The 43165-nt window shown below is 67.9% G+C and carries 38 protein-coding genes (1 of these 38 only partly in view); 20 read left to right on the top strand and 18 right to left on the bottom strand.

From position 1 onward, the window contains the following. From AAY78_RS04950 to AAY78_RS04940, 3 genes are all read right to left on the bottom strand, one after another. Window positions 1-558: biotin/lipoyl-containing protein (locus AAY78_RS04950; protein WP_046747226.1), on the bottom strand; the 558-nt coding region annotated here is incomplete at its 3' end. Window positions 559-625: 67 nt separating this feature from the next. After that, a complete protein-coding gene (gene lpdA, locus AAY78_RS04945) occupies window positions 626-1999 on the bottom strand; it encodes a dihydrolipoyl dehydrogenase (protein ID WP_046747225.1) in 1374 nt (457 codons plus the stop codon). 3 nt (window positions 2000-2002) lie between these two features. Beyond that, window positions 2003-3475: a leucyl aminopeptidase gene (locus AAY78_RS04940; protein ID WP_046747224.1), complete on the bottom strand. Its 1473-nt coding sequence runs from the start codon at window positions 3473-3475 to the stop codon at window positions 2003-2005. Window positions 3476-3588: 113 nt separating this feature from the next. Here AAY78_RS04940 and AAY78_RS04935 point away from each other — a divergent pair, with 113 nt between their 5' ends. From AAY78_RS04935 to AAY78_RS04925, 3 genes are all read left to right on the top strand, one after another. Then, entirely contained in the window at window positions 3589-4530 is a 942-nt protein-coding gene (locus AAY78_RS04935; RefSeq protein WP_046747223.1) for a proteasome assembly chaperone family protein, read from the top strand. Window positions 4531-4709: 179 nt separating this feature from the next. Beyond that, window positions 4710-5948: an RNA polymerase sigma factor gene (locus AAY78_RS04930; protein ID WP_046747222.1), complete on the top strand. Its 1239-nt coding sequence runs from the start codon at window positions 4710-4712 to the stop codon at window positions 5946-5948. Further along, window positions 5945-6640, top strand: coding sequence for a coenzyme F420-0:L-glutamate ligase (locus tag AAY78_RS04925; protein WP_046747221.1), 696 nt, complete (start codon window positions 5945-5947; stop codon window positions 6638-6640). Before AAY78_RS04930 ends, AAY78_RS04925 begins: the two co-directional genes overlap by 4 nt. 57 nt (window positions 6641-6697) lie before the next feature. Here the strand turns inward: AAY78_RS04925 and AAY78_RS04920 are convergent, their stop codons facing one another. Further along, window positions 6698-7714, bottom strand: coding sequence for a sugar-transfer associated ATP-grasp domain-containing protein (locus AAY78_RS04920; RefSeq protein WP_046747220.1), 1017 nt, complete (start codon window positions 7712-7714; stop codon window positions 6698-6700). A gap of 80 nt (window positions 7715-7794) precedes the next feature. Between AAY78_RS04920 and AAY78_RS04915 the strand changes: the two genes are divergently transcribed. After that, window positions 7795-8499, top strand: coding sequence for an alanine racemase (locus tag AAY78_RS04915; protein WP_231589655.1), 705 nt, complete (start codon window positions 7795-7797; stop codon window positions 8497-8499). Beyond that, window positions 8496-9536, top strand: coding sequence for an alanine racemase (locus tag AAY78_RS04910; RefSeq protein ID WP_046747218.1), 1041 nt, complete (start codon window positions 8496-8498; stop codon window positions 9534-9536). The genes AAY78_RS04915 and AAY78_RS04910 overlap by 4 nt, the downstream gene beginning before the upstream one ends. Window positions 9537-9610: 74 nt before the next feature. Here AAY78_RS04910 and AAY78_RS04905 read toward each other — a convergent pair whose 3' ends face one another. Continuing rightward, on the bottom strand, window positions 9611-9829 hold the full coding sequence (locus AAY78_RS04905; protein WP_045264803.1) for a DUF7455 domain-containing protein: 219 nt from the start codon (window positions 9827-9829) through the stop codon (window positions 9611-9613). A 181-nt stretch (window positions 9830-10010) separates the two neighbouring features. Here AAY78_RS04905 and AAY78_RS04900 point away from each other — a divergent pair, with 181 nt between their 5' ends. Further along, window positions 10011-12137 (top strand): DNA topoisomerase IV subunit B, encoded by a 2127-nt coding sequence (locus AAY78_RS04900; protein WP_082108575.1) that lies wholly within the window; start codon window positions 10011-10013, stop codon window positions 12135-12137. An 83-nt stretch (window positions 12138-12220) separates the two neighbouring features. Here AAY78_RS04900 and AAY78_RS04895 read toward each other — a convergent pair whose 3' ends face one another. Then, a complete protein-coding gene (locus AAY78_RS04895; RefSeq protein WP_046747216.1) occupies window positions 12221-14662 on the bottom strand; it encodes a DNA gyrase/topoisomerase IV subunit A in 2442 nt (813 codons plus the stop codon). 44 nt (window positions 14663-14706) lie between these two features. On the opposite strand from AAY78_RS04895, the gene AAY78_RS04890 reads away from it, so the two are divergent. Continuing rightward, window positions 14707-15828 (top strand): alkaline phosphatase family protein, encoded by a 1122-nt coding sequence (locus AAY78_RS04890; RefSeq protein ID WP_046747215.1) that lies wholly within the window; start codon window positions 14707-14709, stop codon window positions 15826-15828. A gap of 47 nt (window positions 15829-15875) precedes the next feature. On the opposite strand, the gene sepH is transcribed toward AAY78_RS04890, so the two are convergent. Then, on the bottom strand, window positions 15876-16922 hold the full coding sequence (sepH, locus tag AAY78_RS04885) for a septation protein SepH (RefSeq protein WP_046747214.1): 1047 nt from the start codon (window positions 16920-16922) through the stop codon (window positions 15876-15878). Between the two features lie 198 nt (window positions 16923-17120). Here sepH and AAY78_RS04880 point away from each other — a divergent pair, with 198 nt between their 5' ends. Beyond that, on the top strand, window positions 17121-17414 hold the full coding sequence (locus AAY78_RS04880; RefSeq protein ID WP_046747247.1) for a DUF4193 domain-containing protein: 294 nt from the start codon (window positions 17121-17123) through the stop codon (window positions 17412-17414). A 73-nt stretch (window positions 17415-17487) separates the two neighbouring features. Here the strand turns inward: AAY78_RS04880 and AAY78_RS04875 are convergent, their stop codons facing one another. Then, window positions 17488-17952 (bottom strand): DUF3093 domain-containing protein, encoded by a 465-nt coding sequence (locus AAY78_RS04875; protein WP_046747213.1) that lies wholly within the window; start codon window positions 17950-17952, stop codon window positions 17488-17490. 12 nt (window positions 17953-17964) lie between these two features. Between AAY78_RS04875 and dut the strand changes: the two genes are divergently transcribed. From dut to dxs, 5 genes are all read left to right on the top strand, one after another. Then, window positions 17965-18438: a dUTP diphosphatase gene (dut, locus tag AAY78_RS04870; RefSeq protein ID WP_046747212.1), complete on the top strand. Its 474-nt coding sequence runs from the start codon at window positions 17965-17967 to the stop codon at window positions 18436-18438. Beyond that, window positions 18431-19018 (top strand): DUF3710 domain-containing protein, encoded by a 588-nt coding sequence (locus AAY78_RS04865; RefSeq protein ID WP_045264797.1) that lies wholly within the window; start codon window positions 18431-18433, stop codon window positions 19016-19018. Before dut ends, AAY78_RS04865 begins: the two co-directional genes overlap by 8 nt. Then, a complete protein-coding gene (locus AAY78_RS04860; protein ID WP_046747211.1) occupies window positions 19015-19749 on the top strand; it encodes a DUF3159 domain-containing protein in 735 nt (244 codons plus the stop codon). The genes AAY78_RS04865 and AAY78_RS04860 overlap by 4 nt, the downstream gene beginning before the upstream one ends. A 153-nt stretch (window positions 19750-19902) precedes the next feature. Next, entirely contained in the window at window positions 19903-22740 is a 2838-nt protein-coding gene (locus tag AAY78_RS04855; protein WP_046747210.1) for an aconitate hydratase, read from the top strand. A gap of 171 nt (window positions 22741-22911) precedes the next feature. Further along, window positions 22912-24852, top strand: coding sequence for a 1-deoxy-D-xylulose-5-phosphate synthase (gene dxs / locus AAY78_RS04850; RefSeq protein WP_046747209.1), 1941 nt, complete (start codon window positions 22912-22914; stop codon window positions 24850-24852). 64 nt (window positions 24853-24916) lie between these two features. Here dxs and AAY78_RS04845 read toward each other — a convergent pair whose 3' ends face one another. From AAY78_RS04845 to AAY78_RS04835, 3 genes are all read right to left on the bottom strand, one after another. After that, window positions 24917-25612: an SPFH domain-containing protein gene (locus tag AAY78_RS04845; protein ID WP_046747208.1), complete on the bottom strand. Its 696-nt coding sequence runs from the start codon at window positions 25610-25612 to the stop codon at window positions 24917-24919. Between the two features lie 141 nt (window positions 25613-25753). After that, window positions 25754-27208: a glycerol-3-phosphate dehydrogenase/oxidase gene (locus AAY78_RS04840; protein ID WP_046747207.1), complete on the bottom strand. Its 1455-nt coding sequence runs from the start codon at window positions 27206-27208 to the stop codon at window positions 25754-25756. Beyond that, window positions 27205-27783: a TetR/AcrR family transcriptional regulator gene (locus tag AAY78_RS04835; RefSeq protein ID WP_052748652.1), complete on the bottom strand. Its 579-nt coding sequence runs from the start codon at window positions 27781-27783 to the stop codon at window positions 27205-27207. Before AAY78_RS04835 ends, AAY78_RS04840 begins: the two co-directional genes overlap by 4 nt. 20 nt (window positions 27784-27803) lie before the next feature. On the opposite strand from AAY78_RS04835, the gene AAY78_RS04830 reads away from it, so the two are divergent. Genes AAY78_RS04830 through AAY78_RS04820 form a run of 3 tightly spaced genes read left to right on the top strand, consistent with a single transcriptional unit; the run spans window position 27804 to window position 31957 of the window. Next, window positions 27804-29426 (top strand): FAD-binding oxidoreductase, encoded by a 1623-nt coding sequence (locus AAY78_RS04830; RefSeq protein ID WP_231589654.1) that lies wholly within the window; start codon window positions 27804-27806, stop codon window positions 29424-29426. 1 nt (window position 29427) lies between these two features. Further along, window positions 29428-30333, top strand: coding sequence for a YegS/Rv2252/BmrU family lipid kinase (locus AAY78_RS04825; RefSeq protein ID WP_046747205.1), 906 nt, complete (start codon window positions 29428-29430; stop codon window positions 30331-30333). Further along, window positions 30326-31957 (top strand): GMC family oxidoreductase, encoded by a 1632-nt coding sequence (locus tag AAY78_RS04820; protein ID WP_046747204.1) that lies wholly within the window; start codon window positions 30326-30328, stop codon window positions 31955-31957. Before AAY78_RS04825 ends, AAY78_RS04820 begins: the two co-directional genes overlap by 8 nt. Here AAY78_RS04820 and AAY78_RS04815 read toward each other — a convergent pair. From AAY78_RS04815 to AAY78_RS04795, 5 genes are all read right to left on the bottom strand, one after another. Beyond that, window positions 31942-32493, bottom strand: a complete 552-nt coding sequence (locus AAY78_RS04815) for a hypothetical protein (RefSeq protein WP_046747203.1) — start codon at window positions 32491-32493, stop codon at window positions 31942-31944. The genes AAY78_RS04820 and AAY78_RS04815 overlap by 16 nt on opposite strands. A gap of 96 nt (window positions 32494-32589) precedes the next feature. Next, window positions 32590-34734, bottom strand: coding sequence for a 3-hydroxyacyl-CoA dehydrogenase NAD-binding domain-containing protein (locus AAY78_RS04810; RefSeq protein WP_046747245.1), 2145 nt, complete (start codon window positions 34732-34734; stop codon window positions 32590-32592). A gap of 8 nt (window positions 34735-34742) precedes the next feature. Continuing rightward, window positions 34743-35948, bottom strand: coding sequence for a thiolase family protein (locus AAY78_RS04805; RefSeq protein ID WP_046747202.1), 1206 nt, complete (start codon window positions 35946-35948; stop codon window positions 34743-34745). Window positions 35949-36020: 72 nt separating this feature from the next. Next, window positions 36021-37214: a ribonuclease D gene (locus AAY78_RS04800; RefSeq protein WP_046747201.1), complete on the bottom strand. Its 1194-nt coding sequence runs from the start codon at window positions 37212-37214 to the stop codon at window positions 36021-36023. Continuing rightward, a complete protein-coding gene (locus AAY78_RS04795; RefSeq protein ID WP_046747200.1) occupies window positions 37207-37788 on the bottom strand; it encodes a DUF3000 domain-containing protein in 582 nt (193 codons plus the stop codon). Before AAY78_RS04795 ends, AAY78_RS04800 begins: the two co-directional genes overlap by 8 nt. A gap of 25 nt (window positions 37789-37813) precedes the next feature. Between AAY78_RS04795 and AAY78_RS04790 the strand changes: the two genes are divergently transcribed. Then, window positions 37814-38968, top strand: a complete 1155-nt coding sequence (locus AAY78_RS04790; RefSeq protein WP_046747199.1) for an alpha/beta hydrolase family protein — start codon at window positions 37814-37816, stop codon at window positions 38966-38968. On the opposite strand, the gene AAY78_RS04785 is transcribed toward AAY78_RS04790, so the two are convergent. Together AAY78_RS04785 and AAY78_RS04780 are read right to left on the bottom strand one after the other, a co-directional pair. Next, on the bottom strand, window positions 38952-39383 hold the full coding sequence (locus tag AAY78_RS04785; RefSeq protein WP_046747198.1) for a SufE family protein: 432 nt from the start codon (window positions 39381-39383) through the stop codon (window positions 38952-38954). The two genes, AAY78_RS04790 and AAY78_RS04785, sit on opposite strands and share 17 nt — an antisense overlap. Before the next feature lie 19 nt (window positions 39384-39402). Continuing rightward, a complete protein-coding gene (locus AAY78_RS04780) occupies window positions 39403-40296 on the bottom strand; it encodes a sulfurtransferase (RefSeq protein WP_046747197.1) in 894 nt (297 codons plus the stop codon). 145 nt (window positions 40297-40441) lie between these two features. Between AAY78_RS04780 and zapE the strand changes: the two genes are divergently transcribed. From zapE to AAY78_RS04765, 3 genes are all read left to right on the top strand, one after another. Then, window positions 40442-41479, top strand: a complete 1038-nt coding sequence (gene zapE, locus AAY78_RS04775; RefSeq protein ID WP_046747196.1) for a cell division protein ZapE — start codon at window positions 40442-40444, stop codon at window positions 41477-41479. Between the two features lie 134 nt (window positions 41480-41613). After that, window positions 41614-42852, top strand: coding sequence for an ammonium transporter (locus AAY78_RS04770; RefSeq protein WP_046747195.1), 1239 nt, complete (start codon window positions 41614-41616; stop codon window positions 42850-42852). A gap of 20 nt (window positions 42853-42872) precedes the next feature. Further along, window positions 42873-43165, top strand: partial view of a type II toxin-antitoxin system PemK/MazF family toxin gene (locus AAY78_RS04765; protein ID WP_046747194.1) — the 5' portion only. The gene runs 292 nt beyond the window's last position; only the first 293 of its 585 coding nucleotides appear in the window; the start codon lies at window positions 42873-42875; the stop codon falls past the right edge of the window.

Below are 43165 nucleotides of genomic sequence, written 5' to 3'. Positions count from 1 at the left end.
CTCGGTGTCGACCTTGTCGGTGGAGATCTCCAGAAGAGCCTCGTCTACGGCGACGCTGTCGCCGACCTGCTTGAGCCACCGGGTGACGGTGCCCTCGGTGACGCTCTCGCCCAGCTCGGGGAGCACGATGTCGGTGGCGTCGCCAGCGGGTGCGGCAGGAGCGGCCTCTGCGGCGGGCGCCGGTGCTTCTGCCGACGGTGCGGGAGCAGCCGGAGCGGTGTTCTCCGCAGGTGCGGCCTGCGCGGGGGCAGCCTCCGCGGGTGCGGTCTCGGCTTCAGGTGCCGCGGCTGCGGGCGCGTCCGCGGCGGGAGCCGCTCCGCTGCCGTCGCCGATGCGCGCGAGGAGCGCGCCGACCTCGACGGTCTCGTCTTCGGCCACGAGGATCTCCTCGATCACACCGCTGACGGGGGAGGGGATCTCGGTGTCGACCTTGTCGGTCGAGATCTCGAGCAGGCCCTCGTCCGCCTGCACGGTGTCTCCCACCTGCTTGAGCCAGCGGGTGACCGTACCCTCTGTGACGCTCTCGCCGAGAGCGGGGAGGACGACGGATGTGCTCATGACTGAGTCTCCTTCAAGAAGTTGTATGACGCTTGTCTAGCTTAGTGACTCGGGCACCGGTTGGTGCTCAGAGGGCGTGCAGGGGCTTGCCGGCCAGGGCGAGGAAGGCTTCCCCGAGGGCCTCGCTCTGGGTCGGGTGGGCGTGGATCAGGGGCGCGATGTCCTCCGGGTGCGCCTCCCAGGCGACGGCGAGCTGTCCTTCCGTGATGAGCTCGCCGACGCGGTCGCCGAGCAGGTGGACGCCGACGACGGGGCCGTCCTTGAGGCGGACGACCTTCACGAGCCCGCCCGTCCCGATGATCTCGCTCTTGCCGTTGCCGGCGAGGTTGTACTCGTAGGCGATGACCGCGTCGGCACCGTGTGCGGCGACCGCTGCCTCTTCGGTCACCCCGACCGAAGCGACCTCCGGGCTCGAGTACGTGACCTTGGGGATCTGTGAGTCGGGGATGTTCACGGGGGACAGCCCCGCGATGCGCTCGGCGACGGCGATGCCCTGTTGGAATCCGCGATGTGCGAGCTGCAGACCGGGCACGATGTCTCCGACCGCCCACACGCCAGGGACTCCGGTGCGCAGGTTGTCATCGACGGTCACGAAACCGCGGTCGAGCGTCACGCCAGCCTCCTCGAATCCGAGGTCGGAGGTGACCGGACCGCGCCCGACGGCCACGAGGAGGTAGTCGGCCGTGAACTCCTTGCCGTCTTCGAGGGTCACGGTGACGGATGTCTCATCCTGGACCGCACCCTGGAATCGGGTTCCGAGGGAGTACTGGATGCCGCGGCGCCGGAACGCACGCTCCAGACCCTTGCTGAGAGCGATGTCCTCATTCGGGACGAGGTGCGGCAGAGCCTCGATGATCGTGACCTCGGACCCGAACGACCGCCACACGCTCGCGAACTCGACCCCGATCACGCCGCCGCCGAGGATCAGTACGCGCTCGGGGATCACGTCGAGGGCGAGTGCCTGCTCGCTCGTGAGGATCCGCCCGCCGATCTCCAGGCCGGGAAGCGAGCGGCTGTACGAGCCGGTCGCGAGCACGACGTCCGTGCCCACGTACACGTCGTCTCCGACGCTGACGCTGTGGTCGGGGTTCAGGCGGCCGAGTCCGCTGACGGTGGTGATCCCACGCGCCTTGACCAGCCCCTCCAGTCCCTTGAACTTCTTGGCGACGATGCCTTCGCGGTACGTGCGCACCCCCGCCGGATCGATGCCCTCCAGGCTCGCGGTGACGCCGACGGACGCGGCATCGCGCACGTGCTCGGCCACCTCTGCGGCATGCAGCAGCGCTTTGGTCGGTATGCATCCCCGGTGCAGGCAGGTTCCGCCGACCTTGTCCTTCTCGATCAGCGCCACGGACTTGCCGAGCTCGCTCGCGCGCAACGCCGCGGCATAACCGCCGCTGCCGCCGCCCAGGACGACGATGTCGAAGGTGTGGGTTGTCATAGGTCATGCCTCCGTGTGGGATGCTGCGGCGAAGGCGACGATCGATCGGACCATCGCCCCCGTTGGGCCCTTCTCGGTGAAGCCGTACGGGTCGCCGGCGTGTTCGCCGGATCCCGCGATGTCGAGGTGCACCCACGGGATGCGCGGGGCGTCCTCGGCGTCAGAGGTGCGACCGACGAAGCGGCGCAGGAACAGGCCTGCGTAGGACGCACCGCCCATCCTGTCGCCCATGTTCGCGTTCTGCAGGTCGGCGATGGGGGACTCGAGCGATTCCTCCATGTAGTCCGGCAGCGGCATGTGCCACGCCGGCTCGTCGACCCGAGCGGTCGCCGACATGAACGAGGACACAGTGTCGACGTCGCCGAAGACGCCGGTGTGCCGGTGGCCCAGCGCGGCGACGATGGCGCCGGTGAGAGTCGCCACGTCGATGATGACGTCCGGGTTCTCACGGCTCGCGGCGACGAGACCGTCGGCGAGCACGAGTCGCCCCTCGGCGTCGGTGTTCTGGACCTCGACGGTGCTCCCGTCGAGGATGCGGATGACATCGCCAGGGCGCAGCGCGCGCCCCGACGGCATGTTGTCGGTGATGCACAGCCACGCGGTCACGCGGACCGGGAGGCCCAGTGTGGCGATGGCGCGGATCGCGGCGAGAGAGGTCGCCGCGCCGGCCATGTCGAACTTCATGCCGACCATCGAGGCAGCCGGCTTCAGGGAAAGGCCACCGGTGTCGAACGTGATCCCCTTGCCGACCAGGGCGATGTGCCGTGAGGCGTCGGCGGGGGAGTAGTCGAGACGGACGAGACGCGGAGGGCGATCCGACCCCTGACCGACGCCGAGGATGCCGCCGAAGCCCTGCTCGGCAAGAGCCTTCTCGTCGAGGATCTCGACCGTGACGTCGAGGTCGGCCACGCTGTCGGCGGCGCTCTGCGCGAGCTGTGCCGGACTCTGCCACTCTGCGGGCACGTTCACGAGATCCTTGATGAGCGCTACCGCGTCTCCCAGGACCTGTGCGTATTCGACGTCGTCGTCGTCGACCGCGGCATGGAGCGTGATCGACGTGGCGCGCCCCTTGCCCTTCTCCGTGCGGTAGCCGTCGAACTTGTGCCCGCCGAGCACCGCACCCTCGGCCGCCGCAGCGGCGAACGACTCGAGGCCGTCGGCGAGAGCCACCGCGACGTGCTCGAAGCCGGTGAGCGTACGCAGCGCCGTACCTGCCGCGTTGCGCACGGCAGCAGCGTCCGGCGAGCTGCCGACGCCGACCACCGCGAACGGCGAAGACGTCACCTCGGGGACGAACACGCGGGTGAACGATCCGACTGAACCGGTGAATCCGACGCCGGCCAGCGCATCGGCGAGTCCGGGGTAGCCGGCCAGTGACTCCGCCGAATCGGGGAGAGCGGCGACGATGAGCACTGCGGCATCTGCAGCGCTTCCGGGGAACTGATCGGTGGTGTGCGAGAGCACGGGAAGCGTCATGCCTCCATCCTAGGATCTCCGCCACACCATGGTCGTCCGCCCACTCTGCGCGTGTTCGCTCTCAGCATGATGCGCCGCGCCCCGGGGTAGGCGGCTGCTCGTAGCATGGACACATGCCCTTCTCCGGTGAGATCCATGAACGCGTCGCGAATGCGCCGACAGTGCCGCACGGCCTGCCGTTGGTGCTGCTTCTGACCGGTTTCACGGACGCGGGAAGCGCCGTCTCCGGCTTGATCGATCACCTTCGGGAGACCGCATCCCCTGAGCCCGTCGTCGTGTTCGACAACGACGCACTGCTCGACTATCGGGCGCGCCGCCCTGTGATCTCCTTCGACCAGGACCACCTGACCGAGTTCAAGCCGCCGAGGCTCGAACTGTCGCTCGCGACGGACGCACTCGGTCGTCCGTTCCTGCTGCTCGCCGGATACGAGCCGGATTTCGCATGGAATCGTTTCGCGAGCACGGTGCTCGCCCTCGCGGCGGAGTTCGAGGTCTCGGGACTGCACTGGGTGCACTCGATCGCGATGCCCGTTCCGCACACGCGTCCGATCGGCACGACGGTCAGCGGGAATCGGCGTGACCTGACCGTGGCGCACTCCGTATGGCGTCCGCGCACGCAGGTGCCTGCGACCGCCGGTCACCTCCTCGAGTTCCGATTCGTCGAGCGTGGGGATGCCTCGGTGGGCTTCGTCCTGCTCGTGCCGCATTACCTCGCGGAGACGGAGAACCCCGATGCCGTCATCGCGGCAGCGGAGCGTCTGATGGCGTCGACGGGACTCGTCCTCATCCTGGATTCCGTCCTGGAGCGCCGCGAGGACTATCTGGCACGCGTCGATGAGCAGGTCTCCGGGAACGACGAGCTGCAGCAGATGGTCCACAACCTCGAGCGCCGGTACGACGCCTACATGGCGGGGCGCAACCCCGACGACGACTCCTACGACGAGGGAGGTTTCAGCGAAAGGGACCTCCCGAGCGCCGATGAGCTCGCGGCCGAGTTGGAGCGTTACCTGGCCTCTCGGCCGTCCGGCGACGAAGACAAGCCGGGCCGCGGCTGAGGTGGCGCGCAGCGGGATTCGCGCGAAGTTCGCCGGAATGCGTCCGCATCGCCACACGTGTGCGATACTAGGACTCTGACCCGTTGTCAATCAGTGTTTTCGAGCACTGGACTTGACAAGGGTCTTACTAGTGTCCGAAATGTCCCGGGGCTACACAGCAGCTCCGTGAAAGGCGAAACGTGACTCCTGCCACGACGAAGAACACCCGGACGAAGAAGGCTGCCGAAGAGACGACCGCCGACGCTCCGGTCGAGACCGATGCGCCCGAGAAGCCCGCGCCCCTGAGCGCGGCGAAGCGTGCTGCCGCGAAGCGCGCCCCCGTCAAGAAGAAGAAGTCCGAGGACGTCGTCGAAGAAGACGAGTCTCCCGCAGCTGCTGCTGTCGAGGAGGACGAAGACGAGGATGCGAAGCCGGCCTTCACCGAGCCGCTGCCGACCGGCGCGATCGTCATCTCGTCCAAGGACGACGAAGAGGTCCCGGTCTACTCGACGCAGATCACGGGAGCGACGGCCGACCCGGTCAAGGACTACCTGAAGCAGATCGGAAAGGTCGCACTGCTGAACGCGGCCGAAGAGGTCGAGCTCGCGATGCGCATCGAGGCAGGTCTCTTCGCCGAGGAGAAGCTGTCGGCGATGACCCCGGCCGAGAAGACGAGCCAGCTCGGTCTTGACCTGCAGTGGGTCGCCCGTGACGGCCAGCGCGCGAAGAGCCACCTGCTCGGCGCGAACCTCCGTCTCGTCGTCTCCCTCGCCAAGCGCTACACCGGTCGCGGTATGCAGTTCCTGGATCTGATCCAGGAGGGCAACCTCGGTCTCATCCGCGCCGTCGAGAAGTTCGACTACACGAAGGGCTTCAAGTTCTCGACCTACGCCACCTGGTGGATCCGGCAGGCGATCACCCGTGCCATGGCCGACCAGGCCCGCACGATCCGCATCCCGGTGCACATGGTCGAGGTCATCAACAAGCTCGCCCGCGTGCAGCGGCAGATGCTGCAGGATCTCGGTCGCGAGCCCACTCCGGAAGAGCTGAGCCGCGAGCTCGACATGACCCCGGAGAAGGTCGTGGAGGTGCAGAAGTACGGCCGCGAGCCGATCTCACTGCACACCCCGCTCGGCGAAGACGGCGACAGCGAGTTCGGTGACCTCATCGAGGACACCGAGGCCGTGGTCCCCGCCGACGCCGTGGGCTTCACGATGCTGCAGCGTCAGCTCGAGCAGCTCCTCGACTCGCTCTCCGAGCGCGAAGCCGGAGTGATCCGGATGCGCTTCGGACTGGGCGACGGTCAGCCGAAGACGCTCGACCAGATCGGTGACACGTTCGGCGTGACGCGTGAGCGCATCCGCCAGATCGAGTCGAAGACGATGGCCAAGCTGCGTCACCCGAGCCGCTCGCAGTCCCTGCGGGACTACCTCGAATGAGCCAGGCGAACGACGGCAAGGCCCTCGAGGCGAGTGTCGACGGCAAGAGCTATGCGCGCATCCCGCTGCGCACCCGCGTGGTCATGCCGCAGGACGACCTGAACGCGATCATCAGCGAGTACGCGAAGGATGCCGTCCAGCCGGGCGACCTCCTCTTCGTGACCGAGAAGATCGTGGCCATCACGCAGGGGCGGTCCTACCGCCTCGACGAGATCAAGCCCCGGAAGCTCGCGCTCTTCCTCTCGAAGTACGTCACTCGCACGCCCTACGGCATCGGTCTCGGCATGCCGGAGACGATGGAGATGGCCTTGCGGGAGTGCGGTACTCCGCGCATCCTGTTCGCCTCCGCAGTCGCAGCCGTGACCAAGGCTTTCGGCCGTCGCGGCGACTTCTACCGCATCGCCGGCGACAAGGCACGGGCGATCGACGGTCCGACCAAGCACACCATTCCTCCGTACAACGAGGCCGTGGTGCTCGGCCCCAAGGATCCCGATGGCGTGGCGGCTCGTCTGAAGGCGCTCATAGGAGGCCAGGCAGAGGTCGCCGTCGTGGACATCAACGACCTCGGCGGGAACATCCTCGGCTCGACTCTCGACAAGGCGGGCGAGCAGCGTCTCGTCAGGATCCTCGGCGACAACCCGCTCGGTCAGGGGCTGGAGTCGACGCCGCTCGGCATCGTTCGCGAAGTCTGAGCCCTCCACGAAGAATGCCCCCGGATCTCTCCGGGGGCATTCTCGTCTCTGCGCTTCTCAGAAGCCGATGACCTCGCGGTAGCGGGGCTTGTGGCCGGTGCGGATACCGGTCACGCTGGGCTTGTTCTCGTAGACTCCCGCGCCCCAGTTGCCCTCGACGAGGACCGGCCCGTCGGGGGAGACGACGATGTCCCAGCCGACGTACTGCACCTGAGGCACGACCCGGGCGACCTGATCGATGAAGGCGCGTACCTCGTCCATGTAGGGCAGCTGGAAGTCGGCGATGCGGAAGCCCGAGTCCGGGTGCGTCTCATGGACGTGGCCGTGGGAGTCGTAACCGGCGCCGACCGCGTGGCCGTTCTCGTCGAGCATGGTGTAGAACCCGCCGAACGTCATCTGGTCGCTCACGGCGCCGCGGCCGAACTTCTGAGCCATGGCGAGGATGTGAGCCTTCTCGCCGTCGAAGAACGCGGTGATGCGGGTGGTGTTCACCGTGCCGGGGCAGACGGCCGCCAGTGCATCGTGCTGACGGATGACCTCCTCGATGAGGAGCTCGCCTCGAGCCAGCAACCCGCGGTGGAACTCGTCCCAGTCCTCGATCTCGGCGGCGTGATAGCGATGCACTCCGGTGCCGGCCTGTCCCACCGGCTCCTTCGTGACGATCGTGCCGAGACGCTGGGTGAGTTCGCGCACGGCCTCGGCGTTCCCCTCCTCGACCACCATCCACTCGCGCTTCAGGAACGGAGAGAACTGCTTGTCGAACTCGACCTTGTCCTGGAAGATCCAGCGGTAGTCGGGGTGATCGTAGCGCTGCGAGAGCTGGTTCGAGACCGGATGGGTCATGTACGTGTCGCGCTCGGCCCTCGTGAGCATGGCGAAGTCGTAGTCGATGTAGTCCTGGAAACCGACGTTGTGACGGGCAGCCGACCAGAGCATGTCGACGACGATCGCCGGCACGGCTCTGTGGTGCTGAGCGGAGGCCTCCTTGGCGCGTTCCACCACCGATCCGACGTCGATGCGGCGGGCACGTCCCATCAGATAGCGGATGCGGGGCGCGAGGGAAAGTCGAGACATGAGGCTCCAGGGTCGGGGTCCCCTCCAGTCTACGGGGGCGGGCGAGGTCGACCTGGGAGCCGGAAGCTAGGCTGGAGGGCGTGTGTGAGACGACTTCCAGCTCCCTGCCACGAGCCATGATCTCCCGCGCGGCACTGGCCGCGGGAGCCTCGGCAGCGGTGTCTGCCGGTGGAACGGTCGCCGACCTCAGGCGCGATGCCTGGGGACACGGCGTCCTCGCCGTCGCCCAGGTCGTGACCGCCGCCGGTGCGGAACGCGTCATCGTCGACGCGCAGGGCGAGGTCGAGGCACTGCAGCTCGAGGGCATCCGTGGCGTCACCACCGGTGACCCCGACATCGACCCCAACCTCCTCTACGGTCTCCCCGACGAGAAGGGTCAGCTCGCGGCTCGGCCGGTTATGCGGCTGGCAGGGCGGGTGCTGTCCACCAAGCGGCTCCGGCCAGGGGATGCCGTCTCTTACGGCTACACGTATCGAGCGGAGAAGGAGACCACTGTCGCACTCGTGACGGGCGGCTACGCTCAGGGCATCGTGCGCGCACTCGGCAATCACGCGACCGTGGAGATCCGGGAGACGTCGATGCCCATCGTGGGGCGCGTCGCCATGGACGTGTGCGTCGTAGACCTCCAGGGCGCAGACATCGATGTCGACAGCGAGGTCACCTACTTCGGAGGCACCGGTCCGGCAGCATCCGGAGTCACACGTTGGGCGGACATCACCGGGATGACTGCAGCTGAGCTGGTCGCCGTCGCCGGCGCCCACGCCGTGAGGGGGTGGGAAGCGTGAGCCGCCCCGAGGTGCGCCTGAGCAGCAGTATCTTTCGCGCGAACATCGAGGCAGTGCGTGACCGTGTGGCCCCGTCCGCGCTGATGCTCGTGGTCAAGGACGACGCGTACGCGCACGGCCTCTCCTGGGCGGTGAGGGCTGCGGTGGAGGCCGGGATCGACTGGTTCGGCAGCTATGACATCCGCACCGGACTCTCCGTCCGCAGACTCGCAGGCGGCGACGCCAGGATCTTCGCCTGGGCGACGTCGACGGACTCGGAGATAGACGATGCGCTGATGCAGCGCCTCGATCTCGGTGTCGGGACCACCGACTACCTCAGACGGATCATCGCGCGGGCCGAGGCGCTCGGAACGACGGCGCGCGTGCACCTGAAGATCGACACGGGTCTGCACCGCAACGGCATCCTGCCGGAGGACTGGGCATCGGCCGTCGACGAAGCGAGACGGGCCGAGCGGGCCGGTGCGCTCGAACTCGAAGGCGTGTGGAGCCACATCGCGGAAGCGAGCGACGAGGATGATGACATCGCGCAAGCCGCTTTCCTCGATGCGGTGCGTATCGTTGGCGAGACCGGATCGGTCCCCGCGGCACTGCACCTGACCGCATCCGCGGCATCGTGGTGGCGTCCCGAACTGCGCGGAACGGTCTCGCGCATCGGGGCGTTCTGCTACGGCATCCGGTCGGCAGAGGGGCCGGAGCTCGAGGGAGTCCGCCCAGCGGCGAGCCTCGTCGCAAAGGTGTCCGCGGTCGACGGGGATCGTGTGACGATCAGCCTCGGCAGCTTCGACGGGCTTCCCTCCACGCTCTCGGGGAGCCTGGTCGGGACACCGGAAGGAGCCAGGACTCTCGTCTCCATCGGCCACACCTCATCGACAGTCGACGGATGGCGCGGCGCTGAGGTGGGTGCGGAGGTCGTCGTCTTCGGCGCAGGCGTGCAGGGAGAAGCGTCGGCGACGACCCTCGCCGAGCGGATAGACACCGTGGGAGAAGAGATCCTCACCCGGCTCACACCGCGTGTGCGAAGAGTCGTCGCCGACTGACCGTCATCGGCTGATCTCGTGCCCGCCGACCGGTTCAGCGGACCGCGGTCGACAGACCGGGATCAGCGGAGCCCTCAGACCGTCTCGATGAGACGCGCGGTCTCGTCATGCCAGCTGGTGGCGATGCTGCGGAGCTTCTCTTCGTACTTGCGGCCGTGGTGGGCGCAGAACAGGAGCTCGGATCCGTTGACCTCAGCGGCGATGTACGCCTGAGCGCCGCACGAATCACAGCGATCCATGGCGGTCAGACGGAACTCGACAATGGAGGTGTCACGTTCGGTCGTTGCATTCATCTCGGTGCCTCCTCGGGTGTCGGCTTCGCTGAGCGATGTGGTCAATACAACCACGCGCCACCTGTACGCATGCCCGGTTTGCGGCGTGTTTCGCTCAGCGCGTACGCGTCGTTTCCCGACTGGCTTCGCGCGGGGAGTGTCTGCGGAGTAGAGGCAGCTCGCGAGATTAGACTCGGAGATTGTGAATGCCGAGTACTCCGCCCATCATCTCCAGGTGCTTGAAGGCCTCGAAGCCGTCCGCAAGCGGCCCGGGATGTACATCGGGTCGAACGGGTCGCCCGGCCTCATGCACTGCATGTGGGAGATCATCGACAACTCGGTAGACGAGGCGGTCGCGGGCAACGGGACCAAGATCGATATCATCCTGCACGCCGATGGCAGCGTCGAGGTCCACGACCGCGGACGTGGTATCCCGGTCGACGTGGAACCGCGCACCGGCCTGACCGGCGTCGAGGTCGTTTATACCAAGCTGCACGCAGGCGGGAAGTTCGGAGGTGGGTCGTACGCCGCCTCCGGCGGCCTGCACGGCGTCGGCGCCTCCGTGGTGAATGCTCTCTCCGAGCGCCTCGACGTCGAGGTCGACCGTAGCGGCAAGACTTACGCGATGTCCTTCCACCGCGGGGAGCCCGGCATCTTCGCCGATTCCGGTGAGAAGCGGCCGGATGCGCCGTTCACTCCTTTCCAGGAGAACAGCGAGTTGCGCGTGATCGGCAAAGCTCCCCGGGGCGTGACCGGTACCCGTGTCCGCTACTGGGCCGACCGTCAGATCTTCACCAAGGACGCGGCGTTCCAGCTCTCCGAGCTCGAGACCCGGGCCCGACAGACAGCCTTCCTGGTGCCTGGCCTGGAGATCCTCGTCAAGGACGAGCGTGCGGCGGGTCAGGTCGTCCCCGTGCCCGACTCCGATGGCGAGACGACCACTCTCGGACCCACCGAGACCTCCTACCTGTACGAGGGCGGAATCTCCGAATTCGTCGACTACCTCGCGATCGACCCGCCGATCACGGACAACTGGCGCATTCAGGGAGAGGGCACGTTCAAGGAGACCGTGCCCGTCCTGCAGCCGGACGGGCACATGGTCGCGACCGAGGTGGAGCGGGTGTGCGCCGTCGACATCGCGCTGCGGTGGGGGACCGGTTACGACACCAAGATCCGCTCGTTCGTCAACATCATCTCCACGCCGAAGGGCGGCACGCACCAGCAGGGCTTCGAGCAGGAGCTGCTCAAGGTGCTCCGCGCGCAGGTGGAGCAGAACGCCCGACGTCTGAAGGTCGGCAACGACAAGCTCGAGAAGGACGATGTGCTCGCCGGGCTGACGGCCGTCCTCACGGTGAACGTGCCCGAACCGCAGTTCGAGGGTCAGACGAAGGAGATCCTCGGAACCCCCGCCGTGCGGCAGATCGTGGCTCAGGTGCTCCGCAAGGACCTGGCTGAGCGCTTCGGCTCGACCAAGCGCGACGACAAGATCCAGGCGTCGCAGCTGCTCGACAAGGTCGTCTCGGAGATGAAGGCCCGCGTCTCGGCGCGCGCACACAAGGAGACCCAGCGCCGTAAGAACGCGCTCGAGTCCTCGACTCTTCCGACGAAGCTCGTCGACTGCCGCACGAACGACGTCGAACGCAGCGAGCTCTTCATCGTGGAGGGCGACTCGGCCCTCGGCACCGCGAAGAACGCGCGCAACAGCGAGTTCCAGGCGCTGCTGCCCATCCGGGGCAAGATCCTCAACGTGCAGAAGGCATCCGTGGGCGACATGCTCTCGAACACCGAGTGCGCGTCGATCATCCAGGTGATCGGTGCAGGCTCCGGTCGGACGTTCGACATCGACGCAGCCCGCTACGGCAAGATCATCCTCATGAGCGACGCCGATGTCGACGGCGCGCACATCCGCACCCTGCTGCTGACCCTGTTCTTCCGCTACATGCGGCCGTTGATCGAGCATGGTCGCGTGTTCGCCGCCGTGCCGCCTCTGCACCGGATCATCGTGATCAATCCGGGGTCGAAACCCAACGAGACGATCTACACGTACAGCGAGCAGGAGATGCACGCGTTGTTGGCGAAGCTCCGCAAGGCGGGCAAGCGCTGGCACGAGCCGATCCAGCGCTACAAGGGCCTCGGAGAGATGGACGCCGAGCAGCTGGCGAACACCACCATGGACAGGTCGGGTCGTCTGCTGCGTCGCGTGCGGATGGAGGACGCGGAAGCCGCCGGGCGCGTGTTCGAGCTCCTCATGGGGAACGAGGTGGCTCCGCGCCGCGAGTTCATCATCGACTCCTCCGACCGATTGTCGCGCGAGTCGATCGACGCCTGAGACGTCAGAAGAGAGAAAGCCGGCCCGGTGCAGACCGGGCCGGCTTCCTTTCGCTCTCACGCGGTCGGACCGCTCGCCTGTGCTCAGACCAGTGTGCGGCCGATACTGCCGATGACACCTTCGACGGGCTGGCCGGACGCGTCGCGGCGTGCTCCGTTCTCCGGAAGCTTGCGGACCGCGCCTGTCGGATCGACGGCGAGCGGCGGGTTGGGTCCGACCCATGCGACCGTCAGTCGGTCCTCACCCTTCAAGAACGCATGGGCGCGGACGCCTCCGGTGGCACGCCCCTTGGCTGGATACTCCGCGAAGGACGACACCTTGGCGCGCCCGGGCTCTGTGCCGGGAAGAGCGCTGTCGCCTCCGGATACCGTGGCGACGACGGATTCCGCGGCCGGATCGACGACGCCGAAGAAGAGCACTGATGCGCCGGAGCCGAGCTTGACCCCGGCCATTCCGCCCGCCGGGGCGCCTTGCGGGCGCACAGCGGAAGCCGGGAAGTGCAGCAGCTGCGCGTCGGTCGTGACGAACACCAGCTCCGCGTCGTCCGGTGCCTCTGCCGCCCCGACCACCGAATCGCCCTGTTTCAGGCCGATGACCTCGAGGTCAGGACGCACGGGGAGGCTGGAAGGGACGATGCGCTTGACCGTGCCCTGAGCGGTGCCGAGCGCGATCGGAGTCTCGCTGTCGAAACGCACGAAACCCAGAACGCGCTCGCCCTTGGTCGTGATGCCGAGGTAGTCGCGCAGGGGAGTACCGGCGGCGAGCTGCACCGACGTCGCCGGCACGGACGGGAGGTCGACGGGGGAGAAGCGGACGACGCGACCGAGGTTGGTCAGAGCCCCGATCTCGGCGCGGACGGTGGTCTCGACGGTGGTCAGGATCGCATCGTGCTTGCTGCGACGTGCAGGGACGGTGAGTTCCTGGCCCTCGCCGAGGTCGACGCGGACGGTACGTCCCGTGGTCGAGAGCACGAGCACGGTGGGCGCATCGGCGATCTGCAGATCGACCGCACCCTTGGTCGCTCGGGGCTTGGGCGGAGCCGCGTTCATCAGGAGTGTGCGCCGCGGTGTTCCGTATGCATCGGCTGCGGCGTCGAGCTCCTTGGCGACCGCGGCGCGGAGCAGAGTCGGGCTGTCGAGCAGTTCCCGCAGTGCGGCGATCTCCGCCAGCAACGCATCGCGTTCGGACTCCAGCTCGATACGCGAGAACTTGGTCAGACGGCGCAGGCGCAACTCGAGGATGTACTCCGCCTGGAGCTCGCTCAGATCGAAGACGGAGCGCAGTCGCGTGCGGGCCTGCTCCGAGTCATCGGAGGAGCGGATGACCTGGATGACCTCGTCGATGTCGAGGATCGCGATGAGCAGACCCTCCACCAGGTGCAGACGCTCCTCGCGCCGCTTCAGACGGTATCGGCTGCGGCGGGTGATGACCTCGAGACGGTGACCGACGTAGACGCTCAGCATCTCCTTGAGGCCCAGCGTGCGCGGCTGGCCATCGACCAGGGCGACGTTGTTGATGCTGAACGAGTCCTCCAGCGGAGTCAACCGGTAGAGCTGCTCGAGCACGGCGTTCGGGTCGAAGCCGGTCTTGATGCCGATCGCGACGCGCAGTCCGTGGTTGCGGTCGGTGAGGTCGGTGACGTCGCTGATGCCCTGCAGCTTCTTCGACTGCACCGCATCCCGGATCTTCTCCAGCAGGCGCTCGGGTCCCACCATGTACGGCAGCTCGGACACGATGATGCCGGTACGCCGCGGGCCGAGCGGCTCGATGGAGGTCTTGCCCCGCACCTTGAGGGCGCCGCGTCCGTTCGTGTACGCGTCCTTGACACCGTCGAGTCCCATCAGGATCCCGCCGGAGGGGAAGTCAGGTCCGGGGACGAACTCCATCAGCTCCTCGGTGGTCGCATCCGGATTCTCGAGGAGATGAGTGGCCGCCGCGACAACTTCGATGAGGTTGTGCGGCGCCATGTTGGTCGCCATGCCGACGGCGATCCCACTCGCGCCGTTGACCAGCAGGTTGGGGAAGGCGGCCGGCAGCACGGCAGGCTGCTGGAACTGACCGTCGTAGTTCGGGATGAAGTCGACGACGTCCTCGTCGAGGTTCTCGGTGAGGGCCAGCGCGGCGGCGGCGAGTCGTGCCTCGGTGTATCGGGCTGCAGCGGGCCCATCGTCGAGGGAGCCGAAGTTGCCGTGCCCGTCGACCAGGGGCACACGCAGCGCCCACTCCTGCGCGAGCCGCACGAGCGCGTCATAGATCGCCGAGTCGCCGTGGGGGTGCAGCTTTCCCATGACCTCGCCGACGACGCGCGCACTCTTGACGTGGCCGCGGTCCGGACGCAGGCCCATCTCGGCCATCTGATACAGGATGCGGCGCTGCACGGGCTTCAGCCCGTCGCGCGCATCGGGCAGGGCACGCGAGTAGATCACCGAGTACGCGTATTCGAGGAACGAACCCTGCATCTCGCTGGAGAGGTCGATGTCCTGGATGCGCTCCTCGACGGGCTCGGGCGGCGGAGTTTTCGGCATGGACTTCCTGGGGGCATACGGGAGCCTGTGTCAGACTGGCTCGGATGTCCTTCATGCTACCGTCCGCGGCGCCCAGCGCCCGGAGTGTCGTCGGGGTGGCGGGCGACCTGTTCGCCGCCCTCCGAGGCGAATCCGAGGTTCTGCCGCGCGCGGACTCGGTCGTGCTCGTGGTGATCGATGGGCTCGGGGCGATCAGCCTGCGTGGCCATGCCGGACACGCGCGCTCCCTGACCGCGGGGATGGCGAAGAAGGACGTCGCCCACTCGGTGTTCCCCTCCACCACGGCGGCGGCGCTCACGAGCATCGTCACGGGTGTATGGCCGGGGGAGCACGGGCTCGTCGGTTACCGCGTGCTCGATCCCGACCGCGATGTGCTCGTCAACCAGCTCAGCGGCTGGGAGACCGACGGGATCGATCCGCTCACCTGGCAGTCGGCCCCGACGATCTTCGAGCGAGCGGCCCGCGACGGACACGAGAGTTTCGCCGTCGGGTTCGCCGGGTACGCGCACAGCGGCTTCACCAGAGCCACTCTGCGCGGTGCCGAGTTCGTTCCCGCGACGACCGCGGCCTCGCGGGTCGAAGCCGCATATGAGCTCGCTCGCGAGCACCCGGGGTCGCTCGTCTACTGTTACCTGCCGGAGGTCGACAAGGCAGGTCACAAGCACGGCATCGCCTCCCCGGAGTGGGTCGCCGCGCTGGAGGATGTCGACGCGGCGCTGTCTGCACGTGTCCCGGCGGGCGTGGGCGTCGTGGTCACCTCGGATCACGGGATGGTCGATGTGGCGCCGAACCGTCAGGTCGTCCTGGCCGAGGAGCACGTCGCGGGGATTCGCCACATCGGCGGCGAACCGCGCATGCTGCACGCGTACCTGGAGCCCGACGCGGACCGCGCGGCGGTGACGTCGAGATGGCGCGCCGACCTGGAGGGGGTGGCCGACGTGCTCACCCGCGAGGAGGCGATACGTCACGGCCTCTTCGGACCGAAGGTCACAGATGCCGCCGCATCGCGCGTCGGCGACCTGCTCGCGATCGCTCGCGGTGCCTGGGCTCTCTACGACGGTACGGCGGCCGACCAGCGCAGTCGCGGGATGGTGGGCCAGCACGGTGCGCTCACACCGGAGGAGAGACAGGTGCCGGTGATCCGGCTCGGCGCGTTCGAACGCTGACGCAGCCCCTCATCCCCGCCGCGGGTGGGGCTCAGACGAGTCGCGTCTCACTCATCGGTGCGTGCGCCGAAGACGATCTCGTCCCACGACGGCATCGCGTTCCGGCGACGGCGGCGTCCCGTGGAGTCGCCGGTGTCCGAGTTGCTGTTCTGCGGCGCGGGCTGCGGGGGCTCCGGTTCTTCATCCGGCTGCTCCAGGGCCTCGAACAGTGCGATCGGACTCTGGTCCGATCGATCCGTGTCCTCCACGTCGTCGAGCAGCGGCGCGGTCTCCCGCTGTCCGCGGCGTCGGCGTAGAGCCTCGAGGAGGTCCGCTGTCTCCGGACTCGTGGTCTGCGCGGCGGGAGCGCGCTTGATCGCCGCGTCCTGCGCTGCCGCGTCGGAGCGGGCCGGGAGCGAGGGGTCTTCCACGTCCGCTTCGGGTGCGGGTACCAGCCGCGGTCCGAACGCGCCGGAGTCGAAGCGACTCTCGTCCTTGTACGGCGAGGTCCGCTCGGCATCGACCGCTCGGAGGCGGGGGATGAGACCCTCGGGGAGCGAGCCCTGCCGAGAGAGCTGTGTCGCGTCGGCGTTCAGCGGTGAGAGCGCGCTGCGGCGAGGATCGAAGCTCCAGCGGGCGTCGTGATCGACGTCGTTGGCGGTGAACTCGAGCTTGATGGTCCAACCGGAGTCCTCCTTCCAGCTCGCCCAGCGCTCGGAGGTGGCTTCGATCTCGGCGAGCTTGGCGCGGACGGCCACACCGAACGTCGGCTGCGCGTCGGGCTCGACCTCGCTGCCGATCAGGACGGGCACGGCGAGGGCCTGTCCGATCACGTGCTCGCGCTCGGCGAGGACGGGTCCTTCGAATCGGGCCACGTCGTCGACGCTGATGCCGAGCAGCTCCGCGACCTCGGGTGCGGTGAGCCCGGCGCGGATCTGGGCCTGGATGTCGCGCGGGCTCGCAGCGAGCTTCTGGGCCGTCGGCTCGCTCTGACGGGTGGCGCGGCGGATCTCGCGCTGCAGCATGTCGTCGATGGGCAGCGCGAACCGCTCGCCCGACTCGGTCGCGAGTACGAGGACTCCTGCTTCTGTGCCGACGATGGTGACGTTTTCCATGCGAATGCCCCTCTGATGGGTGTCCGTTCATGGTGTCACGCGTGAGGGGTCGCGGACGGGAATAGCGTGGGCGTGCCGTGAGTTTCCTCTGTCGCGCGGACGAGCATTTGCGTTATGTCGTCCGGTCGTGCAAACTATGGCCGCCGAATACCCGACGGCGCACCACCCACTCGCACCATGAAAGTGGAGATCTACCGCATGGCAACCGATTACGACGCCCCCCGAAAGAGCGAAGACGACTCCGAGTCGATCGAAGCCCTCAAGGAGCGTGTGCCGGACAAGAACTCCGGCTCAAGCGGGGACGAAGACTCCGACAACCCGTCGAGCTTCGACCTCCCGGGTGCCGACCTCTCCGATCTCGAGCTCGATGTCGTCGTGCTGCCCGCGCAGCAGGACGAGTTCACATGCATGAGCTGCTTCCTCGTGAAGCACCGCTCGCAGCTCGACCACGAGGGCGCATCCGGGCCCATCTGCAAGGAGTGCGCTGCGTAAGCAGTCCTTCGAGCGACGTATCACGCGCCCCCGACCGTCTCGGTCAGGGGCGCGCTGTCGTTGGGTGAGCGCGTCAGGTCTGGGAAGCGCGGATCGCGGCGACGAGCCGGTCGGGCGTCCGCGTCGAGATCGTCCATGCGTCCACGGGGTCGTCCTGGTCGAGGTTCGGCACGACGACGATGCCGTCGATGCCGCCGCGGATCAGGTGCCACCCGCGCGCCGGGAGACCGGGGCCGCGGGCATGACGGGCTTCCTCGCCCGTCAGTGCAGTGGGTGCTCCGAGGTGCTTCGTGTCGATGTGCGCGCGACCTGCATGCAGGGTGGAGCCGACGACCGAGACGACCGGTGTGGCGGCGATGACACCGAACACGAGCAGGGCCGATACTGCCGCACCGACGACGAGCGCGACGGTCGAGCCGATCGGCACGAAGACGAGCGAGACCATGGGGCCGGCGACCGCGACGGTCACGAGCAGCCAGAGGCTCGGCGAGAGCCTCTCGCGGTAGCGGGGACGTGAGTCTGTGACGGGGTTCTGCATTAGCCTCATGGGGTGACCGATTCCGTTGATGTCCCCATTATCGCTGCAGTGCTGCCCGGGTATGCGCATCCGGGAGACGCCGGAGCCGATCTCGTCGCCGCCGAGGCGGTGCACCTGGAGCCGGGGGAGCGCGCTCTCGTGCCGACGGGGGTGAGCATCGCCCTACCCGACGGGTATGCGGCATTCGTCGTACCGCGCAGCGGCCTGGCGGCGAAGCACGGCATCTCGATCGTGAACTCTCCCGGAACGGTGGACGCCGGCTATCGCGGCGAGATCAAGGTGAGTCTGATCAACACGGATACCAAGAGCGCGTACGATGTGGCGGTCGGCGATCGTATCGCGCAGCTGATCATCATGCCGGTCACGCGCGCCACGTTCATCCCGGTCGACGTGCTGCCGGACAGCGTCCGTGGTGCCGGTGGATTCGGCTCCACCGGATACCAGGCAGCGACCCACCAGAGCGAAGCAGGACGAGCCAATGACTGACAACAACGAGACCCCTTCGAAGTCGGCACCGTTGAACCGTGCCACCGACGGGCCCTTCGATGACTCCGAGGCGAACCCGGTCCGTCCGTACATCGATCTCGGCGGCATCAAGATCCTGCCGCGCGAAGGTCTGAATCTGCGCCTCGAAGTCGAGGAGCAGTCGAAGCGGATCGTCGCGGTCGGCCTGGACTACGCCGACTCCTCGCTGCAGGTGCAGCCGTTCGCGGCGCCGCGCTCCGGCGGACTGTGGGACGAGACCCGAGTGCAGCTCCGCGACCAGGTCAAAGCTCAGGGCGGTCGCGTCGAGGAGCGCGAAGGCCCACTGGGCAAGGAGCTCCTCGCCGAGGTTCCTGCCACGGCGGCGGAGGGATCAGGGCTGCGTCTCGCGCGCTTCATCGGCATCGACGGCCCGCGCTGGTTCCTGCGCGGTGTGATCGGTGGCGCAGGAGCGTCTGACCCCGAAGCCGCCGAGAAGGTCGAGGACCTCTTCCGCTCGATCGTCGTCGTCCGCGGTGGTTCGCCGATGCCCCCGCGCGACCTGATCCCGCTCAAGATGCCGGCGACTCCGGGTTCCGCGTGAGCGCTCCCGAGCCCGACGCCGAACGCGAGAAGAGCACCTCCGAGATCCTCGGGGCGGCGCTCGGCGGTGCCGCGCGTCGTGCCGGTCTCGATCCCGCTGAGGGCTCCAGCACCCACAAGGTGGTCTGGACGGCGATGGGGGGATGGCGCGGCATCCTCGAGTCAGTGCTGCCGAGCCTCGCTTTCGTCATCCTCTTCACCATCCGCCCGGAGCCGCTGATCCTGTCGTTGGGGGTGTCGGTCGGCCTGGCAGCGGTGTTCACCCTCGTCCGACTGGTGCAGAAGTCGCCGCCCTCCGCCGCGCTGGGCGGTCTCATCGCGGCTGTGGCCGCCGCGGCGCTCGCGCTGTGGACCGGACGCGGCGCGGACAACTTCGTGCCAGGACTCATCACGAACGCGGTCTACGGATCGGTCATCCTGGTCTCCGCACTGATCGGATGGTCGCTGATCGGCCTCGCGGTCGGATTCCTGATGGGGGAGGGCACCACCTGGCGCACCGACCGCCGCAAGCGACGTGCGTACTTCTGGCTCGGGATCGCCTGGGCCTCGCTGTTCTTCGCGCGCCTCGCCGTCCAGCTGCCCTTGTATCTCGCCGGCGACGTCACGGCACTCGGGACGCTAAAGCTCATCATGGGGTTGCCGTTGTTCGCACCGCTCATCGCCGTGACCTGGTTGGTCGTACGGGCGCTCCACCCCCGCGAGCCTGCGCGCGAGGATGCCCCCGAGGCGTGATAGATTTATCTTGACATCAAGATAAATCGCAGGCTTTCGCCGGTGCGCTTCCCGGAGCAGACTGGTTAGGTCCCCCTTGCTAGCCGCAGGGGCTCACTGGCGAGCAAGATGGAGGCGCCTGTCGCTCCCATCCGAATAGAAGGAGACGGATTCGTGTCCACGGTGAACAGCTTCGGTGCCAAGAGCACCCTGACAGTCGGCAGCACCGACTATGAGATCTTCCGCATCGACACGGTGCCCGGTTTCGAGAAGCTCCCCTTCAGTCTCAAGGTCCTCCTGGAGAACCTGCTCCGCACCGAGGACGGCGCGAATGTGACGAAGGCGCAGATCGAGGCGCTGGGGTCCTGGGACGCAGCGGCTGAGCCCAACACCGAGATCCAGTTCACGCCGGCGCGCGTGGTCATGCAGGACTTCACCGGTGTCCCGTGCATCGTCGACCTCGCCACCATGCGCGAGGCCGTGACGGCTCTGGGCGGCGACGCCAACAAGATCAATCCGCTCTCGCCGGCCGAGATGGTCATCGACCACTCGGTCATCGCCGACCTGTTCGGCTCCGAGAACGCACTCGAGCGCAACGTCGAGATCGAGTACGAGCGCAACGGTGAGCGCTACCAGTTCCTGCGCTGGGGTCAGACCGCCTTCAGCGACTTCAAGGTCGTCCCGCCCGGGACCGGCATCGTGCACCAGGTGAACATCGAGCACCTCGCGAAGGTCATCTACGACCGCGACGTCGACGGCGTGCTCCGCGCCTACCCCGACACCTGCGTCGGCACCGACTCGCACACCACGATGGTCAACGGTCTGGGCGTGCTCGGCTGGGGCGTCGGTGGCATCGAGGCCGAGGCTGCCATGCTCGGTCAGCCCGTGTCGATGCTCATCCCTCGCGTGGTCGGCTTCAAGCTCTCCGGTGAGATCCCCGCCGGTGTCACGGCGACCGACGTCGTGCTCACGATCACCGACCTGCTGCGCAAGCACGGCGTCGTCGGCAAGTTCGTCGAGTTCTACGGCGAGGGCGTGGCATCCGTGCCGCTGGCCAACCGCGCCACCATCGGCAACATGTCACCGGAGTTCGGTTCCACGGCGGCGATCTTCCCGATCGACGACGTCACCCTCGACTACCTGCGCCTGACCGGCCGCAGCGACGAGGCCGTCGCACTCGTCGAGGCCTACGCCAAGGAGCAGAAGCTCTGGCACGACGCATCGCACGAGCCGACCTTCAGCGAGTACCTCGAGCTCGACCTCGGCACCGTCGTGCCGTCGATCGCCGGCCCGAAGCGCCCGCAGGACCGCATCCTCCTCTCGGAGGCGAAGTCGCAGTTCGAGCAGGACATCCTGGCGTACGCGACCGCATCGACCTCGGACTCGGTCGTCGACCTCGAGTCGAAGCACTCCTTCCCGGCATCTGACCCCGGTTCGGTTCCCGGCGAGGAGGAGCCCACCACCACGCGTCCGGTGCACATCAACAGCGGCGCGCCGGCCAATGCCTCGAAGCCCGTCCCCGTGACCACACCCGACGGGGAGAAGTACATCCTCGACAACGGCGCCGTCACCCTGGCCGCCATCACGTCGTGCACCAACACGTCGAACCCGTCGGTCATGATCGCCGCCGGTCTCGTCGCACGCAAGGCGCTCGAGAAGGGGCTCAAGCAGAAGCCGTGGGTCAAGACCACGCTCGGCCCCGGCTCCAAGGTCGTCACCGACTACTACGAGAAGTCCGGTCTCGACAAGGACCTCGAGGGTCTCGGCTTCTACACGGTCGGCTACGGCTGCACCATCTGCATCGGAAACTCCGGACCGCTGATCGAAGAGGTCTCCGAGGCCATCAACTCGCACGACCTCGCCGTCACGGCCGTCCTCTCGGGCAACCGCAACTTCGAGGGTCGCATCAGCCCCGACGTGAAGATGAACTACCTCGCCAGCCCGCCGCTGGTCATCGCCTACGCGCTGGCGGGGTCGATGCACTTCGACTTCGACAACGACGCCCTCGGCAAGGGCAGCGACGGCGAGGACGTCTTCCTGAAGGACATCTGGCCGACGCCAGACGAGGTGCAGGAGATCGTCGACTCGTCGATCTCGCGCGACCAGTTCATCAAGCAGTACGCCACGGTGTTCGACGGTGACGAGCGCTGGCGCAACCTGCCGACGCCGGATGACGACACGTTCCAGTGGGACGAGAACTCGACCTACGTCCGCAAGGCACCGTACTTCGACGGCATGACGATGGAGCTCACCCCGGTGAAGGACATCGAAGGTGCTCGCGTGATGGCGACGCTCGGCGACTCGGTGACCACCGACCACATCTCGCCGGCCGGAAACATCAAGCCGGGGACGCCCGCGGCCCAGTACCTGACGGAGCACGGCGTCGACCGCAAGGATTTCAACTCCTTCGGCTCGCGCCGCGGAAACCACGAGGTGATGATCCGCGGAACGTTCGCGAACATCCGTCTCAAGAACCTCATGGTCTCCGCCGTGAACGACGGGCAGGTCGTCGAGGGTGGCTACACCCGCGACTTCACGCAGCCGGGCGGCCCGCAGTCGTACATCTACGACGCGAGCATGAACTACCAGGCGCAGGGTACGCCGCTCGTCATCTTCGGCGGCAAGGAGTACGGTTCCGGTTCGTCGCGTGACTGGGCGGCCAAGGGCACGAGCCTGCTCGGCGTCAAGGCCGTCATCACGGAGAGCTTCGAGCGCATCCACCGGTCGAACCTGATCGGCATGGGAGTCGTGCCGCTGCAGTTCCCCGCCGGCGAGAGCTGGGAGTCGCTGGGCCTCGACGGGACCGAGATCGTCTCGATCTCCGGCCTGGAAGAGCTCAACAACGGCGTCACGCCGAAGACGGTGAAGGTCACGGCCACCCCGAGCGAGCACTCGCCCGAGGGCAAGCAGCCGGTCGAGTTCGACGCGGTCGTGCGCATCGACACCCCCGGTGAGGCTGACTACTACCGCAACGGCGGCATCCTGCAGTACGTGCTGCGTTCGCTCGTCTGATCGCACGCGGGTTGATCGCGTAACGGAGGGGCTCGTGTCTTCGGACACGGGCCCCTCCGTCGTGTCAAGGGGGCCTCCATCCTCGGAGCTTTCCCGGCCCGGGGCGGTAGGATCAGGACGACGCCCGCACCCGTGTCGGGCGTCTTTGACGAAGCCTGTGAGGAGGCGCAGATGCCCATTCTTCCGAGCATCTCTGGACCCCGCGATCTGGATGCCCTCTCGACCGAGCAGCTGGCGGAACTCGCCGCGGAGATCCGCGAGTTCCTGGTCGAGAACGTGTCCCGTACCGGTGGCCATCTGGGCCCCAACCTCGGCGTCGTCGAGCTGACGATCGCCCTGCATCGCGTGTTCTCGTCTCCGGACGACCCCTTCATCTTCGACACCGGGCATCAGTCCTACGTACACAAGCTGCTCACGGGCCGCCAGGACTTCTCCGGCCTGCGCGTGCGCGGCGGACTCGCGGGGTACCCGCAGCGCGGGGAGAGCGCCCATGACGTGGTGGAGTCGTCGCACGCCTCCAGCTCGCTCAGCTGGGCCGACGGTATCTCCCGGGCGCTCACGGCGACCGGCCGCGCCGACAGGCATGTGGTCGCGGTGGTCGGCGACGGCGCGCTGACCGGTGGAATGACCTGGGAGGCGTTGAACAACATCTCCGATGACAATGACCGCAACCTGGTCATCGTCGTCAACGACAACGGACGTTCCTACGCGCCGACGATCGGCGGCATGTCGCGCTACCTCAACCGGGTGCGTACGGCAGCGGCCTACAAAGACCTGCATCAGCGCTCCGACCGCCTCTTCCGTGCTTTCGGTCCCGTCGGCCGTGCCGTGTTCCGCGGTGTCCGCGGCGGTACCCACGGGTTCCTCTCGCGGTTCACGAACAACGAGGCGCTGTACTCGAACCTCGACATCAAGTACCTCGGCCCCGTCGACGGGCATGACCTCCCCGCGCTGCTCGAGACGCTGGAGCTGGCGAAGTCGTACGGTGCCCCCGTCATCGTGCACACGATCACCGAGAAGGGCCGCGGCTATCAGCCGGCCCGCGACGACGAGGCCGACCAGTTCCACGCCGTCGGCAAGATCGATCCGACGACCGGGGAGACCCTGTCGTCGGGCGGTCGTGGGTGGACCGACGTCTTCTCCGACGCTCTGGTCTCCGTGGGTGAGCAGCGCAACGATGTGATCGCCATGACCGCTGCGATGCTGCGACCGACGGGCCTCGCGCCGTTCGCCGAGCGCTTCCCCGACCGCGTCTACGACGTGGGAATCGCCGAGCAGCATGCCGTGGCTTCCGCCGCGGGACTGGCCTACGGGGGACTGCACCCCGTCGTCGCCCTGTACGCCACCTTCATGGGGCGTGCCTTCGACCAGGTGCTGATGGACGTGGCGCTGCACCGCGCCGGAGTCACCTTCGTCCTCGATCGCGCCGGTGTGACCGGCCCCGACGGGCCGAGCCATCACGGCATGTGGGACCTCGCCATGCTGCAGATCGTCCCGCACATCCGCATCGCCGCGCCCCGCGACGGCGCCCGACTGACCGAAGCCCTCCGAGAGGCGGTCGACGTCGAGGACGCACCGACGGTCATCCGCTTCCCCAAGGGCGAGGTCGCCGCCGACCTCCCGGCCATCGAGCGGCTCAGCGACGGTGTCGACGTACTCGCCCGCGGCGAGACGGAGGACGTGCTCATCGTCGCCATCGGCCCCTTCGCGGAACTGGCGCTCGATGTCGCCGACCGGCTTCGCGCGCAGGGCATCGGCGCCACCGTCATCGATCCGCGATGGGCCATCCCTGTGCAGCCGTCGATCGTGGAGCTCTCGGCTCACCATCGCCTCGTGATCACCATCGAAGACGGGATCCGCGTGGGAGGAATCGGCACCCGTGTCCGGCAGGTTCTTCGAGAGGCGGGGATCGACACGGCGGTGGACGAGCTGGGTCTTCCCGACGAGTTCATCGATCACGCCTCCCGCGATCAGATCCTCGCCGATGCGGGGCTCACCGCGCCCAAGATCGCGCAGGACATCGTTTCGCAGGTGCTCGGGACCCGCATCCCCAAGGCGCGTCACGCGGGCGAGACCGGGACGATCGACCTTCCCCTGCACGAGAGGCACTGAGACCCGTCCCAGGGTTTTCCCGCTCCAGCAGAGTGCCCCGCACCGGCGGTGGTGCCGGGGGAGATCAGTTCAGGGCGTGCAGTGCCGCGACGGCCTGGGCTCCGCGTTCCACCTCTCGGAGTGCGGTCGACAGCAGGTAGCCGTCGGTGAGCGCGTCGCCGGTGACCATCACGCGCACCAGCTCGACGCCGCAGGCGCGGCGAACCTCGTCGGCACTGGCCGCGATGACCCGGGTGTTGATCTCGTCGTTGTGCGGCAGCTCTGCTCCTTCGAGGCTGCGGACCACATCTCGCAGCGCCGCGCCGACGATGTTCGAGGCGCGTTCCTTCACGTTCACCACATCCAACTCGAAGACGCGCAGATCGTGCCCCGTCGGTAGGGGACGCCACTCGAACGAGGCGTGCACGCGATGCTGATGACCGCTCGCACCGCTCAGCTCCCGCGCAGGCAGATCCGTCGCGCGGCACCGCACGTCGACGAGTTTGTACCAGTAGAACAGGGGGAACGCCCCGTGTGAGCCCGGGTCCAGCACGACGACTTCGCCCACCGCGCCACCGTGCTGGGACGGACGCCGTTGAGGGCGGTTGCGGATGATGGGTTTGCCGTTGCGGGTTCGGATGGCCGCCCAGCCCTCGTCGACGGTGACGATGAAGAGCTTGAGGAGAGCGGGGAGCACCAGGAGCGTGGTGAGGATGGCCGTTCCGGTCTTCAGCAGGCCCGACATCCCCTTGCCGCCCAGCATCGTGAAGAGCATGTCCATGTCACCACTGTGCAGGTTCGCCGAGTGCCGACGTGTCGTCGGGCGGCCTGCTCGCCGTGATTTCATGCGGTGTTCCCCGCACGTTCCCTGCCCGGCTGTGCGGCGGATACGCGATGGCTCCGGCCGCGCCGTGATCCGGTCTCAGAGAAGCGCGGAGACCGCGCGGGCCACGACGGACTCGACCACCGGACGACAGCGGGCTCTATCCGCGTCGACGAGTCCGATGCGCGTGCGCCGGTCGAGGACATCGTCGACCGTCATCGCCCCCTCCACGCGGACGGCGTACTCGACCTCTGCCGCGGTCAGGGCCGTCGCCTCGTCCAACAGCTCGTCCGATGAGGGGACGTCACGATCCGCGAGCCGCAACGACGCGGTGCGACTCTGTCGCGACGACGGCAGACTCCGCGTCGTGACGGCGAGATCGACGGCATCCTCGGCCATGCGTCGATAGGTCGTCAGCTTCCCGCCGAGCACCGAGATGAAGCCCGACTCCGATGCCGCCACCAGGTGCCGACGGGAGATGTCGGCTGTCGAGTCGGTTCCGCTGTCGACAAGCGGCCGCAGGCCGGCGAAGGCGCCACGAACCTGATCGCGTCGGACCGCGGTGGCGAGAACGCGGTTGAGGCTGTGGAGGAGGAACTCGATCTCGGTCTCCGTCGGCTGAGCGACCCGCGGGACCGCGCCGGGTGAGTCTTCGTCGGTGAGTCCGACGATCAGTCGTCCGTGTGCCTGTGGCAGAGCGAAGACGTATCGGCTGATCGACCCTTCGTGAGGGATCGTCAGTGCCGTCGACGGAGCGCCGAGGTCGGCGGCGTCGAGCACGATGTGGGTCCCTCGACTCGGTCGCACCGTGATCGACGGATCGAGTGCTCCCGCCCACACTCCCGTCGCGTTGACGACCGCACGTGCACGGATCTCGAAACGCTCGCCCGTCGTCGCCTCCTCGACCGAGGCCCCATCTGCGCGCAGGGAGAGGGCACGGACCCTGGTGAGGATGCGGGCGCCGAGGGCCGCTGCGGTGCGGGCCACCGTCGTGACGAGGCGCGCATCATCGACGAGCTGACCGTCATAGGCCAGCATCCCTCCGCGGAGGCCCCGCTGGTCGAGGGCTGGCATCAACCGCATGGCCGTGCGCGCGGAGACCACGGCAGGGGCGGGGAGGACCCGGCGGGGGGTGTGTGCGCGCATCCGCAGCACATCGCCCAGCCCCATGCCCACGGTGCCTGCGACACGCTGCCGGAGTGTGACAGTCTGCGAGAACGGCAGGAGCTGTCCGAGGGGGTGTATGAGGTGAGGGGCGATCGAGGTCATCAGGAGATGGCGTTCGTGCGCGCTCTCCCGCGCGGTCGCGAAGTCTCCGGTGGCGAGGTAGCGCAGGCCGCCGTGCACGAGCTTCGAGCTGAATCTGCTGGTACCGAAAGCCAGATCCTCGGCTTCGATCAGCGTCACGGTGAGTCCGCGAGAGGCAGCATCGAGTGCGACTCCCACGCCCGTGATGCCGCCGCCGATCACGAGCACGTCGACCCGCTCCTCGGCTGCGAGCGTGAGCTCCGTCCTCCGTCGCGCGACATTGAGCGCGGATGGCTCCCTGATCATGGGCGCAGCAGTCCGTCCAGCGCGGCCCGCAGTTCGCGCTCCCATGCCGCCTCCGAGATCAGATCGGAGACGGTCCCGTGGGAGAGCACCGCGGACTGCGCGATGAGCAGCAGCATGACGGCCATCTCCTGCGGTGCACCGTCGCGCACCGATCCGTCGAGCTGTGCGGTTCCGATCGCTGCGGACAGCCACCCGAGGATCATGCGCTGGCTCGAACCCACGCGCTGCAGCGTGTATCGCGTGAACGCTTCCGGCTCGTCGGCCAGCAGTCGCGCATACAGGGCGTCGCTCCGGAACAGGCCGATGAAGCGCAGCACGTCGTCGACGAGGGCGGGCCTGGTGGCCGCAGTCGCGGGGAAGGCGCTCAGGATGGTGGTCACACGGCGCAGCAAGGCTGCACGGACGACGTCATCGGCGTCGTTCCAGTTGCGGTAGATCGTCGGCCGACTCAGCTCTGCGCGCCGGGCGAGCTCCGCGACGGTGACGCCGTGCACGCCGCGCCTCTCGATCAGCGCATCGGCCGCATCGAGGATCTTCGTCTGTGTGGCGTCCCAGAGAGGTTGACGTTCTTCCATGATGTGTCACACTGTAACGCATGGGCCAAGAGAACGGCAGGGTCGATGCGGACTCGCTGATGAGATGGAACGGCTGGGGCGACCCGGCCAAGGCGAAGGGGCTGCCTCTTCCGGTGCGTGCTCTGCTGCCGATGCTGTTGGGTCGCGTCCGCACGCCCGCTCCGGCCGTCGAACTCTCGGAGGTGCAGCTGCGCCCGTCGCGTCTGACAGCGGAAGACCGCGCGGCGTTCGTCCTCGCCGTCGGCCTCGAGAACGTCGACGACACACCGGAGGCCCGTGTCCGTCACGCGGGCGGGCGCTCGACGCCCGACCTGCTTCGCCGACGCGAGGCACGACAGGACGCACCGGACGTCGTCGTCCGCCCCGCCGACCACGACGAGGTCCGTGCGTGTCTCGATGCCGCGGCGGCGCGAGGTGTCGCCGTCATCCCCTTCGGTGGCGGGACGAGCGTCGTCGGCGCACTCGATCCTGAACGGGGCGCGCATCACGCCGTGGTCAGTCTCGATCTGCGGCGGCTGAGCGGCATGGTGCGGCTCGATGAGACCAGTGGTGAGGCCGTGCTCGCGGCCGGCACGACGGGGCCGGAGGCGGAGGCGCTGCTTTCCGCGCGCGGGTTCGAGCTCGGTCATTTTCCGCAGAGCTTCCGCTATGCCACGATCGGCGGATTCGCGGCGGCTCGGTCTTCGGGGCAGAACTCTGCGGGGAACGGGCGCTTCGACACGATGGTGACCGGGATCAGAGTGGCCACCCCGACCGGCGACATCGAGCTCGGGCGGTCGCCGGGCTCTGCCGCAGGGCCCGACCTGATCCGAGTGTTCCTCGGCTCCGAGGGCATCTTCGGCGTGATCACCGAGGTGCGGGTGCGCGTCCACCCGATCCCGCGCGCGAGGGTGTTCGAGGCCTGGTCGTTTCCGGACTTCGCCAGTGGAGCCGAGGGGCTTCGTCGTGTCGCTCAGCTGAGCGGCGGTCCGACCGTCATCCGGCTGTCAGACGAAGCGGAGACGGCTGTCAGCCTCGCCCAGGTCGGGCGGATCGGCAAAGCACTGGCCAAGGGCGCCAGCGTGGTCACGGTGTACGAAGGCGAGGACATCGCGGAACGACGGGCTCATGCCGGTGCTCACCTCGCCGCGGCGGGCGGGACCTCCTCGGGGGAAGGCCCGGCAGAGGACTGGCTCAGGACCCGGTTCGACGGACCTTATCTGCGCGATTCACTTCTCGACGCCGGCGTCTTCTGCGAGACATTGGAGACCGCGACGACGTGGTCGAACCTGCAGGCGCTGCGCTCGACGGTCGAGGCGGCGCTCAAGGAGGGCTTCGCGGACATCGGCGCCAAGTCGTACGTCATGTGCCACGTCTCGCACATCTACCCGACCGGGGCGTCGCTGTACTTCACGGTCCTCGCAGGAGTGCGCACCGACATGCTCCGTTCGTGGGAGCCCGTGAAAGCGCGTGTGAACGATGCGATCATCACCGCAGGGGGAACGATCAGCCATCACCACGCGGTCGGGCGGGACCATGCGCCGTGGCTCGGTCAGGAGATCGGGGAGACCGGGGTCCGCATCCTCGCCGCCATCAAGAGGGAGCTCGATCCGTCGGGCATACTCAACCCCGGCGCCGTGATCCCCGCGGAACGGACGCACTGACGTGTCCGAGCACATAGCCGTGCTCGCGAATCCGTTCGCCGGCAAGGGGCGGGGCGGGCGAGCGGCGGAGGCAGCCGTTCGACTTCTCCGGGAGCGTGGTGCCGAGGTGCGAACGTACGCGGGTGCCTCCGCCGCCGACACCGCCCGACTCGCCGTCGCCGCGCTGGCCGACGGCCCTCGTCTCCTCGTGGTCGTGGGCGGTGATGGCACGCTGGCCGGCGTGCTCGACACGGTGTGCGCCGCCTCCGTCCCGGTCGTCCTGGTGCCGGCGGGCACCGGGAACGATCTCGCCCGAGCCCTGGGCCTCCCACGTGGTGACGCACGGGCCGCCGCCGAGCTCGCCCTCATCGGCGTGCCACGAGCGATCGATGTCGGCGTCGTCCGCACCGCGAAGGGCAGTCGGAGATTCCTGACCATCGCGGCGCTGGGCTTCGACGCGAAGGTCAGCGACCGCACCAACAGGCTCCGCTGGCCGCACGGCGCACCTCGCTACTACCTCGCGCTGCTCATCGAGCTCGTGCGATTGCGGCCGATGGAATTCCGCATCGCCGTAGACGAGGAAGCGGCGAGGAGCTCGCCGGGCACGCTGATCGCAGCCGGCAGCACGTCCAGCTACGGAGGGGGTATGCCGATCTGCGCCGGAGCCGTCCCCGACGACGGACTCCTCGACATCGTCCATGTCGCGCCATTGGGCCGCATGCGCCTGCTGGGTCTCTTCCCGCTGCTGCTGCGTGGGACGCATCTCGCGCGCGCTGAGGTCGCGCACCGGCGTGCACGGTCCGTGACGGTCTCGGCCCCCGGCCTCGTGGTCTACGCGGACGGCGAGCGCATCGGTGAGGATGAGTGCACCATCTCGGTGCTTCCCGGCGCGCTCACGATGATGGTGTCGAAGGAGAGCGATGACTGAATTCGACGAGGATGTCGTGGTCGTGGGTTCCGGTTTCGGAGGTTCGGTCGCTGCTCTGCGACTGGCGGAGAAGGGCTACCGTGTTCGCGTCTACGAGGCGGGTCGCCGCTTCGAGGACGACGACTTCGCGAAGACCAGCTGGGACGTCCGTCGCTATCTCTGGGCGCCGGCGCTCGGCTGCTACGGTGTGCAGCGTATCCACCGATTGCCGCATGTGATGATCCTGGCCGGTGCGGGGGTAGGCGGCGGATCGCTCAACTACGCGAACACGCTGTATCAGCCGGGCGCGGCCTTCTTCACGGACCCGCAGTGGCAGGGCATCGCGGAGTGGGAGCATGAACTCGCGCCGCACTATGCGACGGCCAAGAGGATGCTCGGCGTCGTCGACCAGTACCCGCACACCGGCCCTGTGGAGCGGATCATGGCCGGCGCCGCGGACGATCTCGGCGTCGGCTCGACGTTCCGGCACGCACCGGTCGGGGTCTGGTTCGGGAAGCCGGGGGAGCGCACGCCGGACCCCTTCTTCGGCGGCGAGGGGCCCGATCGAACCGGGTGCACGCTGTGCGGCAACTGCATGGTGGGCTGCCGCGTCGGCGCGAAGAACACGCTCATGAAGAACTACCTGGCTCTGGCGGAGCGCCGCGGAGTCGCGATCGAGGCCCTCCGCACGGTGAGCGAGGTGCGTGAGCTCCCCGAAGGAGGATTCGCGGTGACAACGCAGCGCAGCGGGGCCTGGGTCCGCCGCGCGCGGAAGACCGTGACCGCCCGGGAGGTCGTGCTCGCCGCCGGCACCTGGGGCACGCAGCAGCTGCTGCACCGGATGAAGGAGTCCGGGGCTCTGCCGCGGGTCTCGGACGCCGTAGGTCGGCTCACCCGCACCAACTCGGAGGCCCTCGACGGCGCGGTGGCCGTGAGCGTCCCGGACTCGCTGCAGCTCGCCCGCGGCGTCGCGATCACCACGTCGTTCCACGTCGACGACCGCACCCACGTCGAGAACGTCCGCTACGGGCCGGGGTCGAACCTGATGGGTGCACTCGCTACCGTGATCGTCCCCGGCGGACGTCCGATAGGGGTGCGACTGCGCAGTCTGGTCGCCCAGATGCTCCGTTCCCCGGTGCGGCAGTTCCGTCTAGGGAGCCTCCGCCGCTGGAGCGAGCGGGGTATCATCGCGCTGGTCATGCAGACAGCGGACAACTCGCTCACGCTCTCCCTGCGCCGCCGCTTCGGCCGCCTCATCATGACGAGCGCACAGGGACACGGGGAGCCGAACCCGAGCTATCTGCCCCAGGCCCATGCGGCGGCGGCGGCGATCGCCGCGCGGGTCGAGGTGGACGGTGGGGTCCCAGCCGCTGCACGTGGATCCTGGCCTGAGGTGTTCGGTATCCCCCTCACCGCGCACTTCCTCGGCGGTGCCGTCATCTCGGCGTCACGCACGGACGGTGTCATCGACGGGTATCACCGGGTCTGGGGGCACCCCGGCCTGCACGTCGTCGACGGCGCCGCCGTGCCCGCGAATCCCGGGGTGAATCCCTCGCTGACGATCACCGCACTGGCGGAGCGGGCGCTGTCGTACTGGCCTCGTCGCGGCGATGACGACGCGCGCCCGGTTCAGCCGGCGAGCTGAGCCTCGGCGACGGGGCTCTGTGGTGCAGGGTCTTCGGACAGCGCCCGTGAGGCTGTCCAGTACCAGCCGTGGGCGACGCTGACGGCGCTCATCCCCAGCAGGGGAAGTGCGATGTACGGCTCGGTGATGTTCGTCAACAAAGACCCGAATTCTCCGGTCAGGTTCGCGGGCCAGGTCCCGACGACCGCGATGACGACGCCTCCGACCACGAGACCGAGTCCTGCAAAGGCGATGAGGTGTTGCCGCATGCCCGCCGTGGTCCGCAGAAGCCGGCCCAGCACGAAGGCGGCCCCGCTGCCGATGACGGTCGCCAGAGCGGAGGTGGCCACGACGAAGAGGAGCTGGAACCATGCCACCAGGATGAGGATCGAGAAGACGGTCTGCAGGGAGCGCGACATGATGGCGAGGACGACGGTCGTCACCAGGAGGAACAGAGCGTTGAAGGTGATCCAGGTCGCAACGGCGCCGCGCCAGAACTCGCGCCGGCTGAAGGCCATCGGCTGCTCGGTGGTGCGCGGAGACGGGCGAGAGCTCATCGATCCAGGGTAGGGCTTGCCGAGCGCCGGACGACGAAGCGCCTCACCGGATTCGCTGGGAATCCGGTGAGGCGCTTCGGTGATGGCGTCCGGCGATCAGCGGCTTTCGACGCCGCGGATCTGCGGGGTGTGGAAGGAGCCGCCGAAGGCCCGCTCGGATGCACCTTCGCGGTCGAGGTACGGTGAGGCGCCGCCGTCGATGAAAGGCCAGCCGGCGCCGAGGATCAGGCACAGATCGATGTCCTCGACCTCGGGGACGACGCCCTCGTCGAGCATGAGCTTGATCTCCTGCGCCAGACCGTCCTGCACGCGCTGGAGGATGGTCGCGGCCGTGGCCGGTGTCTTGGCCACCGCCGGCTTCAGGACCTTCTCCGCCTGCTTGCTCCAGCCGACGACGCGTCCGCCCTTGTCCTTCTCCACGACCGTGTCGAGCTCGGCGAGCGCGTGGAAGTTCTCGTTGGCGTAGAACCGGTCGGGGAACGCATGCACCATCGTGTCCTGCACGTGGGCGGCGACCTTCCAGCCGACCAGGTCGATCAGCTGGAACGGGCCCATCGGGAGGCCGAGGGGTCCGAAGGCCTTCTCGACCTCGGCGATCGGCGTGCCCTCGTAGACGGCACGTGCGGCTTCGCCCATGACCTTCGCGAGCAGCCGGTTCACGACGAAGCCCGGGGCGTCGGCGGTGAGCACCGCGTTCTTCCCCAGGTTCTTCGCGACCACGAAGGCCGTCGACAGCGCGGCGTCGGCGGTCACCGGGGTCTTCACGATCTCGATCAGCGGCATGACTGCGACCGGGTTGAAGAAGTGGAAGCCGACCAGACGCTCCGGGTGCGCGAGCTTCGACCCGATCTCCTCGACCGACAGCGAGGAGGTGTTGGTCGCGAGGATCGCGTCCTCGGCGATGATCTTCTCGATCTCGCCGAACACCTGCTGCTTGACGCCGACCTCCTCGAACACCGCCTCGATGACGAAGTCGCAGTCCGCGTAGAGGCTCTTGTCGGTCGTGCCGGTGACCAGCGCACGCAGCTTGTTCGCGCTGTCGGAGTCGAGACGTCCCTTGGCCTCGAGCTTGCCGATCTCCTCGTGGATGTAGGCGACGCCCTTGTCGACACGTGCCTGATCCAGGTCGGTGATGAGCACAGGCACCTGGAGCTTGCGCACGAACAGCAGTGCGAACTGGCTGGCCATGAGACCGGCACCGATGATGCCGACCTTGGTGACCTTCTTCGCGAGTTGCTTGTCGGGCGCACCGACCGGACGCTTCGCACGCTTCTGCACCAGGTCGAACGCGTACATCGACGCGGCGAACTGGTCCCCGGTCACGAGTTCCGCCAGCGCCTCGTCCTCGCGGGCGAAGCCCTCCGCCTTGGTGCCGCTCTTCGCCTTGTCGAGCAGCTCAAGGGCGGCGTACGGCGACTTCGGCACGGTGCCGATCTTCGACTCCAGCATGCCGCGCGCCATCTTGATCGCGATCGGCCACTTGGTGAGGCGCTCGAGCTTGCCGGGCTCGTTCTTGCGCTCGACCTTCGTGCCGCCGAGTACCGCATCCGCCCAGGAGAGCGAGTTCTCGAGGTAGTTCGCCGCGGGGAAGATCGCGTCGAAGATCCCGAGGTCGAACGCCTGCTGCGGCTTCAGCATGCGGTTCTGCTTGAGTGGGTTCGAGATGACCACCTCGAGCGCGTTCTCGATGCCGATGAGGTTCGGCAGCAGGTAGGCGCCACCCCAGCCGGGGATGATGCCGAGGAAGACCTCGGGAAGCGCCACTGCCGCCGCCGAGGCGTCGACCGTGCGGTATGTGGAGTTCAGTGCGATCTCCAGTCCGCCGCCGAGCGCGAGTCCGTTCACGAACGCGAAGGACGGCACGCCGAGGTCGCCGAGCTTGCCGAGCACCTTGTGGCCCAGCTGCGCGATGAGGCGTGCGTTGTCCCGGGACCCGACCTTGCTGATGTCCGAGAGATCGGCGCCGGCCGCCATGATGTACTGCTTGCCGGTGATGCCGACCGCCTGGATCTCGCCGGCCGCTGCCCTGGCCTTGAGGCCGTCGAGGGTCTCGCCCAGCTGGGTGAGCGTCGCGGGTCCGAGCGTGTTCGGGCGGGTGTGATCGCGACCGTTGTCGAGCGTGATCAGTGCCAGCACCTTGCCGGAGGCGAGACGGATGTCGCGCACCGGTGACTGTGTGATGACCTCGCCCTCGGTGAGCGCCTGGATGGGGGAGAAGTCGATGTCGTCGTAGTCGGTCACGTTCGCGCTCACTTCTTCTTCTTGCCGTCGTAGTGCGGGTTCTCCCAGATGACCGAACCGCCCTGGCCGAGACCCACGCACATGGCGGTGAGGCCGTAGCGGACATCGGGACGCTCGGCGAACTGCGCCGCGAGCTGGATCATGAGGCGCACGCCGGACGCGGCGAGCGGGTGCCCGAGGGCGATGGCGCCGCCCCACTGGTTGACACGCGGATCGTCGTCGGCGATCCCGAAGTGGTCGAGCAGGGAGATCACCTGGATGGCGAAGGCCTCGTTGAGCTCGAAGAGACCGATGTCGTCGATCGTGAGACCGGCTTTCTTGAGGGCCTTCTCGGTCGACGGGATCGGGCCGATGCCCATGATCTCGGGCTGGACCCCGGCGAACGCGAACGAGACCATCCGCATCTTCGGCGCCAGTCCGAACTCCTTGACCGCACCACCACCGGCGAGCAGCGACATCGTCGCGCCGTCGGTGAGAGGGGAGGAGGTGCCTGCGGTGACGCGTCCGTGCGGGCGGAACGGCGTCTTCAGCGCGGCGAGGTCTTCCATGGTGGTCTGCGGGCGTCGACCTTCGTCCTCGGTGGCGAGGCCCCAGGCGCCGTCGGCACCCTTGATCGCGACGGACACGAGGTCGGGCTGGATCTTGCCTGCGTCGTATGCCGCCTGCACCTTGTGCTGGCTCAACATGCCGAAGCGGTCGGAGCGCTCCTTGGTGAGGTGCGGGAAGCGGTCGAAGATGCGCTCGGCCGTGACGCCCATGTTGAGCGCGCCGGGGTCGACCATCTTCTCCGCCACGAACCGCGGGTTCGGGTCGGCGTTCCCGCCGATCGGGTGGTGCCCCATGTGCTCGACACCGCCGGCGAGGGCGAAGTCGTACATGCCGACACCGATCGATGCGCCCATCGTGGTGACGCTGGTCATCGCGCCGGCGCACATGCGCTCGACCGCGAGGCCGGGCACCGTCTGCGGAAGGCCCGCGAGGATCGCCACGGAGCGCCCGAGCGTCAGCCCCTGGTCGCCGGTCTGGCTCGTCGCCGCGATGGCGACGTCATCGATGCGGTCGGCCGGGACGGAGGCGTTGCGCTCCATCAAGCCGATGGTCGCCTTGACGGCGAGGTCATCCGCGCGGGTGTTCCAGTACATGCCCTTTTCGCCGGCGCGCCCGAAAGGGGTGCGTACTCCATCGACGAAGAAGACGTCCGAGATCTCGGCCACTCTGCCTCCAAGTTAGTGCGTGGCCTCAGTCTATGAAGCCCGGGAAACAGGGAGGAATCGGTTGGTTCGAACCTACGAAGCGGGTGCGGAGGTGCTGTCGGGCGTTTGCGCCGCCTCTACAAAGGCGGCCGCGATCTTCTGTGCGGTCTGTTCAATCTGCCAGGGGCGGGCTCCGAGTGCTGCCAGCGCATCCCCGATCTCCTCCGCCGTCTCACCGGGGAGATCCCACGCCACGCGGCGGAGGTATTCCGGGGTCAGGAGGTTCTCGGTCGGCATCCCCAACTCCTCGGCGATGGCTTCCACGACAGGGCGCGCGGCCTTGAGCCGCGCATCCGCTTCGGGGTTGCGATCGGCCCATGCGCGCGGGGGAGGAAGCGTATCGCTCGGGACCCGTTCGCGCGGGAGCTCTTCCGATGCCCGCCCATCGACGATCGCCTGCCACCACCTGTCGAGCTGCGTGCGGCTCGCGCGGCCCTGGAACTCCTTGATACCGGCGAGGGCCTGCTTCGACGGCGGGTTGGCCATCACTGCGGCGACGAGTGACCGGTCGGGAACGAGCCGGCCGGGGGAGACATCCTGGTCCTGTGCATACGCTTCGCGGGCCTGCCAGAGCGAACGTGCGACCGCGAGGTTACGAGCCCCGCGCACCTGGTGCAGGCCACTGAGCCGGCGCCAGGGGTCTTCCCTCGGCGGCTTGGGCGCGCGGGCCAGAGTGGCGGCGAACTCCTGGGCGGCGTACTCCGTCTTGTTCTGCTCCTCCAGTTCGAGCACGAGAACGTCGCGGACATCGATCAGATGCAGCACGTCGAGCGCGGCGTACTCGAGCCAGGAGTCGGGGAGCGGACGCGTCGACCAGTCGGCCGCCGAGTGCTCCTTCTTCAGCGTGATGCCCAGCGTGTCCTCGACGACGGCGCCGAGTCCGACCCGCTCGTGCCCGAGCAGACGGGACGCGAGTTCGGTGTCGAAGATCACCGGAGGCTCGAGGCGCAGCTCCCGCAGCGAGGGCAGGTCCTGGCTCGCGGCATGCAGAACCCACTCGACGTCGCCGATCGCCTCCTGGAGAGGAGCGAAATCGCCGATGGCCGGCGGGTCGAAGAGGAAGACCCCGGCTTCGCGCCGGAACACCTGCAACAGATAGGCGCGTTGCGAGTAACGGAAGCCGGACGCACGTTCCACGTCGACGGCCACGGGGCCGGTGCCCGCAGCGAGTACGGCGCAAGCCGCGCGGAACTCCTCAGCATCCGAGATCACGGAGTATTCAGTCACGTACAGCCTTTCGCGCGCCGATCACGGCGATGCCCTCGGAGCCGGGCGGAAGTCCCGCCAGCATTCCGACCAGCTCGGCCCATGCTTCGACGTGCGGTCGGAACGGGCCCTCCGGAGTCCAGGACGCACGCAATTCTATCTGCGCGCCGTCGCCTTCGATGGCGAGCCCGCCGAATCCCTTCGACAGCGTCTTCGTCGACGTCCCCGATTCCGAGTGGTAGACCGCATCCCGCGAATCGAGCGCGTCGACCAGCCACGACCAGGTCACGTCGGCGAGCAGGGGATCGGTGCCGATCTCGGTCTCCAGTGGAGCCTGCGCGAAGATCACGATGCGCCACGAGCCGCCCCAAGCGCCCGGCTCCTCCGGATCGTGCAGCAGGACGAAGCGGCCCGTGCCGTACACCGACTCGCCGTCGCTCTCCGGGCGCACGTCGGCGGCGAGGGCGATGGCGAAGGGTGCGAGACCCTGTGGCGTGGCGATCTCGCGTACCGTGATGTCATCGCGGAACTCGGTCTCGCGCAGTTCGGCCACGGCGCTCTCGAAAGGCGTCCCGGCCTCGGGGTGTGCGGTCACGGCAACAGGCTAGAGTCAGGAAGCGATGAAGAGTCTCAGGCACGCCGTTACGCTCCTTGTCCCCGCGTTGTTCGCCTTCGGGGCAGCGTTCGCTCTCGTCGTGTTCGCGGTCGCCCGACGGGTCGTCACCCCGATGCGCCGACCCACCGATACACAGATCCTCGCGGTCGACACCGGTGCGCAGACCATCGAACTGCAGCGCACTCCCGACACCGAGCTCCCCGGGCGCTACGGCCTGTTCACGACAGGGACGTACGGCTACGTCAAGCTCGGTGCGGTGCTCAGCGCAGACGCCACGACCGTTCGACGCAAGCTGCTCACGCAGATCGAACCCGGTGCGCGCGTGGATCGTGCTGCGGCATTCAGCGGCTACTACTACTCCACTCCGAGCGAGCTGCACCTGCAGTGGGAGAACCTTCTGATCGGCTCTCCCGCCGGCCCGTGTCCGGCCTGGTACTTCCCCGGGTCGTCGTCGACCTGGGTGATCCAGGTGCACGGCCGAGGAGCGACACGGGCGGAGTGCCTGCGCGCCGTGCCGGTCATGCACGCGGCGGGCCTTCCGACCCTGGTGGTGTCCTACCGCAACGATGGTGAGGCTCCCCGCACCAGGGCCGGTGCGTATGCGCTCGGGGCATCGGAGTGGCGTGACATCGATGCCGCCATCGCGTACGCACTCCGACACGGAGCAGAGCGGGTCATCCTGATGGGCTGGTCGATGGGGGGAGCGGTCTCGCTGCAGGCCGCGGTGAGTTCGGGTCACAGAGACCGCATCGCGGGAATCATCCTCGAGTCCCCTGTCGTCGACTGGCGCACGGTGCTGCGGTTCCAGGCGAAGCTTGCCGGGGTGCGGCCGCCCTTGCCCGAGCTGGCCATGGGGGCGCTGCAGATGCCTCTCACCGCGCGCCTCAGCGGCGCAGACGAGCCGATCCACTTCGATCGCCTGGACATGGTCGCCCGAGCGGACGAACTGACCGCGCCGATCCTGATCCTGCACAGCGACGACGACGGCTTCGTGCCCGCGGATTCGTCCCATGCCCTTCAGAATGCGCGCCCCGACCTCGTGACGATGCCGAAGTTCACGGTCGCCCGTCACACGAAGCTGTGGAACTACGACCAGACCGGATGGACCACCGCCATCACGGACTGGCTCGAAGCCACGGGTTTCAGCGCTTCTGCATGACCTGGTTCTTCGCCCGCATCAGCATCCCGGTCATGCCTCCGATCCGCAGCGGCGACACCGCTTTCGTGAGGCCGATCGACTGCGGGTAGTCGTTCGGGATGGCGAGAACCTCGTCGGCGGTGAGACCGGTGAGCCCCTGCACCAGGATGCTGGCGAACCCGCGGGTGGTCGGCGCCTCCGGAGGTGCCGTCGCATGCATGGTGACGATGTCGTCTTGCACCTCGACGTGGATGTACACAGGGGACTGGCACTCCGCGACCCGCTCGTACATCTCGGGATGCGCCGCGACCGCGTCCGAGACGTCCGGGAGCTCGTCCGAGAACTCGAGCAGCAGGAGGAGCCGATCCGACTCCGGGGTCTCCAGGAATCCCTCGCGGATCTCGGCAAGGGTGTCAGGAACGTCGCTCGTGCTCATCCCTGTCATTGTCACACGCTCAGACGGTACCCGGCTCTGAGCCCGTGACGATCGGCACGCGCACTGCGCTTCCCCACTCCGTCCAGGAACCGTCGTAGTTGCGGACGTTCTCGAACCCGAGGAGGTGCTTGAGCACGAACCAGGTGTGGCTCGACCGCTCACCGATACGGCAGTAGGCGACGACGTCGTCGCCGTCATTCAGGCCGGCGCCGTCACGGTAGATCACGTCGAGCTCGGCCCGGGGGCGGAATCCGCCGTCTTCCGCGACCGCCTTTGCCCACGGAACGCTCTGCGCGGTGGGGATGTGTCCCGCCCGCAGCGTCCCCTCCTCGGGGTATGCGGGTGCCGTGGTGCGCTCACCGGAGTACTCCTCGGGGGAGCGCACATCGATCAGAGGGCTGCCGATGTGGGCCAGGACGTCTTCCTTGTACGCGCGGATCACGGAGTCGTCGCGCTCGACCACGGGGTACTCCGTAGCCGGCCGGGAGGTCGCCTCCCGGGTGAGTTCCCGTCCTTCGGCGATCCAGCGGTCACGTCCGCCGTCGAGCAGGCGCACGTCTTCGTGGCCGAACAGCGAGAACACCCAGAGGGCGTAGGCGGCCCACCAGTTGTTCTTGTCGCCGTAGATGACGACCGTGTCGTCGCGGGCGATGCCCTTGCGGCTGAGCAGTTCGGCGAAGCCCTCGCCGTCGACGTAGTCACGCACTACCGGATCGTTGAGCTCGGTGTGCCAGTCGACCTTCACCGCTCCGGGGATGTGGCCGGTCTCGTAGAGCAGGACGTCTTCATCGGATTCGACCACCACGAGGCCGGGGGTCCCCAGCCGTTCCGCGAGCCACTGCGTGGTCACCAGGCGGCCGGGCTCGGCGTACTCGGCGAACTTGGGGGAGGAGGAATCGAACTCGATGGCCATGGGATCTCCGAAGCGTTGAGCGGACGAGGGTGCTGCTGCAGACGGCGTAGTGTTGTTCCGTCCCTTCGACGATAGATCCCCGCCGAGCACCCTGCGCCCGATTCGTAAGACTTCGACACAGGTGAGCACCTGATCCAGGACCGTGATGACCGACCCGACCAGCCGCACGGGAATCGTGCACCTCACCGAGCGCCAGCCGACCGTCAGCGGACCCGAGATGCTGGCGAGCCTGGTGCCGCCGCCGCAGTTCGACAGTGCGACGTTCGACAGCTACCGCGCCGACCCCGCCTACCCTTCGCAGGAAGAGGCGAAGGAGACGCTGATGCGCTTCGCCGGACGAGGTGCTCCCGTGAAGCGCGGAGGTCTGTTCAGCCGGGCGAAGAAGGAGCCGGAGCTCAAGCCGGGCGTCTACCTCGACGGCGGATTCGGAGTGGGCAAGACACACCTGCTCGCCTCGATCTACCACGCGATGCCGGCCCGCCGGAAGTACTTCGGCTCGTTCATCGAGTACACGGCCCTCGTCGGCGCGCTCGGCTACAAGAACACCGTCGATCTGCTCAAGGGCGCCGATCTGCTCTGCATCGATGAGTTCGAGCTCGATGACCCGGGCGACACGATGGTCATGACGCGCCTGCTGGGCGAGCTCGTGCCGACCGGCACCAGACTCGCAGCCACCTCGAACACTCCTCCCAACGCACTCGGTGAGGGACGCTTCGCCGCACAGGACTTCCTGCGCGAGATCCATGCCATGTCCGACAGCTTCCAGACACTGCGCATCGACGGTGTCGACTTCCGCCAGCGCGCCCTCGACGGTCATGCCGTCGTGCTCGACGACGACGCCTACGCTGCGGCCGTCGCTGCGGCCGCCGCAACGGGCACCGCGTCTGATGACCGGTTCGACGATCTGATCCGCCATCTGGCACAGGTGCATCCGTCGCGCTACATCCGACTCATCGACGGCCTCGGCGGCGTGGGTGTGCGCGATGTCCGTCAGCTGACCGATCAGTCGGAGGCACTGCGTTTCGTCGCCTTCGTCGACCGTGTGTACGACGCGCAGATCCCGATCCTCGCCACTGGCCTCAGCCTCGATGCGGTGTTCTCCGACGAGATGCTCGCCGGTGGATACCGCAAGAAGTACCTGCGCGCCATCTCCCGACTCAACGCCCTCACGCATTCTGCGTAAGCCCGTAGGCGCGCGTAACGCGATGTTCACGGGCGGAGCCGCGCTGTAACAGCGGGGAAACAAACCTCACGCATTGACGAAACCGCAGGTCGTCACACTGAAGCTCTCAATTACTTCGGATGTGAGGTTTTCCTATGGATGCTCCCGGCAACATCTCGTGGGCGATCACCGCGACAGCGCTGGTGCTGCTCATGACGCCCGGCGTCGCCTTCTTCTACGGCGGTCTCGTCAAGGCGAAGAGCGTCGTCAGCATGATGATGATGAGCTTCGGCTCCATCGGACTCGTCGCCGTGCTGTGGATTCTCTTCGGCTTCTCGATGAGCGCCGTCGACAGCCCGACCGCCTTCGCAGGCAACCCGTTCGCCGACTTCGGCCTCTCGAGCCTGGCCGCAGGCGAGGGCTCGAACGTCGCTCTCCTCGGCGTCGCCTACGGCGCCACGTTCGCGATCATCACGGTCGCCCTGATCTCCGGGGCGATCGCGGACCGCGCGAAGTTCGGCAGCTGGCTGATCTTCGCCGGTATCTTCGCGACGGTCGGGTACTTCCCCGTGGCCGCGTGGGTCTGGGGCGGCGGCTGGATCATGAACCTCGGCACCACGCTCTTCGGTGAGGACAGCGGCATCGGCGTGATCGACTACGCCGGTGGAACCGCGGTGCACATCAATGCGGGTGCTGCGGCCCTGGCCCTGGCTCTGGTCCTCGGCAAGCGCATCGGCTTCCAGAAGGGCATCCTGAAGCCCCACAACGTGCCGCTGACGCTTCTCGGCGCCGCTCTGCTGTGGTTCGGATGGTTCGGCTTCAACGCCGGCGCCGAGTGGCTCGCGGAGGACATGGGCGGTGTGGGACTCATCGGTCTGAACACTCTGGGTGCGACCGCCGCAGCCATCCTCGGCTGGATCCTGGTCGAGAAGATCAAGGACGGCAAGCCCACCTCGGTCGGTGCCGCCTCGGGCGCCGTCGCCGGTCTCGTCGCCATCACCCCGGCATGCGCCAACCTGACTCCGGGATGGGCGCTGCTGCTCGGAGCACTCGCCGGTGTCGTCTGCGCACTCGCCATCGAGCTGAAGTTCCGTCTGGGCTTCGACGACTCGCTCGACGTCGTGGGTATCCACCTCGTCGGCGGCCTCATCGGAACGCTCTACCTCGGGTTCTTCGCCACCGAGACCGGACTGTTCGTCGGTGGGGACGCGCGCCAGCTCGCGGTGCAGCTGATCGCCGCCCTCGGCGTGCTGATCTACTCGTTCGTCGTGGCCTTCATCATCGGCTTCGCCATCCAGAAGACGATCGGCTTCCGCGTCACGAACGAAGACGAGATCGCCGGTGTCGACCAGGTCGTGCACGGCGAGGAGGGCTACGCACTCGCCGACGCGTGATCTGCGGTTAGGGTGACCGTGTGAGCAAGACCAACGGCATCCTGGCAACACTCGCGGAGATCCTGCTCAAGGCAGTGGGCTCCGGCCGGGCGTCTCGGACATCAGGTCCGAGGCGCCCGGACGCGCGTCTACGGACACCCCACGAGCGTCCTGGGACCGCGACCACCGGACCAGATCGCGGAGCCACGCGCGGTACCCAGACCTTCCGCGTTGACCCGGAGCGGATCACGAACCTGCAGGTCGCGTACACGCCGCAGCGGGACGGCGCCCCGGACGCCGGAGAGATCGTCTGGACCTGGGTGCCCTACGAGGA

The organism is Microbacterium sp. Ag1, from assembly GCF_001005635.1.
GTDB lineage: Bacteria > Actinomycetota > Actinomycetes > Actinomycetales > Microbacteriaceae > Microbacterium > Microbacterium oxydans.
Note: the sequence above shows the minus strand (reverse complement) of the source record. Positions and strands in the feature narration are given on the sequence as shown.

Bases quoted from the DNA above. Each gene is read 5' to 3' on its own strand.
- lpdA (WP_046747225.1), bottom strand. From the start codon at position 1,999: ATGACAACCCACACCTTCGACATCGTCGTCCTGGGCGGCGGCAGCGGC.
- AAY78_RS04940 (WP_046747224.1), bottom strand. From the start codon at position 3,475: ATGACGCTTCCCGTGCTCTCGCACACCACCGATCAGTTCCCCGGAAGC.
- AAY78_RS04935 (WP_046747223.1), top strand. From the start codon at position 3,589: ATGCCCTTCTCCGGTGAGATCCATGAACGCGTCGCGAATGCGCCGACA.
- AAY78_RS04925 (WP_046747221.1), top strand. From the start codon at position 5,945: ATGAGCCAGGCGAACGACGGCAAGGCCCTCGAGGCGAGTGTCGACGGC.
- AAY78_RS04920 (WP_046747220.1), bottom strand. From the start codon at position 7,714: ATGTCTCGACTTTCCCTCGCGCCCCGCATCCGCTATCTGATGGGACGT.
- AAY78_RS04905 (WP_045264803.1), bottom strand. From the start codon at position 9,829: ATGAATGCAACGACCGAACGTGACACCTCCATTGTCGAGTTCCGTCTG.
- AAY78_RS04895 (WP_046747216.1), bottom strand. From the start codon at position 14,662: ATGCCGAAAACTCCGCCGCCCGAGCCCGTCGAGGAGCGCATCCAGGAC.
- AAY78_RS04890 (WP_046747215.1), top strand. From the start codon at position 14,707: ATGTCCTTCATGCTACCGTCCGCGGCGCCCAGCGCCCGGAGTGTCGTC.
- sepH (WP_046747214.1), bottom strand. From the start codon at position 16,922: ATGGAAAACGTCACCATCGTCGGCACAGAAGCAGGAGTCCTCGTACTC.
- AAY78_RS04880 (WP_046747247.1), top strand. From the start codon at position 17,121: ATGGCAACCGATTACGACGCCCCCCGAAAGAGCGAAGACGACTCCGAG.
- AAY78_RS04875 (WP_046747213.1), bottom strand. From the start codon at position 17,952: ATGCAGAACCCCGTCACAGACTCACGTCCCCGCTACCGCGAGAGGCTC.
- AAY78_RS04865 (WP_045264797.1), top strand. From the start codon at position 18,431: ATGACTGACAACAACGAGACCCCTTCGAAGTCGGCACCGTTGAACCGT.
- dxs (WP_046747209.1), top strand. From the start codon at position 22,912: ATGCCCATTCTTCCGAGCATCTCTGGACCCCGCGATCTGGATGCCCTC.
- AAY78_RS04845 (WP_046747208.1), bottom strand. From the start codon at position 25,612: ATGGACATGCTCTTCACGATGCTGGGCGGCAAGGGGATGTCGGGCCTG.
- AAY78_RS04840 (WP_046747207.1), bottom strand. From the start codon at position 27,208: ATGATCAGGGAGCCATCCGCGCTCAATGTCGCGCGACGGAGGACGGAG.
- AAY78_RS04835 (WP_052748652.1), bottom strand. From the start codon at position 27,783: ATGGAAGAACGTCAACCTCTCTGGGACGCCACACAGACGAAGATCCTC.
- AAY78_RS04830 (WP_231589654.1), top strand. From the start codon at position 27,804: ATGGGCCAAGAGAACGGCAGGGTCGATGCGGACTCGCTGATGAGATGG.
- AAY78_RS04820 (WP_046747204.1), top strand. From the start codon at position 30,326: ATGACTGAATTCGACGAGGATGTCGTGGTCGTGGGTTCCGGTTTCGGA.
- AAY78_RS04815 (WP_046747203.1), bottom strand. From the start codon at position 32,493: ATGAGCTCTCGCCCGTCTCCGCGCACCACCGAGCAGCCGATGGCCTTC.
- AAY78_RS04790 (WP_046747199.1), top strand. From the start codon at position 37,814: ATGAAGAGTCTCAGGCACGCCGTTACGCTCCTTGTCCCCGCGTTGTTC.
- AAY78_RS04785 (WP_046747198.1), bottom strand. From the start codon at position 39,383: ATGAGCACGAGCGACGTTCCTGACACCCTTGCCGAGATCCGCGAGGGA.
- AAY78_RS04780 (WP_046747197.1), bottom strand. From the start codon at position 40,296: ATGGCCATCGAGTTCGATTCCTCCTCCCCCAAGTTCGCCGAGTACGCC.
- zapE (WP_046747196.1), top strand. From the start codon at position 40,442: ATGACCGACCCGACCAGCCGCACGGGAATCGTGCACCTCACCGAGCGC.
- AAY78_RS04770 (WP_046747195.1), top strand. From the start codon at position 41,614: ATGGATGCTCCCGGCAACATCTCGTGGGCGATCACCGCGACAGCGCTG.